Annotated in this window: 58 protein-coding genes, 1 tRNA gene and 1 pseudogene (2 of these 60 running past the window's edge); 30 read left to right on the top strand and 30 right to left on the bottom strand. The window is 63.4% G+C overall.

All coding sequences use genetic code 11. The features are described from left to right. Nucleotides 1-653: the 3' portion of a dienelactone hydrolase family protein gene (locus tag DIZ22_RS09080; protein ID WP_122928113.1), read on the top strand. It extends 88 nt beyond the left edge of the window; 653 of the gene's 741 nt are visible here — the last part of the coding sequence; the start codon falls outside the window, past its left edge; its stop codon occupies nt 651-653. A 77-nt stretch (nt 654-730) separates the two neighbouring features. Further along, nucleotides 731-3,451: a phosphoenolpyruvate carboxylase gene (ppc, locus tag DIZ22_RS09075; RefSeq protein ID WP_107917616.1), complete on the top strand. Its 2,721-nt coding sequence runs from the start codon at nt 731-733 to the stop codon at nt 3,449-3,451. Between the two features lie 192 nt (nt 3,452-3,643). Here ppc and DIZ22_RS21760 read toward each other — a convergent pair whose 3' ends face one another. Beyond that, a complete protein-coding gene (locus DIZ22_RS21760; RefSeq protein ID WP_159078618.1) occupies nt 3,644-3,802 on the bottom strand; it encodes a hypothetical protein in 159 nt (52 codons plus the stop codon). 45 nt (nt 3,803-3,847) lie between these two features. Between DIZ22_RS21760 and DIZ22_RS09070 the strand changes: the two genes are divergently transcribed. After that, nucleotides 3,848-4,471, top strand: a complete 624-nt coding sequence (locus DIZ22_RS09070) for a DUF6118 family protein (protein ID WP_048939618.1) — start codon at nt 3,848-3,850, stop codon at nt 4,469-4,471. A gap of 117 nt (nt 4,472-4,588) precedes the next feature. Here DIZ22_RS09070 and DIZ22_RS09065 read toward each other — a convergent pair whose 3' ends face one another. After that, nucleotides 4,589-5,002 carry a BLUF domain-containing protein gene (locus tag DIZ22_RS09065; RefSeq protein WP_072895767.1) on the bottom strand — a complete coding sequence of 138 codons (414 nt, stop codon included), beginning with the start codon at nt 5,000-5,002 and terminating at the stop codon, nt 4,589-4,591. Between the two features lie 212 nt (nt 5,003-5,214). On the opposite strand from DIZ22_RS09065, the gene DIZ22_RS21755 reads away from it, so the two are divergent. From DIZ22_RS21755 to DIZ22_RS21750, 5 genes are all read left to right on the top strand, one after another. Beyond that, a complete protein-coding gene (locus DIZ22_RS21755) occupies nt 5,215-5,727 on the top strand; it encodes a hypothetical protein (RefSeq protein ID WP_048939616.1) in 513 nt (170 codons plus the stop codon). A 142-nt stretch (nt 5,728-5,869) separates the two neighbouring features. Further along, complete coding sequence (locus tag DIZ22_RS09060; RefSeq protein WP_159078617.1) at nt 5,870-6,229, top strand: STAS/SEC14 domain-containing protein; 360 nt, start codon at nt 5,870-5,872, stop codon at nt 6,227-6,229. Between the two features lie 177 nt (nt 6,230-6,406). After that, nucleotides 6,407-6,889: a pyridoxamine 5'-phosphate oxidase family protein gene (locus DIZ22_RS09055; protein WP_048939614.1), complete on the top strand. Its 483-nt coding sequence runs from the start codon at nt 6,407-6,409 to the stop codon at nt 6,887-6,889. A 140-nt stretch (nt 6,890-7,029) separates the two neighbouring features. Next, nucleotides 7,030-7,476 carry a PA2169 family four-helix-bundle protein gene (locus tag DIZ22_RS09050; protein ID WP_048939613.1) on the top strand — a complete coding sequence of 149 codons (447 nt, stop codon included), beginning with the start codon at nt 7,030-7,032 and terminating at the stop codon, nt 7,474-7,476. 544 nt (nt 7,477-8,020) lie between these two features. Continuing rightward, a complete protein-coding gene (locus tag DIZ22_RS21750) occupies nt 8,021-8,191 on the top strand; it encodes a hypothetical protein (RefSeq protein WP_159078616.1) in 171 nt (56 codons plus the stop codon). Here DIZ22_RS21750 and DIZ22_RS09045 read toward each other — a convergent pair. Together DIZ22_RS09045 and DIZ22_RS09040 are read right to left on the bottom strand one after the other, a co-directional pair. Continuing rightward, nucleotides 8,168-8,665 (bottom strand): Ca2+-dependent phosphoinositide-specific phospholipase C, encoded by a 498-nt coding sequence (locus DIZ22_RS09045; RefSeq protein ID WP_276309032.1) that lies wholly within the window; start codon nt 8,663-8,665, stop codon nt 8,168-8,170. The genes DIZ22_RS21750 and DIZ22_RS09045 overlap by 24 nt on opposite strands. 472 nt (nt 8,666-9,137) lie before the next feature. Beyond that, entirely contained in the window at nt 9,138-10,016 is an 879-nt protein-coding gene (locus DIZ22_RS09040) for an oxidoreductase (RefSeq protein ID WP_048939612.1), read from the bottom strand. Between the two features lie 94 nt (nt 10,017-10,110). Between DIZ22_RS09040 and DIZ22_RS09035 the strand changes: the two genes are divergently transcribed. After that, a complete protein-coding gene (locus tag DIZ22_RS09035) occupies nt 10,111-11,013 on the top strand; it encodes a LysR family transcriptional regulator (protein ID WP_048939611.1) in 903 nt (300 codons plus the stop codon). Nucleotides 11,014-11,539: 526 nt separating this feature from the next. On the opposite strand, the gene DIZ22_RS21745 is transcribed toward DIZ22_RS09035, so the two are convergent. The 4 genes from DIZ22_RS21745 to DIZ22_RS09020 all read right to left on the bottom strand — a co-directional run bounded on the left by DIZ22_RS21745 (nt 11,540) and on the right by DIZ22_RS09020 (nt 14,687). Beyond that, nucleotides 11,540-12,112 (bottom strand): hypothetical protein, encoded by a 573-nt coding sequence (locus DIZ22_RS21745; RefSeq protein WP_137405974.1) that lies wholly within the window; start codon nt 12,110-12,112, stop codon nt 11,540-11,542. Then, a complete protein-coding gene (locus tag DIZ22_RS21740; protein ID WP_159078614.1) occupies nt 12,112-12,378 on the bottom strand; it encodes a hypothetical protein in 267 nt (88 codons plus the stop codon). The genes DIZ22_RS21745 and DIZ22_RS21740 overlap by 1 nt, the downstream gene beginning before the upstream one ends. A gap of 67 nt (nt 12,379-12,445) precedes the next feature. After that, nucleotides 12,446-13,596 (bottom strand): IS3 family transposase gene (locus DIZ22_RS09025; RefSeq protein WP_107917615.1). Its coding sequence is split into 2 segments (ribosomal slippage): nt 12,446-13,344 and nt 13,344-13,596, totalling 1,152 coding nucleotides; the frame shifts between segments, so codons are not numbered across the junction. 305 nt (nt 13,597-13,901) lie between these two features. Further along, complete coding sequence (locus DIZ22_RS09020; protein ID WP_240626833.1) at nt 13,902-14,687, bottom strand: IclR family transcriptional regulator C-terminal domain-containing protein; 786 nt, start codon at nt 14,685-14,687, stop codon at nt 13,902-13,904. A gap of 110 nt (nt 14,688-14,797) precedes the next feature. Here DIZ22_RS09020 and DIZ22_RS09015 point away from each other — a divergent pair, with 110 nt between their 5' ends. Beyond that, nucleotides 14,798-14,917, top strand: a complete 120-nt coding sequence (locus tag DIZ22_RS09015; protein ID WP_234415597.1) for a CoA-transferase — start codon at nt 14,798-14,800, stop codon at nt 14,915-14,917. 78 nt (nt 14,918-14,995) lie between these two features. On the opposite strand, the gene DIZ22_RS09010 is transcribed toward DIZ22_RS09015, so the two are convergent. From DIZ22_RS09010 to DIZ22_RS08970, 8 genes and pseudogenes are all read right to left on the bottom strand, one after another. Continuing rightward, nucleotides 14,996-15,550, bottom strand: a complete 555-nt coding sequence (locus tag DIZ22_RS09010) for an Arm DNA-binding domain-containing protein (RefSeq protein WP_053094326.1) — start codon at nt 15,548-15,550, stop codon at nt 14,996-14,998. 156 nt (nt 15,551-15,706) lie between these two features. After that, the gene (locus DIZ22_RS09005; RefSeq protein ID WP_048937044.1) at nt 15,707-16,402 is read right to left on the bottom strand and encodes a tRNA (guanine(46)-N(7))-methyltransferase TrmB; all 696 of its coding nucleotides are present in this window, start codon (nt 16,400-16,402) and stop codon (nt 15,707-15,709) included. Between the two features lie 51 nt (nt 16,403-16,453). Further along, on the bottom strand, nt 16,454-17,491 hold the full coding sequence (locus DIZ22_RS09000; RefSeq protein ID WP_122928780.1) for a hypothetical protein: 1,038 nt from the start codon (nt 17,489-17,491) through the stop codon (nt 16,454-16,456). 509 nt (nt 17,492-18,000) lie between these two features. Next, nucleotides 18,001-20,202 (bottom strand): DUF3141 domain-containing protein, encoded by a 2,202-nt coding sequence (locus DIZ22_RS08990; protein ID WP_048937042.1) that lies wholly within the window; start codon nt 20,200-20,202, stop codon nt 18,001-18,003. A 201-nt stretch (nt 20,203-20,403) separates the two neighbouring features. Then, nucleotides 20,404-21,603, bottom strand: coding sequence for a methionine adenosyltransferase (metK, locus tag DIZ22_RS08985; protein WP_048937041.1), 1,200 nt, complete (start codon nt 21,601-21,603; stop codon nt 20,404-20,406). A 57-nt stretch (nt 21,604-21,660) separates the two neighbouring features. Next, entirely contained in the window at nt 21,661-23,202 is a 1,542-nt protein-coding gene (gene lnt, locus DIZ22_RS08980; protein WP_048937040.1) for an apolipoprotein N-acyltransferase, read from the bottom strand. A gap of 10 nt (nt 23,203-23,212) precedes the next feature. Continuing rightward, nucleotides 23,213-23,849: pseudogene (locus tag DIZ22_RS08975) on the bottom strand (DedA family protein). An 11-nt stretch (nt 23,850-23,860) separates the two neighbouring features. Then, a complete protein-coding gene (locus DIZ22_RS08970; protein ID WP_048937038.1) occupies nt 23,861-24,382 on the bottom strand; it encodes a GNAT family N-acetyltransferase in 522 nt (173 codons plus the stop codon). Nucleotides 24,383-24,496: 114 nt separating this feature from the next. On the opposite strand from DIZ22_RS08970, the gene DIZ22_RS08965 reads away from it, so the two are divergent. The 9 genes from DIZ22_RS08965 to DIZ22_RS08925 all read left to right on the top strand — a co-directional run bounded on the left by DIZ22_RS08965 (nt 24,497) and on the right by DIZ22_RS08925 (nt 32,632). Further along, entirely contained in the window at nt 24,497-24,739 is a 243-nt protein-coding gene (locus DIZ22_RS08965) for a hypothetical protein (RefSeq protein WP_004212020.1), read from the top strand. 38 nt (nt 24,740-24,777) lie between these two features. Next, entirely contained in the window at nt 24,778-26,181 is a 1,404-nt protein-coding gene (locus DIZ22_RS08960; protein ID WP_122928112.1) for a DUF3857 domain-containing transglutaminase family protein, read from the top strand. Continuing rightward, nucleotides 26,178-26,813: a hypothetical protein gene (locus DIZ22_RS08955; protein ID WP_164488870.1), complete on the top strand. Its 636-nt coding sequence runs from the start codon at nt 26,178-26,180 to the stop codon at nt 26,811-26,813. The genes DIZ22_RS08960 and DIZ22_RS08955 overlap by 4 nt, the downstream gene beginning before the upstream one ends. Before the next feature lie 122 nt (nt 26,814-26,935). Further along, entirely contained in the window at nt 26,936-27,712 is a 777-nt protein-coding gene (locus DIZ22_RS08950) for a hypothetical protein (RefSeq protein WP_080993533.1), read from the top strand. Between the two features lie 253 nt (nt 27,713-27,965). Further along, complete coding sequence (hemB, locus tag DIZ22_RS08945; protein WP_048937037.1) at nt 27,966-28,961, top strand: porphobilinogen synthase; 996 nt, start codon at nt 27,966-27,968, stop codon at nt 28,959-28,961. A gap of 7 nt (nt 28,962-28,968) precedes the next feature. Beyond that, nucleotides 28,969-29,544 (top strand): gamma carbonic anhydrase family protein, encoded by a 576-nt coding sequence (locus DIZ22_RS08940; protein ID WP_048937036.1) that lies wholly within the window; start codon nt 28,969-28,971, stop codon nt 29,542-29,544. A gap of 141 nt (nt 29,545-29,685) precedes the next feature. Beyond that, on the top strand, nt 29,686-31,704 hold the full coding sequence (locus tag DIZ22_RS08935) for a pilus assembly protein TadG-related protein (protein ID WP_048937035.1): 2,019 nt from the start codon (nt 29,686-29,688) through the stop codon (nt 31,702-31,704). Then, complete coding sequence (locus tag DIZ22_RS08930) at nt 31,701-32,216, top strand: TadE/TadG family type IV pilus assembly protein (RefSeq protein WP_037518960.1); 516 nt, start codon at nt 31,701-31,703, stop codon at nt 32,214-32,216. Before DIZ22_RS08935 ends, DIZ22_RS08930 begins: the two co-directional genes overlap by 4 nt. Further along, nucleotides 32,213-32,632: a TadE/TadG family type IV pilus assembly protein gene (locus DIZ22_RS08925; protein ID WP_122928110.1), complete on the top strand. Its 420-nt coding sequence runs from the start codon at nt 32,213-32,215 to the stop codon at nt 32,630-32,632. Before DIZ22_RS08930 ends, DIZ22_RS08925 begins: the two co-directional genes overlap by 4 nt. Nucleotides 32,633-32,659: 27 nt before the next feature. Here DIZ22_RS08925 and DIZ22_RS08920 read toward each other — a convergent pair whose 3' ends face one another. The 6 genes from DIZ22_RS08920 to DIZ22_RS08895 all read right to left on the bottom strand — a co-directional run bounded on the left by DIZ22_RS08920 (nt 32,660) and on the right by DIZ22_RS08895 (nt 38,742). Continuing rightward, nucleotides 32,660-33,181 carry a hypothetical protein gene (locus tag DIZ22_RS08920; protein WP_080572830.1) on the bottom strand — a complete coding sequence of 174 codons (522 nt, stop codon included), beginning with the start codon at nt 33,179-33,181 and terminating at the stop codon, nt 32,660-32,662. Nucleotides 33,182-33,236: 55 nt separating this feature from the next. Further along, the gene (gene eda / locus DIZ22_RS08915; protein WP_017502334.1) at nt 33,237-33,854 is read right to left on the bottom strand and encodes a bifunctional 4-hydroxy-2-oxoglutarate aldolase/2-dehydro-3-deoxy-phosphogluconate aldolase; all 618 of its coding nucleotides are present in this window, start codon (nt 33,852-33,854) and stop codon (nt 33,237-33,239) included. Then, entirely contained in the window at nt 33,851-34,831 is a 981-nt protein-coding gene (gene glk, locus DIZ22_RS08910) for a glucokinase (RefSeq protein ID WP_048937033.1), read from the bottom strand. The genes eda and glk overlap by 4 nt, the downstream gene beginning before the upstream one ends. 64 nt (nt 34,832-34,895) lie before the next feature. Beyond that, nucleotides 34,896-36,728 carry a phosphogluconate dehydratase gene (gene edd / locus DIZ22_RS08905; protein WP_017502335.1) on the bottom strand — a complete coding sequence of 611 codons (1,833 nt, stop codon included), beginning with the start codon at nt 36,726-36,728 and terminating at the stop codon, nt 34,896-34,898. Continuing rightward, nucleotides 36,721-38,184 (bottom strand): glucose-6-phosphate dehydrogenase, encoded by a 1,464-nt coding sequence (gene zwf, locus DIZ22_RS08900; RefSeq protein WP_122928109.1) that lies wholly within the window; start codon nt 38,182-38,184, stop codon nt 36,721-36,723. Before zwf ends, edd begins: the two co-directional genes overlap by 8 nt. A gap of 147 nt (nt 38,185-38,331) precedes the next feature. Continuing rightward, a complete protein-coding gene (locus DIZ22_RS08895) occupies nt 38,332-38,742 on the bottom strand; it encodes a MerC domain-containing protein (RefSeq protein WP_048937031.1) in 411 nt (136 codons plus the stop codon). Nucleotides 38,743-38,937: 195 nt separating this feature from the next. Here DIZ22_RS08895 and DIZ22_RS08890 point away from each other — a divergent pair, with 195 nt between their 5' ends. Continuing rightward, nucleotides 38,938-40,386: a S41 family peptidase gene (locus DIZ22_RS08890; RefSeq protein ID WP_048937030.1), complete on the top strand. Its 1,449-nt coding sequence runs from the start codon at nt 38,938-38,940 to the stop codon at nt 40,384-40,386. Between the two features lie 35 nt (nt 40,387-40,421). Here the strand turns inward: DIZ22_RS08890 and DIZ22_RS08885 are convergent, their stop codons facing one another. After that, complete coding sequence (locus DIZ22_RS08885; protein ID WP_017503721.1) at nt 40,422-40,760, bottom strand: hypothetical protein; 339 nt, start codon at nt 40,758-40,760, stop codon at nt 40,422-40,424. 116 nt (nt 40,761-40,876) lie between these two features. Here DIZ22_RS08885 and DIZ22_RS08880 point away from each other — a divergent pair, with 116 nt between their 5' ends. The 3 genes from DIZ22_RS08880 (at nt 40,877) to DIZ22_RS08870 (ending at nt 41,731) form a co-directional block, all read left to right on the top strand. Continuing rightward, nucleotides 40,877-41,185 carry an autorepressor SdpR family transcription factor gene (locus DIZ22_RS08880; RefSeq protein ID WP_048937029.1) on the top strand — a complete coding sequence of 103 codons (309 nt, stop codon included), beginning with the start codon at nt 40,877-40,879 and terminating at the stop codon, nt 41,183-41,185. Further along, nucleotides 41,170-41,547, top strand: a complete 378-nt coding sequence (locus DIZ22_RS08875; protein WP_234415594.1) for an ammonium transporter — start codon at nt 41,170-41,172, stop codon at nt 41,545-41,547. The genes DIZ22_RS08880 and DIZ22_RS08875 overlap by 16 nt, the downstream gene beginning before the upstream one ends. 99 nt (nt 41,548-41,646) lie before the next feature. Beyond that, nucleotides 41,647-41,731, top strand: a tRNA-Leu gene (locus DIZ22_RS08870). 93 nt (nt 41,732-41,824) lie between these two features. Here DIZ22_RS08870 and DIZ22_RS08865 read toward each other — a convergent pair. Further along, on the bottom strand, nt 41,825-42,961 hold the full coding sequence (locus DIZ22_RS08865; protein WP_048937027.1) for an aminotransferase class I/II-fold pyridoxal phosphate-dependent enzyme: 1,137 nt from the start codon (nt 42,959-42,961) through the stop codon (nt 41,825-41,827). A gap of 57 nt (nt 42,962-43,018) precedes the next feature. Between DIZ22_RS08865 and DIZ22_RS08860 the strand changes: the two genes are divergently transcribed. Continuing rightward, entirely contained in the window at nt 43,019-43,285 is a 267-nt protein-coding gene (locus DIZ22_RS08860; RefSeq protein WP_048937058.1) for a hypothetical protein, read from the top strand. A 127-nt stretch (nt 43,286-43,412) separates the two neighbouring features. On the opposite strand, the gene pgl is transcribed toward DIZ22_RS08860, so the two are convergent. From pgl to DIZ22_RS08835, 5 genes are all read right to left on the bottom strand, one after another. Then, nucleotides 43,413-44,105, bottom strand: coding sequence for a 6-phosphogluconolactonase (gene pgl / locus DIZ22_RS08855; RefSeq protein WP_048937026.1), 693 nt, complete (start codon nt 44,103-44,105; stop codon nt 43,413-43,415). A 5-nt stretch (nt 44,106-44,110) separates the two neighbouring features. Further along, entirely contained in the window at nt 44,111-44,587 is a 477-nt protein-coding gene (locus tag DIZ22_RS08850) for a YbaK/EbsC family protein (RefSeq protein WP_048937025.1), read from the bottom strand. Beyond that, nucleotides 44,584-45,585 carry a UDP-glucose 4-epimerase GalE gene (galE, locus tag DIZ22_RS08845; RefSeq protein WP_048937024.1) on the bottom strand — a complete coding sequence of 334 codons (1,002 nt, stop codon included), beginning with the start codon at nt 45,583-45,585 and terminating at the stop codon, nt 44,584-44,586. Before galE ends, DIZ22_RS08850 begins: the two co-directional genes overlap by 4 nt. Nucleotides 45,586-45,652: 67 nt before the next feature. Beyond that, entirely contained in the window at nt 45,653-47,830 is a 2,178-nt protein-coding gene (locus DIZ22_RS08840; RefSeq protein WP_048937023.1) for a 3-hydroxyacyl-CoA dehydrogenase NAD-binding domain-containing protein, read from the bottom strand. Nucleotides 47,831-47,854: 24 nt separating this feature from the next. Then, nucleotides 47,855-49,063, bottom strand: coding sequence for an acetyl-CoA C-acetyltransferase (locus tag DIZ22_RS08835; RefSeq protein WP_048937022.1), 1,209 nt, complete (start codon nt 49,061-49,063; stop codon nt 47,855-47,857). A 151-nt stretch (nt 49,064-49,214) separates the two neighbouring features. Between DIZ22_RS08835 and DIZ22_RS08830 the strand changes: the two genes are divergently transcribed. Together DIZ22_RS08830 and DIZ22_RS08825 are read left to right on the top strand one after the other, a co-directional pair. Continuing rightward, nucleotides 49,215-49,970 (top strand): metallophosphoesterase family protein, encoded by a 756-nt coding sequence (locus tag DIZ22_RS08830; RefSeq protein ID WP_080993532.1) that lies wholly within the window; start codon nt 49,215-49,217, stop codon nt 49,968-49,970. A 47-nt stretch (nt 49,971-50,017) separates the two neighbouring features. After that, a complete protein-coding gene (locus DIZ22_RS08825; protein WP_048937021.1) occupies nt 50,018-51,688 on the top strand; it encodes an MFS transporter in 1,671 nt (556 codons plus the stop codon). Nucleotides 51,689-51,730: 42 nt separating this feature from the next. On the opposite strand, the gene DIZ22_RS08820 is transcribed toward DIZ22_RS08825, so the two are convergent. Then, the gene (locus DIZ22_RS08820; RefSeq protein ID WP_037518930.1) at nt 51,731-52,327 is read right to left on the bottom strand and encodes a nucleotidyltransferase family protein; all 597 of its coding nucleotides are present in this window, start codon (nt 52,325-52,327) and stop codon (nt 51,731-51,733) included. A gap of 157 nt (nt 52,328-52,484) precedes the next feature. Here DIZ22_RS08820 and folE point away from each other — a divergent pair, with 157 nt between their 5' ends. From folE to DIZ22_RS08800, 4 genes are all read left to right on the top strand, one after another. After that, complete coding sequence (gene folE, locus DIZ22_RS08815; RefSeq protein ID WP_037507879.1) at nt 52,485-53,093, top strand: GTP cyclohydrolase I FolE; 609 nt, start codon at nt 52,485-52,487, stop codon at nt 53,091-53,093. Beyond that, nucleotides 53,090-53,950, top strand: coding sequence for an SDR family oxidoreductase (locus DIZ22_RS08810; RefSeq protein WP_010335387.1), 861 nt, complete (start codon nt 53,090-53,092; stop codon nt 53,948-53,950). The genes folE and DIZ22_RS08810 overlap by 4 nt, the downstream gene beginning before the upstream one ends. A gap of 84 nt (nt 53,951-54,034) precedes the next feature. Further along, the gene (locus tag DIZ22_RS08805) at nt 54,035-54,811 is read left to right on the top strand and encodes an enoyl-CoA hydratase-related protein (RefSeq protein ID WP_048937020.1); all 777 of its coding nucleotides are present in this window, start codon (nt 54,035-54,037) and stop codon (nt 54,809-54,811) included. A 346-nt stretch (nt 54,812-55,157) separates the two neighbouring features. Next, nucleotides 55,158-55,294 carry the start of a TonB-dependent receptor gene (locus tag DIZ22_RS08800; protein ID WP_048937019.1) on the top strand. 2,242 nt of this gene lie beyond the right edge of the window, so 137 of the gene's 2,379 nt are visible here — the first part of the coding sequence; it begins with the start codon at nt 55,158-55,160; its stop codon lies beyond the right edge, outside the window.

Here is a 55,294-nt window from a genome sequence, read left to right as displayed (position 1 = left end):
GGCGGTTTCCTGCTCTACTATTCTTTTCGGAAATATATCAGGTCACGGCACCAATCAGAAGGATCGCTGCATTTTTAGCCGGACACGGGTTCCTGGTGGCCGTTCCGGAAGTCTATCATGAATATGAAAAGGCGGGCACGGTCCTGCCATATAATTCTGAAGGGACCGACAGAGGCAATGCGCTCAAGTTTCTCAAGCCAGTCGGTGCCTTCGATGCAGATGCCCGTGCGGGTCTTGATTTCCTGACTGCTCATCCGTCGTCGACCGGACACGTCGGCACGATCGGTAAATGCCTTGGGGGCCATCTGGCCTTGCGTGCCGCATTGGATTCTCGAGTGAAGGCTGCAGCCTGTTTCTATCCAACGGACGTCCATAGCGGAACATTGGGGGAAGGACGAAGCGACGATACATTTGCCAGGTTGATCGAGCTACGCGCTGAGACGCTGTTCATATGGGGACGGCAGGATCCTCATATTCCATTTGAAGGGCGCGAAAGGATCCGCTCGCGGCTTGAGGCCGTCGGGGCGAACTATGAATGGCTGGAGTTCAATGCCGCCCATGCTTTCATGCGCGATGAAGGTCCTCGCTATGATCCTGCTCTGACTGTGCGCGCGCTCTTGGCATCGATCGCGCTATTCCAGCGAGCCTTGTGAATACGAATACGCGTTGAATGCCATGGGCCGGCTCTCATGTTAGCCATCAAATAGATTTCAGGAGCTGAGAAAAAGCTGTGGGTCGTCGCCGAACTGAAGATAATTCCGCGGGCCTTTCCAAGGCGCCTGCGATCACGCAGAATCCCGACATCCGTTATCTGGGACGCCTGCTGGGCGATGTCATTCGGGCCTATGGCGGGGAGAAACTCTACAAGCAGACCGAATATATCCGCTCCGCCTCGGTCGACCGCGCGCGCGGGCTGCAGGGCGCCGACCTGACCGACACGGGCCTGGATGCCCTCAATCTCGACGACACGCTCAACTTCACCCGCGGCTTCATGCTGTTCTCGATGCTCGCCAATCTGGCCGAGGATCGGCAGGGCGTGGCGGCGGAACCGGGTGCCGATGTCGCGTCGGCGGTGGCCAAGCTCGAATCGCATGGCATCGGCAAGGATGCGGTGCTGGAATTGCTGTCGCACAGCCTGATCGTGCCGGTGCTGACCGCCCACCCGACCGAGGTGCGGCGCAAGAGCATGATCGATCACAAGAATCGCATCGCAGACCTGATGCAGCTCAAGGATGCCGGACGGACCGAGACGGATGATGGCGAGAATCTGGACGAGGCGATCTTCCGCCAGATCGCGCTGCTGTGGCAGACGCGCCCGCTGCGCCGCGAAAAGCTGTTCGTGCAGGACGAGATCGACAATGTCCTGACCTATTTCCGCGACATCTTCCTGCCGACGCTGCCGGCGCTCTATGGCCGGTGGGAACGGGTGCTGGGCGCACGGCCGCACAGCTTCCTGCGGGTCGGCAACTGGATCGGCGGCGACCGCGACGGCAACCCGTTCGTCCAGGCGCCGCAGCTGCGATCGGCGCTGGGCCGCGGCTGCGAGGCGGCGCTGGCCTATTATATGGAATCGATCCATGCGCTGGGCGCGGAACTGTCGGTCTCGACCGAACTCGCCCATGTGCCCGAAGCGGTGCTGGCGCTGGCCGAGGCGAGCGGCGACGCATCGCCCAGCCGCCAGGACGAGCCCTATCGCCGGGCTATTTCGGGCATTTATGCGCGGCTGGCGACCACCTATGTCCATCTGGTCGGCAAGGCGCCGCCGCGTCCGTCGACGCTGAAGGGCGAGCCTTACGCTGCGCCGGGTGATTTCCGCCGCGACCTTGTAACCGTGGCGCAGGGGCTGGCGAGCGAGGGTGATGGCGCGCTGTCGACCGGCGGTGCGCTCGGCCGGCTGATCCGCGCGGTCGAAACCTTCGGCTTCCATCTCGCGACGCTCGACATGCGGCAGAATAGCGATGTGCATCAGCGCGTCGTTGCCGAACTGCTGAAGGTCGCCGGGGTCGAGGCGGATTATGCCGGGCTGGACGAGTTTGCCCGCATCGCCCTGCTGCGCAAGGAACTGGCGACCAACCGGCCGCTCGGCACGCGCTTTGCCGAATATTCCGAGGAAACCGCGTCGGAGCTGGCGATCGTCCATGCCGCCGCCGAGGCGCACCGCACCTATGGGCCGCAGTGCATCACCCATTATATCATTTCCAAGGCTGAAAGCGTGTCCGACATGCTGGAGGTCAATATCCTGCTGAAGGAAGCGGGGCTGTGGCGCGCGCCGGAAAATGGCGACCCGGCCAAGGCGGCGATCATGTCGATCCCGCTGTTCGAGACGATCGGGGACCTTGAGGCCGCGCCCAAGATCATGACCGCCTATTTCGGCCTGCCCGAAATTGCCGGGGTGGTGCAGGCGCGCGGCCATCAGGAAGTGATGATCGGCTATTCCGACAGCAACAAGGATGGCGGCTACATCACCTCGACCTGGAGCCTGTACAAGGCTAGCCAGGCGCTGGAACCGGTCTTCGCCGAAGCCGGGGCGGCGATGCAGCTGTTCCATGGTCGCGGCGGCGCGGTCGGGCGCGGTGGTGGCTCCGCCTTCAAGGCGATCCAGGCGCAGCCGCGCGGCAGCGTGCAGGGGCGCATCCGCATCACCGAACAGGGCGAGGTGATCGCCGCCAAGTTCGGCACGCGCGACGTGGCGATGACCAATCTGGAGGCGATGACCAGCGCGACCCTGCTCGCCAGCCTGGAGCCCGAGGGCGTGTCGGCGAAGGATGCCGCCCGCTTTGCCGCGGCGATGGACGAGCTGTCGAAGAACGCCTTCACCGCCTATCGCGACCTGGTTTACGGCACCGAGGGGTTCAAGGAATTCTTCCGCCAGCTCACCCCGATCCAGGAAATCTCCGGCCTCAAGATCGGGTCGCGTCCGGCGAGCCGGACCAAGAGCACCGCGATCGAGGATCTGCGCGCCATTCCCTGGGTGTTCAGCTGGGCGCAGGCGCGGGTGATGCTGCCGGGCTGGTATGGTTTCGGCCATGCGATCGCCGCGTTCGAGGACAAGGCGCTGCTGGCCGACATGGCGCAGCACTGGTCCTTCCTGCAGTCGGCGCTGGCCAATCTGGAGATGGTGCTGGCCAAGTCGGACCTCGGCATTGCGGCGCGATATTTGCCGCTGGTCGAGGACCAGGCCAAGGCGGAAACGCTGTTCGGGCGTATCCGCGAAGGCTGGTCGCTGACCCATGACGGGCTGCTGGCGGCCACCGGCCAGTCGCGCCTGCTGGAAAGGAGCCCGACGACCGAGACGTCGATCCGGCTGCGGCTTCCCTATATCGAGCCACTCAATCTGCTGCAGGTTGAACTGCTCAAGCGCTATCGCGCTGGCGAGGATGATGCCCGGATCAAGGAAGGCATCGAACTGTCGATCAATGCGATCGCGACCGCGCTGCGCAACAGCGGCTGAGGTGATCAGATCTGTATCAAAACGCGAAAGTGGTCGGCGTCATGGTGGGTAACGGCGTGCAATCCCATCGAACCGAGTATATTCAGTTTGTGGTAGCTTGTGCGGATGACGAGGGTTTGCGAAGGACCCATAATCTTATGCCGCACAGCGCGGCGCGTTGACGGATGTCATCAGCACAAAGCCAACCATGCCTCAAAATATATCGCCCTGCAGCGGGAGCGTGAAGAAATGGCGAACTGGCACCATGAACGTGATCCACAGTTTAAGCTGCTGCTGCTGCGCAATCGCACGTAGGAGGTCGGTCTTTCCGTCCAAAGCGGCCGATCGCTGTCGCAGGATTTCCAGCATCATCTCGGCCGCTCGCTAGGCCGGGGCCTTTGGCTCTAGGCTCCAACCATGATCCAACAAGACCCCCAACAGGATGATCCCGTAGAAGCTTTTGATGCTGTGCGTCGGGAACTGAGCCTCCTGCGTCACGCGCTTGAAGGCCTTACAGCTGCGAGGGAGAAGATCCCCGATTACAGCGCGACATTGGCGCAAATCAACAAATCGCTCGACGTGCATGCGCATAAGCTCGACATGATCCAGAGCCGTCCGGCGATGGAGATGACGCCTGAAGCGCTGGTGGAGCGGATCATCGCATCTGCGCAAATAGCGAGGGCGGAAGACAGAACGATGCTGCATGAAGCGCAAGACGGGTTTTCTCGGAAGGCCTCGCAAATAGACCGGATGATAGCGCGCGGACGCGGAGCGGCCGAGCAGGAGATTCAAGTAATATTATTCTGCCTGGGCGGGTTCCTGTCCGGCATTCTGCTTTGGACGACCCTGCCCGGCGCCGTAGCTCGATCCTTGCCAGAAAGCTGGCATGTGCCTGAAAGGATGGCTGCCCGCATGATGGGCATGAAGCAGATCGATGCCGGACGTCGAATGATTGTTACGGCACCGGAGCGAATCGATGAGAATGTTGTAAATGCTATTGGAGATAATGCTTCAGGAATCGCTCATCCTGCCACGGACTGATTGGCGAGACACAATATCAGACATTATGAACAGCCACCCCCCTTGCTCGGGTGAGAAGCGCTGCTGTCGTCTACAGGCACAATGTCCCGGTCTTGCATGCTGGATGCTGACATCCGGTCAGTTCGCAGCATGCGTCTTCGCAAAACCCGTAAAATATGCGCGCAACGTAGGGTCTGAGATAGGGGCAACCAGGGCGTTGACCTGCTCTTCCAACGAACCGCTAACCGAACCGGCGGCATCTACAACCTGCTCGAAACCCATTGCCCACGACCCAAACGCCCTTGACCCGACCTCCTTGTCGTGGAGTTTAACAAGAGCAAAATGACGGGGATCATGCCTTATTCGCTCATATGTCGCGGCAATAGCTTCGTCGGCACCTTCAAGCACTTGAAGGAAGCGGCGTCCGCCTACAATCAGCAGGCCGGTGATCCCGACACGGGAATTTGCCTCGCGCGCTTTGAGCAGAAGGTCGTCAAGCTCGGACGCATGCAAGATGGAACGGGCCGTGCTGATGTAGAGTAGGCGCTTCATATCATCTCCAATTTCGAGACGCCTCCTACACCCAGGAAAGCGAAGAGAGGATTAACGAAGCGTTTAATCTATGTTGGTTTCTGAAGGTTTTTCGTAACTTAACTGTCCGTTTAACGGGCTGCATAGCTTGGTGCTTTACCTGATTGCGAAGTCGCGTCATCGCGCGCCACTTTATCCTGTGAACGCCGGTGGATAGTTCACGGGAGAGAAGAATGGAGGGCAAGAAAATGGACAAAGACCGTTTCGGCTACCTCGCCATATGGTCCAGCGTGCTTACCCTGCTTGCTGGTTGTGGCGGTTCCGTAACAAATCAGAGCGAACAGGTCTCGGGCAGGGCGAGCGTCAGCAACACCGTTTCTAATGTTGCGGGGGCCAAGAAGGAGAGTGCACCGTATGCCCGGCCGGAAGAAGCGGCCAACGCAGGAGTAGCCGATGTTCCCCGCTCCGAAATGCGATATTGTCGGTTCGAGGTTGAAGGCAAGGTTCACGTCAACGAAAAATGCGAAGTCTATCCAATGGGAGACGGCGGTTACACTCTGAACGCGTGGAGCTCGGGCAAGCCCAAGAACTCACATTTTGCCGTTGTCATAGTCGACGGTGAAGGGAAGGGAGACGCCAGCTGGAATGCGGATCCCGACGACGACAAGGCTATGGATTCTCTTGGAACCGTAACGTTCGAAGAAGGTTGCTGGGTCAATAAACGCACAAGAATTTGTGCGAGGTGATTGCAAGCCCGCGATATTCGCAAGTGGTATGGAAAATTCTGCGACGTTGAGATCGCCGACGGTTCAAGGCTTTCACTAAAATATTACGGAACATCTTTGAAAGCTGCATAATGCCGATCGCGACGTGTTTAGGAGAATGGGAGTGGATGCGGTCTTCGCAATTCATGCAGATATTCAGCACAATTTGATGCGCGTGGAGATGTCGGGGTTTTTCGATGAGGCAGACGTTCATCGCTTTTCGGCTAGGTATCGCGAAATGCTGCTGAAGCTCAGAGCACCTGGGCATCTGACTTTGGTAGATATCAGAAACATGAAAATTCAGCCTCAGGCGGTCGTGGAAGCGTTTTCCTCTCTACTTGCGTCGGCAGATGTGCGCTCGCGACGCCTTGCTTTCGTTTGTAATTCTACCCTGGCTCGCCTTCAGGCGCAGCGATTGACCGATCGCGAGGGCGTCAAATTCTTTGATAATGAGGCCGACGCGGAAACTTGGATCCTAAAGTAAAAAGCTTGGCCTGAAATCCCGCGTTTACGCTCGTTTCGTCCAGGCGGTTGCGCGAGCGTAGGAAGTTGGGGTCATCGGGAACGGTTTACGATCTCGGTTTAGGCCCAGATCTACATCCTGCGCGGCGCAACTTAGCCACTTTCCTAGCGTTGAAGGGAGCGAAAGAAGGAGAGTAGCATGCCAGTCGATACGCACAAACTGAAACAGCATATGTGGGACAAGCTCGAGAAAGGGCCATTTCTCATGGTCGGTCTGGCGGATGGTCGAAGCCATTCGGAGCCTCTGACCGCGCAATTGGACAAAGATCAGGTCGACACAATCTGGTTCTTCATCGGCAAGGACAATCGTTTGGCAACTGGCGGGCCAGCGATGGCGCAATTTGTCTCCAAGGGACAAGATTTCTTTGCGTGCCTGTCTGGCAATGTCACCGTCGATAATGATCCGGCCATGATCGACAAGCTCTGGTCTAAAACCGTCGAGGCATGGTTTCCGGGAGGCAAAAATGATCCCAACCTCGCGCTCCTTCGCTTCGACATCGATGACGCGGAATTGTGGGAAACGGACATGTCGCTCAGCGGGAAACTGAAAATGCTTTTTGGCGGCACGATCGAGGGTAGCGAGGAGGGGAGCCACGCAGTGGTCCCAAATACCGTCGTCTAACGCCGTTGACGTGTCAGCACAGTGGCGAACCAAAATTTCCATTCGCCACGATCCAGCTGCAACTGATCGAATTGGCGCAACGACTAGCAGGATCGGGTCGTCGATCTGACAGTTGTGAGGCTTCTAACAAGGAGAGCATCATGAGCACTGAAAAAACCGTTTCGACGCTGAACAGCCTTATTCAGGTTACCCTGGACAGCATGAAGGGCTATCAGGATGCGGCGAAGGATGCGGAGAGCACGCAGTTTGCTACCATGTTCGCCGAGTTCGCGCGCGACCGCAGTGCCGCCGCCACTGAACTGCAGGCCGAGGTGCGTCGCCTCGGCGGCGATCCGGAGAGCGATAGTAGCTTCCTGGCGGCGGCTCACCGCACATTCATGGATTTGAAGCAGGCTATCACAGGTAAGGATGACAAGGCGATCATCCAGGAAGTCGAGCGAGGCGAAGACCACATCAAAGCCAAGTATGAAGATGCCTTGGGGCACGCCGATCTTGATCCGGCGTCGCGTCAGGTCGTCGAGCGCGCTTTTCATTCCGTGCGTGAAGGGCACGATAAGATGAGCCAGCTCAAGCACAGCTTGGCCTGAAATATCGATAAGGGGCCGTCCGTCACGTTCGGCCCCTTATCCAAACACGCATTGATTTCACGCCGCAATGTTCAAATCATAAGAAAATCCGATTTCAGTAATAGCCGTTCTCATAGTATATTTTTGCATGGCTGATACATTGCTAAAAAATTGTATTCTATTTTGTATTGGGGGTATCCGTGGGGGTATCCTTCATGGATATTCTTATAAAATCGTTGTTTTTCAAAGTGTTAAACGTCGTTCTAAGTAGATGCCGGGCCCACCATTGTCTCCAAGCTGTTGAAAGGCTTGGAATGCGTTGAAAGATAAGGACTTTTTGCGGACGTCTGTTACATCTGTAACAGTTGTCGAAGCATCCAGTCCTATTTCGCTAATGGCGGCGAAGTTTCTTATTCTCGGCGGATTGTGCCCGATAAAATGCGCGCTACCCTCGGTAAGCATGAAATCATGCTGTTCCTGTGGGCTAAGGATAAAGAGGAAGCCAAACGGCTCATCTCGAAGAAATCCTCAAATCCGACGCGCTGTTTGCCAGTGAAAGTCGAGCATGAACGAGGCGCTCTACGAGCAACGCAGCCTCATCGAGCGCATGCGCGGCCACCGCAAGATCAACTGCGCCACCGCCAGATACTGGCTCCAATTTGTCCAGGACGCCGGGCATCATGAGTCTATGCGCGACACCGAAGGTGATAAATCAGTCAGCGCAAACGCAAGGTAGGGCCGCGCACCCCGCCACAACGCGCACCGGATTGCACCGCGCCATTGCGCCGTCCGGCAGCGTCACCGAAAAGCCTCTGCGCAACGGATCGGGCGCGCCGGGATAATAGTCCGTGCTGAGCGCCTGGGCGCCGCTGTCCATGGCCGCCCGTGCCTTGCGATAATCGCCGGCGCGTGCCTCCACCGTATTGGCATCGGTCCGCGTGCGCACGATGACGCCCTGCTTCATCCATGTGCTGATCTTGGCACCATCGACCAGCGGATCCTGCACAATCTGGATTGCGGATTCGGGCTGATCGTCGGGATACCAGCCGAATATCGCCCGCCCCGCCAGCGAAGCATGGCCATCGCGATAGACGTTGGAGACTGCATCGCGCACGTCGAGCATGATGTAAATGCGGCCTCGCGCGGCATCCAGGCTGTTCCATCCATGGGTACGCACGGCATCGCGCAGCGTCCTGGCTTTGCCGCGCAGCTCATCGGCCTGATGAGCCGCTTGGATCCCTTAACCACACCCCTCTAGCATGCGCGCCTTTAGTCGAAGTTAATGACCCAAAAAATTATGTATTTTGCAGATCCTGTCGCGTCACAAGTTCTTGATCGCATGCGGATATCTGGAAAAGACAGCGATGTTATTTTCCGCTGCGGGAAGGCGAGGGGGAATTCCGGTCATCTTTTAACGCCCCTTTACGGCCATTCAGTCACCGATTTTCCGGTCCAGGTCGCGGCCAACTCGCTATGCTGCTCTGGATGCCCGGCACTGGCCGTAAGGAGAATGGCTGCGTTCCGCCGATTGAGTGTCAGCCCCATGTCGTTTGAGAATAGCGGCAGAGGAACCGTCCGCGCCCCTACCAGGCGCATCGAGCCGCGAGCTGTCCGATTTCGAAAGGCAGGGGGGGAGAGGGGGGGGGGCATTCCGCAGTCGGGAATGCGCCCATCATCGAGTTTCAGTGGGCCCGATCGAACGCAATGGCTTCGAGTTCGGCCTTGACCTCCTGCGACAGATCCAGCTCCACTGCTGCCAAATTCTCGGTCAGATGCGCGACATTGGACGTGCCGGGGATCAGCAGCATGTTCGGTGCGCGCGCCAACAGCCATGCAAGCGCCAGTTGCATCGACGTAGCGCCCAGGCGATCCGCCAAATGGGCCAATGCCTGCGATTGGATGGGCGAAAAGCCTCCGAGCGGAAAAAATGGGACATAGGCGACGCCCTGGCGCGTCAAGTTGTCGATCAGCGCGTCATCCGCGCGGTGCGCCAGGTTATACTGGTTCTGGACGCACGCGATCGGGACGATGCGCTGGGCCTCCGCGACCTGGCTCTCTGTCACGTTGCTGAGGCCGATATGTCGAACCAGTCCTTTCTCGCGCAGCTGTGCAAGGGCGACGATCTGCGCCTCGATCGACCCTTCCGACGGCGCGTGGATGTCGCCCATAATGCGCATGTTGACCAGGTCGAGAGTGTCGCGGCCAAGGTTTCGCAGATTGTCTTCGATGCCCTGCTGCAATTCGGCGGCACTTTGTGCCGGCAGCCATGAGGCGTCCTTGCCGCGGATCGCGCCCACCTTGGTCACGATCAGGAGATCGTCGCTATAGGGATGAAGCGCATCGCGGATGATCTGGTTGGTCACATGAGGGCCATAGAAATCGCTTGTGTCGATATGGTTCACGCCCGCCGCAACTGCCGCGCGCAGGACCGCGACGGCGGCATCGCGATCCTTGGGCGGGCCAAAGACGCCAGGCCCAGCCAGTTGCATCGCGCCATAGCCCATGCGGTTCACAAGATGATCGCCCAGCTTGAAGGTGCCGGCTTTGCGAAGATCCATCATGTCCTGTCTCCTCATTTGGAGACCGCGATATGGGCTTGTGGCCAGCGAACGATAAGTCGTAGTAATCAGAACAAGCTGTACGGATAATCGAACAATGGCGACGGAACTCGATGATCTTGCCACCTTCGTGGAAGTAGTGCGGGCAGGAGGCTTCCGAGATGCAGCCCGTATTTCGGGCACCTCGGCATCTGGGATGAGCGACGCGCTCAGGCGGCTGGAGGCCCGGCTAGGCGTTCGTCTCCTCCACCGCACGACGCGCAGCATGGCCCTGACCGAAGCGGGCGCGCGGCTATTCGAGCGGCTGTCGCCGGCGCTTTCGGAAATCCGCGACGCGCTCGATGTCGTCAACATCTTCCGTGACAGACCCGCTGGAACATTGCGTCTGAATGTTCCAGCTAATGTCGCCCGCACCGTGCTCCCATCGATCCTCCCATCATTCCTTCGGGTCTATCCCGATATTCGAGTGGAGGTGACGGTAGAGGATGGGTTTGTCGACATATTGAAATCCGGTGCGGATGCCGGGATCCGTTATGAGGAGCGGCTTGAACAGGACATGATCGCGATCCCCATCGGCCCAGCGACGCAGCGGTCGGTTACAGCTGGATCTTCAGCCTATTTCGATCATCATGGGCGCCCCTCGCACCCACAGCAACTGTTGGGCCATAATTGCCTGCGCGGCCGTTTTTCCGGCGGAGCCATGCCGGGATGGGAATTCGAGAGAGAGGGAGAAATTCTCGTTGTCGATCCGACCGGGCCGCTGGTGGTGCAGCCTGGTCTGGCGTGCGAATTGCTGATCGATGCTGCCGTGGCTGGCCTTGGAATTGTGCATCTGTTCGAGGATTGGCTTAAACCGCATATCGAGAGTGGGGCGCTCGAATCCGTTCTCGACGACTGGTGCCAGACCTTCTCTGGTCCCCGGCTCTATTATTCCGGGCGCCGTTATTTGCCGGCGCCCTTGCGGGCTTTCGTGGACTTTGTTCGCTTGCAGCGATGGTAAATGGGGCCGCGTCAGAGCGGTTCCCGTGTTCGTACGCCGGCTGCGATTATCGACCAAAACCCTGCAGGCCCTCGTCCCTTGGAAAGCGGCAACCTGCCCAGAGAGGCGTGGACCTCGCGTTCGCTTGCTGACTTTCCGGTGGCGATGGCAAGATTTCAGGCACCACGAAAATAATCATCGTTGCGGAAAATTTCGGCCATCGCTTCGCACGGTGGTAGATTTAACTATCTTGAATATCTCTAATTTTCTCGGGTTTTTGCCTAGTGGATTAATTTTGACATGTGCATCCCCCGTCGGCGGGGATGGGTCTGCAAATGTCAAAATCTTTTCGGACCACTAGATGCGCCGGTACCGGAAATACCAGAAATTAAGTACAAGAATAAGATATCAATATGAAAAAGCACGATATTACTGCTTATTTCACGATGTAAAATCAGATGCAGCAATCACATAGCAATCACGCGAAGCATCAATTGATGCCGCCCGCGAGAGCGGCATCCGCGGCATACCGGACGACCGGCATTGGTTAGCTCGGGAAAGGTCTCGCTAAGGCCATTTTCTGAAGCTCAGAATATTGTTCAGCTGCGACATGTTTGGCTGCTTTCCGGTCCAAGCCTGCGGCGCGCATCTTTTTGGCGAGGTAGCGTTGGCAAATTTTTTCCCAGCGAGGCCGAAATCCTGTGTCGGGAATTTCGATGACAACCCTCGGCTGCTCGATGGTGTTTCTAACACGGTCTCCCTCGACTCCCGCTTGCAGGTAAAGGCCGCCTGAACACAGGGCTCCCTCTACAAGGATCGAATGGGCTTTCTGAAGTTCGAAGATTATCGCGAAGCTCAGTTCCACCGGGCGAATGAAATTCAACATCAAGCTAACGGTATCAGGCCTAGAAAGTGCTTGGCCCCAGGTAATGGTCACGTCGCCATGACCGGAAAATTGATGAATTCTTATATACTCATTTATTTCTGTTCGGACACTTGTATCAAGTATTACCAGAGGAATTACTCTGCCCTCGTTGACGCCATGCATTGCAATGGCGCCATCACCAGCGATGCATACCGGATTTGCATTGACTGCCTTCCGCCGGAACAATCGGTTCATCAGCTCTCTTCCTGGCGTTGGACGATACGCGGAGCAAGGGCTGAGACCAGATCGTGGGTATCATGGAACTCTAACGCGTAACTTTCGAGTGCCTTGTTGCCGACTACTGCCGCTGTTAATTCGAACACGCACCATCCTGTAACAATATTGTGAGCCCCCACTTTTACAGGCGTTAACAGAGCCTCTCCAAGTGAGGTTGGGAATGCCGATAGAGAAACCTGAGCGATCTTGGCAATCAAAGTGGTTTTATCGCTCATGGTGAACACGGTGCGGAGTTCTATCAGCGCGATCGCATTGTCAGCGTCACTGACATGCTCCCCTGATTGTCACCAGTCAGAGGTAGAGTCCGGCTCCTTCATGATGGTTGGTTGAGGTGATGGCAACCTGTCCGGGGGCATGCCCCCGGACAGGTTGGCCGGCTTTCTCGGCGGGGGTTCTCCCGCCCAGTTTCGAGTGTGGCCTGACGTAGTTGTAATCGTGCCGCCAGGCATCGAGCACGAAGCGAGCATGCGGCAGCGACGTGAACAGGGTCTCGTTGAGGCATTCGTCGCGCAGACGCCCGTTGAAGCTCTCGACGAAGCCGTTTTGCATCGGCTTGCCGGGTGCGATGTAATGCCACTCGACCCGCCGTTCCTGCGACCAGCGCAGGATGGCCGACGAGGTCAGCTCGGTGCCGTTGTCGCTGACCACCGTATGCGGCTTGCCGCGCATCCCAATCAGCCGCGTCAGCTCCCGCGCGACCCGCACACCCGACAGCGACGTGTCGGCCACCAGCGCCAGGCATTCCCGCGTGTAGTCGTCGACCACGCACAGGATGCGGAACCGCCGGCTGCACGTCAGGGTGTCGGAGACGAAGTCGAGCGACCAACGCTGGTTCGGCCCGTCCGGCAGCACCATCGGCGCCCGCGTGCCCAGGGCGCGCTTGCGGCCACCACGGCGACGGACCCGCAGGTTCTCCTCGCGATAGACCCGCAGCAGCTTCTTGTGGTTGGGCGTCATGCCCTCGCGAGCCAGAAGATACCCGAGACGCCGATAGCCGAAGCGGCGACGCTCGGCCGCCAACTCGCGCAGACGCTGTCGCAGCGGACCATCGTCCGGACGCGACGATCGATACCGGATCACCCGCCGGCTCACGCCGACCAGGTTGCACGCCCGACGCTCGCTCAGCCCGTGATGCTCACGGGCATGGGCGACGGCATCCCGCTTAGCGCCGGGCGTCACCATTTTTTTGATGCCAGATCCTTCAGCACCACGTTGTCGAGCATTGCCTCGGCCAGCAGCTTCTTCAGCCGGCTGTTCTCTTCCTCCAGCGTGCGCAGACGCCGGGCCTCGGACACCTCCAGACCGCCATACTTCGACTTCCATTTGTAGAACGTCGCCGAGCTGATTCCGTGGCGGCGGCAAACATCCGCCGTCGCCATCCCAGCCTCCTGCTCCTTCAAGATCGCGATGATCTGCTCTTCGCTGAACCTGCTGCGCTTCATCTTCGTCCGACTCCTTTACGTCGGACTCTACTCAAAATCGGTCACATTTCAGGGGAACACGTCAACGTCTGCTCCCTGAACCTCACGCCGACGCTCATTTAGCCAGGGGCGGTCGAGCCAATACTCACGACTATGATCACTCTCTTTTATGGAAAGCTCGAACAAGGTACGGTCCAGCGACATATCTACCCTCCAAAGAATCTATGCCTACCTGATATCGGCTTCTGATACTTTCAATACGGCCGTCATGAGTTGACAGAAAAGGAAGAAATGGACGGGAATGTCGAGAATGCCAAGATACTGGCTCAATCTACGCCTGTAGCTTCCAAGTTTCTAGCAACGCGGCGGAGGCCGGGAAGAAAGCGTGATCTTAGTTCGGGCAACGATGTTCGCGCGGCCTGCGTGCCGATGTTCACTGCTGCGACCACGCCGGATCTCCCCTTGACCGCAACAGCCACGGAACGAAGGCCTAATTCGAGTTCCTCGTCGACAATAGCGTGACCTTCCTCAGCGACATGTTCGAGTATCTCGAGAATTCTCGATGGTTGTGTCACCGTCTTTGGAGTGCATGCCATTATTTCAGTCCTGCGAAGATAGGCCTCCTGCTCCGATCGTGGCCAGGCCGCCAAAAGGATGCGACCCATCGAGGTGCAGTAAAGCGGTAGCCGGCTTCCTACCCTTAGAGCGATCGACATGATGCGCGAAACCTCTGCACGGGCGACGTAATAGACCTCGTCTTCTTCGATCACCCCGAGCGAGCAGCTCTCGTGGAGCTCGTCTCGCAGATTATCCAGCAAGGGCTGCGCTCGTGCCGCCAGCGAGCTCGATGACATGTAGGCGTAGCCGAGTGCCAAGACTTTTGGGCGGAGGGCATATTGGACGCCGTCCTGCGCGGCGTAACCAAGCCGAACCAAGGTATGTAGGCATCGCTTCACAGCAGGCCTGCTCAATCCGGTCAGCCGGCTTGCCTGCGCTATCGTCATGGGCCGCTGCTCGTTCGCGAAACACCTGAGGACTGCCAAGCCGCGCGCCAGCGACTGCATAAATTCCGGGTCGCCATTTGCCTCAAGGTCGCTGACGTCCATCATCATCAATTCTCCATCAACCGATAATCGGACAATATCATGATTATCGATTGACGCAATTTCTTTGGAGGATCAGATCACGCTGGATTGGAAATCACGGATCTTAGGAGACTCGGATGATCGACAAGGCGGTGGCCAGCGCCGAAGCGGCGGTGGCAGAAATTCAGGATGGCGCGTCGGTCATGATCGGCGGCTTCGGCACGGCGGGGATGCCCGTGCCGATCGCGTGCGTTTGAAGGTCGACCAGTTGGACTATCTGCTGTCATTCGACGTGCCAGCAATCGTCGTTCGTTACGATAGCTCTGATTGCTCCTTTAATTGGGAGTGACGGCCCATTTGAACATGCGGCGAAGTACGGCAAAGACATTTCGCCGATTCGCTGCCTGCGCATCTGGCATCCGATCAAACACTGAGACGACATCCGCGCGAGTGATATTGGGCAGTGGCTTGCTGCCCAATATCGGGGTGATGTGTAGCTTGGCCGACCGCTCGATCAGGTTCGCCCAGCCGGAGCCTCTGTAAGAATTCGCGAACGTGCCCACATAGGTTGAGAAGGCCAAGTCGACTGCTTCGCGGCGCCTTTGGCGGTCAACTTCTTGGGGGTCGATGCCCTGAGCGACAAATATTGAAAGCCTCTCGGCCTCTGTGCGAGCCGTGACGGGTGTCCAGGGAGATCCGTGATTGCCGATGGTGAAGCGGCGGGTTTTCGCCTCGCGGCCGCCTAAGCGGTATTGCAGCACATAGATGGCGTTACCTGCGGTCGTGACCTTTAGCCCGAAGCCCTTGAGATCAACGTCCCAGAGGAAACCGGCCGTGCCCTCGTCGCGAAACGCGTCGACGGTCCTCTTGCTGATCTTCCCAGTCGCCATACGAAACCTCCATCGCACGTCCAGCAATTACCCATATCTGACCTGCTGCTGGCAATCACCTGGCAATCACGGTCGGGCAAAAGGTAGCGTACAATGAGAAAGCGTGGCGTAGCAAATTCCGCAGAAAACTGCCATTTTTGGCCCTAAGTCGTTGGCCTATTTACGCCTGTAACGAAAGTACCAGACCTCATGGCCCAGGCGCCGGGCCTTGGCCTCGTAGCGGGTTTCGGGCCAGCCGCCTGGACGGGTCAGGAAATCCTTGGGATCGCTTGCCAACCAGTCGAATTCGGGATGGCCGTTCATCACCATCAGCGCCCAGCGCAGATAGACCGGATGATCGGTGCCGAAGCGGAACTCGCCGCCGGGCTTGAGCTTCTTCGCGATCATGTCGACCGGGCCGGGGTTCATCATCCGCCGCTTGGCATGGCGCGCCTTGGGCCAGGGATCGGGATGGAGCAGATAAACGAAGCTGAGCGATCCGTCGGGGATGCGGCTGAGAACGTCGAGCGCATCGCCCATGTGCAGGCGGACATTGCCGAGCGCACCGTCGCGAATATGGCCGAGCGCCTGGACCACGCCGTTCAGGAACGGCTCGCAGCCGATGAAGCCATGGTCGGGCAGCATGTCGGCGCGATAGGCCATATGCTCGCCGCCGCCGAAGCCGATCTCGAAATGGAGCGGGCGGTCATAGCCGAACAGGTCGGCGGCCGTGACGTCGCCTTCGGCCGGCACCGATACGGCGGGGAGCAGCGTGTCGACCAGTTCCTGCTGGCCCTTGCGAAGCTTGGGCCCGGACTGGCGGCCATAAAGGCGGTTGAGGGTGGTCGGGTCGCCCGATTTATGCGCGGTCATGGGCGGCTGACTAGCGGGGGCAGGCCGATGGAGCAAGCGGCCTGCGCCCTATCAGTTGGCAACGGCGTCCGGCGACAGGCTGATCTGGCTTTGCTTGCCATAGATGCTGGTGGTCGACAGCGGCTTTTCCGACTGGACGATCTCGATCGCCTGGACCGGCGGTGGCGCGCTGGCATAGCTGGGATATTGCAGCCATTGGTCAAGCGTGCGGACGGTGACCGTCCAGGGCGCGCTACTTTCATCCTTGCCGCCCAGCAAGGCGGTCAGCGTGTCTCGGGCGATGACCAGCATGGTGCCCGAATCGCCGAGCGGGATGGCATAGCTGCCCTCATTCGTCTCGCCCTGATAGATGGGGAGGCGGCCCTGTATTCGATCGGGGTGGACGCAATAGGCCGGGGCGCCCGGGGCTTCTCTATTCTTCGCCGCCTTTTCCCTGACGCTGCGGTCGATATTGCCCATTATCGCGCCGGCAATGACGGACGCGCGGTCCTTTGTCACCTTGTCCGCAGGCGCGCCGAAGACAAGCGGTTGGGGGCAGGGTTTGAGCGGCGGTAGCGCGCGGGGCCAGCCAATCTGGGCTATCATCCGATCCAACAGGGCATCAAGCTGGGACGCATCATGGACGGGCGAGGTGACGCGCAACTTTACCACCCATTCCCCGAGCGCGATGACGGCAACGCCGCTGCTACGGCCGATCTGGGTGATAGTGAAGCTCTGGCGCAGTCCGGCTGGCACTGAACTGCCCGGAAGGGCAAAGGCCACAGGATCGCCCAGGGCTGCGGGGCGCCCGAATTTGTCGTTGGTCGCGATCATGGTGGCCGCGACATCGAACCAGATGGCGGTGGCCGGCATGGCGGCATGATAGACATAGACATTTACATGGGTGCGACTGATCGGATCGTCATAGGCGATCGATGTATCGAGGAGCGCGCCGTTGCTCAGATCCTCGACCGCACTGCGAGCAAAACCGTCAATCTTCGACGGGAAGGCAATACCGGACGGCTTGTGTGTCCAGCTTTTGACGGTCTTTACGGCGATGGGGCTTGGCTGGGCCTGCGCGGATGGGGCAAGGGGCAGGGCTGTTGCCATCGCAAAGCCGCCAACTATCCGCAACCACATGAATATCTGCCCCCTCCCGCTATGCATGCAGGCAAGGTAGCGGGAAGGGGGCAGAGCACAAGGGCCATGGGATGCCGAACAGGGGAGAGCGGCAGGATGGCCCTTGAAGCTGGCTAGCCGTGGTGCGACCCGAAGGCTGGCCGGGAGGCAAGGCCCGACCGGTCTGTCCAGTTCGTCAGGTCACTTGCACTTGGCAAAGCGACCCTTGGCGTCCTTGCAGGGGCCCTTTTTGGGGGCCGCCTTTGGCGGACATTTGACGAACTTGCCCTTCGCATCCTTGCAGGGAGCTGCCAGTGCAGGAGCGGCACTGCCAACCAGAAATGCAAGGCTGATGAAGGCGGTAGCAAGAGGACGGGTCATGGCGTTGCCCTGGGTGGAGGGTGCCGGGCTCGACAGGGGTGCGAGCCCGACGCCCTCTCTATGCGCGGTTCCGCGGGCGCAGGCCAATGAACTTTTCGTCATGTTCCGGACAGGATGGCTCAGCCACGGTCGACATCGGCCGCAGCATTGAACAGGTCGAGCATGGCGCCCAGCCGGGCGGCCTCCTCCTGCGTCAGCCCTTCGTCCCGGTCGAACAATGCGGCAAGCTTTTGCCCGCCGGCGCGGACTGCATCGGGATCGACGCGGGCGAGCAGTTCGGGAATGCCGGCAATCGCGCCATCGGGATCATGGCGCAGCAGCTTGGCCTGCTCGCGCACCAGCGTGCGGAACAGCGGCAGGGTCATGCCCGCGGGCAGCATGTCGATATGCAGCCGGCGCGCCTCCTCGAACCGGCGGGCGTCGGTCTGTTCGCGGGTGCGCAGCACATGGAAGATCGCCCGCAACTGCGCCTCCAGCAGGCCGCCTTCCTGCAGTTCGGCGCTGAGATGGGCCATTTCCTCGGCAACGAAGGCGCGATGTTCCGGCGTGTCGCCGGGGTGATGACGGGGCGGGCGGCCGTCCTGCGGGGCGACGCCCATGGCGGCCTGAACCAGCGGCGCGCCATAGATCGTATCGAAGCTCAATGCCTGGAGCCTGTCGCGGGTATCCCGATAGGCGTCGAGCGCGCCCGCCATCATGGTCGACACCATGGTCTGGCCGGCCAGGAAGCCATTGTCGGGCGCGACCGGGCGCCGATTGTCGCGCACGACCCCGGCCCAGCCCTCGATCAGTTGCGCCATGGGATGGTCGCTCGACCAGCTGTAGGACAGGCGCATCGGGTGCCATTGCGCCAGCCAGTCGGCCAGTTGCGGGCTGGCCATCGCCTGCACCAGCGGCTGGGCGAAGCGGCGATACAGTTCCAGATTGGCTTCCGACGCACGGCGGGCGGCAACGAAGCGCCGTTCGCTGTCGAAATCCTGCTGCACGATTGCCTGGACATCGGCGATGCCGCGCCGCTGGATCGCCAGATACTGGCCGTCATCATCGACCGCGCCGGGCAGGGCGCCGTCTGGATCCTGTTGCACCGTCGCCTGATAGAGGCCGGCGGGCAGCACATCGATCAGGTCGATGGCGCTGACAAATTCGCGATGCTCCTTGCGCCCGACGCTGGCCGATACGAAAATGCCGAGATGGCCGATACTGTCATGGGTGGCATAGATGATCGTCTGGTCATGGCTGACGATCTCCGCATCGTTGCGGTAGAGGTCGGTGATCCAGCCCAGGGCCTGCGGTGGCGGCGTGATATTGTCGCCATGCGAGCAGAAGGCCAGGATCGGCGAGCGGATGTTGCGCAGGTCGATGCGGATGCCGTCCGAGGTCAGCAACTGGGCGGTGGCGAGCCGGTTACCGATGAAGAGATTGTCGACGATATACTGCATTTCGACATCGTTGAGATAGACATAGCCGCCCCAATATTTCTCGAAGCCGAGATAGCGAGGGGCTTCGGTATCGACCTTGGAATAAAGGGTGTAATCCTTTTTCCAGAGCGTGTTGGCAGGATCGAGATTTTCGAAATTCTGCACCAGCCAGGCGCCGTCGAAGCGGCCCGCGCCCATGTCGCCGGTCATCGCCGTTGCCCAACTGCCGCCCATCAGGCCGCCGCCATAGCGCATGACATTGTCGCCCGCCCAATAGGAGAGCGGGGCGCCGGCGACGATGATCGGGCCGAACAGCTCGGGCCAGACCGCGGCGGTCATCAATATCTGCCAGCCGGCCTGGCAATTGCCGATCACCACCGGCTTGCCATCGGCGGAGGGGTGGAGTTCGCCGACATGGGCGACGAAGGCGGCCTCCGCGCGCATCACATCCTCCACCGTCTGGCCCGGAACCGGATTGGGAGTGAAGCCGATGAAATAACAGGGGTGGCCTTCGCGCAGGGCGGCGCCGATCTCGCTGTCGGGCTTGAAGCCGCCAATGCCGGGGCCATGACCGGCGCGCGGATCGACGACGATGACCGGGCGCTTGGCCGGATCGACCGGCAAGCCCTCTGGCGGGGTGATGCGGACCAGGCCATAATTGACCTGGCGGGGCAGGTCGGCGCCGGACAGGATGATCTCGCCATCGAAATTCAGCACATGGGGCACGCGTTCGGCCAGATGCGCCTTATACTGGTCGCCGCGCTGGCGCTTGACGTCGGCGAACAGGACGGCGCGTTGCAGCGCGTCGACGCCATAGTCGAAGGCCTGGCCGAACCAGTCGAGCGGCGGCCAGAGCGGGATGGAAGCGGTGGATGTTGTGGGTTCGCTGGTCGTCTTGGGCATGGCTGGCCTTCCGAAACGCGTTCAGACGTCGCGGCGGACCCCCATTCCTGACCGCACTGCATCATAACCCCGAGTCATGACAATGCGATGGAAAATCGTCTTATTTCGACAGGCCGATAACAACTTGTGACGGACATGCGAAAAGGGCGCGGAAAGCATAGCTCTCCGCGCCCCTTGCTATTGGTCGTCAGACCGCAGGCCTCAGGCCAGCTTCGCCTTGAGCGCATCAACCAGGTCGGTCTTTTCCCAGGGGAAATAGTCGCCTTCGGGCGTGCGGCCGAAATGGCCGTAGGCGGCGGTTTTCTGGTAGATCGGCTTGTTGAGGCCGAGATGGGTGCGGATGCCCTTGGGGGTCAGGCGCACCAGCGTCGGCAGGACGGCTTCGATCGCCGAAGCCTCGACCGTGCCGGTGCCGTGCAGGTCGACATAGAGCGAGAGCGGCTCGGCCACGCCGATGGCGTAGCTGAGCTGGATCGTGCAGCGGCGGGCGAGGCCGGCGGCAACGATGTTCTTCGCGAGATAGCGGGTGATGTAGGCCGCCGAGCGGTCGACCTTGGTCGGATCCTTGCCGCTGAACGCGCCGCCGCCATGGGGCGAGGCGCCGCCATAGGTGTCGACGATGATCTTGCGGCCGGTGAGGCCGGCGTCGCCGTCGGGGCCGCCGATTTCGAACAGGCCGGTCGGGTTGACGTAGATGCTCTCGTCGCCCGGCAGCCAGCCTTCGGGCAGGACATCGGCCATCACGCTCTTGACGTAGGCACGCAGTTCGGCGCGGCTGTCGTCATTGTCCATGCCGGCGGCATGCTGGGTCGACACGACCAGCGCGGTCGCGCGGACCGGCTTTTCGTCGATATATTCCAGCGTCACCTGGCTCTTGGCGTCGGGTTCCAGGAAGGGAACGACCTTGCCATGGCGGTCGGCTGCCATGCGTTCCAGGATCTTGTGCGAATAATAGAGGGTGGCGGGCATGAGGTCGGGGGTTTCGTCCGACGCATAGCCGAACATGATGCCCTGGTCGCCGGCGCCTTCGTCCTTGTTGCCGCTTTCATCGACGCCCTGCGCGATGTGCGCCGACTGGCCGTGCAGATTGTTCTCGAAGCGGAAGGTCTCCCAGTGGAAGCCGTCCTGCTCATAACCGATGCGCTTCACGGTCGCGCGGACGGTCGCCTCGATCTCTTCCTTGGCGCCCGGCGCCCATTCGCCATTTTCATAGACGCCCTTGCAGCGGATTTCGCCGGCCAGGACGACGAGCTGGGTCGTGGTCAGGGTTTCGCACGCGATGCGGGCTTCGGGATCCTTGGACAGGAACAGGTCGACGATCGAGTCGGAAATCTGGTCCGCGACCTTGTCGGGGTGGCCTTCGGAAACGGATTCCGAGGTGAAGAGGAATTGGTTACGCATGAGACTCCCGTAAGGTGCTTGCGGACGAATGAACATAAAGAAAACTTTATGTGGCTATTAGCTTTTGCCTCTGCGCAAGGCAAGGGCCGTCCCGAGCAGGATCAGAAGGAAGGCAAAGGGCGCCCAGTTGCCCAGCCGCGCGAACAGGGTGGCAGGCAGCGGCGGCGGCAGGCGGCTGTCGAGATAGCCGGCGCGATGGCTGGACAGTGAATGCAGCACATGGCCGCGCGCATCGACGATGACGGACACGCCTGTGGGCGTGGCGCGGATGATCGGCAGCCCTTCCTCCAGCGCGCGCAGCCGCGCCTGGGCCAGATGCTGGACCGGCCCCCAACTGCCGAACCAGGCGTCGTTGGACGGGTTGAACAGGAAGTCCGGGCGATGGGCGCGATCGACCACCTGGCCCGAGAAGATGATCTCATAGCAGATCTGCACGCCCATCTTGAGCGCGGGGCGGCCAAGGGTGGCGGGCAGGGTCAGGCTCTGCGGGCCGGGGCCGGGCCAGAAATCGACGTCGCCCGGCACCAGCCGCGACAGGCCGATCGGCTGGAGGATGCTGCGCATCGGCAGATATTCGCCATAGGGGACGAGATGCGCCTTGTCGTAGCGGGCGGCAAGCTGGGCATCGGGGGTGACGACGAACAGGCTGTTGTTGGCGCCGGCCAGTTCGGTCGTGCCATAAGGCCCCTTGTCCTTGAAATAGACCTTGGTCGCGCCGGTCATCAGCAGATCGCCCGGCCCCATCAGGTCCGCCAGGCGCCAGCGCCATTCGGGTTCCATGTCGAGATAGGCGGGGATCGCTGCTTCGGGCCAGAAGATCAGGCGCGGAGCAGGGCGAGGCTTGCCCGACAGGGTGGCGAGGGTGCGGAAATGCGCCTGTTCCAGTTCGGCCGAATATTTCTCGTCCTGGCCGATATTGGGCTGAACCACGCGGATCAGCGGCGCGCCGGCGGGCGTCGTCGGGGCGGGCGAGAATTGGCCCCAGAGCGCGAGGGCGACGAGCGGCACGGCAATGGCGGCGGCAGGGCGATACTGGCGGCGCACGGCGAGCAGACACGCGCCGGCGGCGAGCAGCACCAGCGCGCCAAGGCCATAGGTGCCGATCAGCGTCGCGGCGATCGCGGCGCCGGTCGGCAGCAGGGTGACGCCCAGCGGGTTCCAAGCAAAGCCGGTGAAGACGGTGGCGCGCGCATATTCGCTGGCGATCCAGCAGCCGGCGAACAGCAGCAGGAAGGCTGGGCCAATGAAGGCGAAGCGGCGCCCGGCCCACCATGCGCCCAAAGTCGCGAGACCGGGATAGACGGCGAGATAGAGCGAGAGCAGGACCACCGCGCCATAGCCGAACCAGTGCGGCATCGCGTCCTGATAGGTGAAGGCGTGGGCGATCCAGTTGAGGCCCAGGGTGAAATGGCCGACCCCGAACAGCCAGCCGCGCAGGAAAGCGGCGCGGCGGTCAGGCGTGCGCTCGATCAGCAGGATGAGCAGCGCAAAGCAGGCGATGGTGACCGGCCAGAGTTTCAGCGGCTCGAAACCGGTCGCCGAGAGGAAGCCGGCGAGCAGGGCTGCAAGCCGGGGATGGCGCGCGAGCAGGGCGTTCATTTGCGGCGGATCAGGAGATGGTGGCCATGGTGGCGTTGGAGCAGCGATCGCTCTTCTGCCCGCCGCCCGACAGCATCGATGCCGCGACGAAACCGCCGACCACCAGCACCAGGAACAGCGCCGACAGCGGTGCCAGATATTTCTCGATGAACGCCTTGATCGGGCGGCCGAATTTCCAGAACAGGAAGCCGACGATCATGAACTGGAAGGCGCGGGACAGGATGCTGGCCCACAGGAAGGTGAAGAGCGACAGGCCGATGAAGCCGGCGGTGATGGTGATCAGCTTGAACGGGATCGGGGGTCGCGCCCTTGATCAGGATGATCTCCGCGCCATAGTCGCGCAGATAGCAGGCCGCGACCGGGAATTTCGCCGACAGGCCAAGCAGATGCAGGATCTGTGCGCCGACCGCCTGATAGAGGAAGTGACCGATGCCATAGCCGAGCAGGCCACCCAGCACCGAGGCGATGGTGCAGATGAGGCCATAGCGGATCGCCTTTTCCGGCCGCGCCAGGCACATCAGGCCCAGCAGCGGATGCGGCGGGATCGGAAAGAAGCTGGATTCCATGAAACTGAAGGCAAAAAGCCAACGTTCGGCGTGCGGGTGAGCGGCCTTGGCCAGCATCCACTGATAGAGCTTGGTGAGCATCGCGAGCGGGCCTAGCTCAGTTGCACGGGAGCCGCCAGCGCTTTTGCCAGGACGACCATTTCGAGCGGCGGATCGAGCGGCACGGGGAAGGGGCGCTTCTCGTCGGTCAGCACATAGCCGCGCCGCTGATAATAGGCAATCAGCTCGGGCCGCCGGTCGATCACCGTCATCTCGATCATGGTCGCGCCGAAATCGCGGGCGGCCTGGTCCTCTGCCGCAGCGATCATGCGGCGGCCAAGCCCGGCGGCCTGAAGCTGCGGATCGATGCAGAGCAGGCCGAGATAGGCGACATCTTCGTCACGCTTGCTGATATGGACGCAGCCGATCGGCATGCCCTTATCGTCGATCGCGACCAGCAATCGGTCGGTCGGGCTGGCGAGAATGGCCTGCAATTCTTCGATATCGGTGCGGGCATCGGTCAGCAGGTCGGATTCGAAGGTCCAGCCGGCCCGCGCCTCGTCGCCGCGATAGGCGTGCTCGATCACGCGGTGGAGCAGGGGCAGGTCGGCGGGGGCGGCAAGGCAGATATCCATGGCCCCGCCTTTAGCGGGGCGGCGATGGCTGCAAAAGTCCCGATCATAGGGATGCGGCGATGCTTGATCGGGACGCTGCGGCCGCGATAGGATCGGAACAAACAGGAGAGCGCGATGCAGGATATGGGCGAGGGCAGTTGCCCCTTCAGCTTCAACATGGACCCGGCCAGTTTCAAGGTCGGCGATTCGGTCAGCTATCGCGTGACCGGCAGTCTGGAAGGCTTTCCCTTCGCCGGGGTGCTGCTAGAAGTGCATGACGATCATGTGGTGCTGACGTCCGATGTCGACGACAAGGCCAGCCGGATGCGCGCCACGCGCGAGAGCCGGCCGGTGGTGCGCGAAGAGGATGTCTGCTGACGATTTTTCAGGGGGCGTTGCTGGTGATTGCAAGGGGGATGTTGGCGTTGGCGCTGGTGAGCGCTGCGCCGGCGATGGCGGCTGAAAAGAATGTCCGATATGCCAAGCCGGGAAATTGGGTGTTGCCACCGCCCGCGCCCACGTCGGGGGCAACGCCGTCCGGGGCGGCGGTGCGTGTCGTTTATTCCGACATCCAGACCCGCGCCAGCGAGCAGGGAGACGAGGTCTATACGAGTTGGCGGATGAAGCTGTTGACCGCCGACGCCCTGGCGGTTGGCAATATCTCCGCGACATGGAATCCGGCGGCGGGTGGCGCAACGGTGCATCATCTGAACATCATCCGCGACGGCAAGGTCATCAATGTCCTGTCGGGCACGCGCTTTGCCGTGGTGCAGCGCGAAGCCAATCTGGAATCCGCTGCGCTCGACGGGCAATTGACCGCGACCCTGCAGGTGCCGGGATTGCAGGTCGGCGACGAGCTGGAATTTGCAGCGACGGTGCGCAGCAAGGATCCGACGCTGGGTGACCATCATTTCGGCTTTTCCATGCTGTCGCCGCTGGGCAATCCGGGCGCCTATCGCATGCGGCTGTCCTGGCCGAGCACGGTGCCGATCCATTGGCAGGCCAGTCCCGACATGGGGCCGATCGTGCCGCAGGCAGAGGGCGACCTGACCAGTATCAGCTATGAACTGCGCGATCCCGATGCATCGCTGATGACCGAAGGCGCGCCCGCGCGCTACAATATCCGGCGCCTGATCGAATATAGCAATTTTTCCAGCTGGAAGGACATGTCGGCCCAGCTCTGGCCCCTGTTCGATCAGGCTGCCTTGATCGGCGCGGCATCCCCGCTGCGGCAGGAGATCGCCCGCATCGCTGCGCAGAGCAATGATCCAATGGGGCGGGCGCAGGCAGCGTTGCAACTGGTGCAGGACAAGCTGCGCTATGTCTATGTCGGGCTGGGCGGCGGCAATTATCGTCCGGCGACGGTGGATGAAAGCTGGAGCCGGCGGTTTGCCGATTGCAAGGCGAAGACGGTGCTGCTGATGGCGCTGCTGCGCGAACTGGGCGTGCCGGCCGAGGCCGTGCTGGTCAACAGCAATGGCGGTGACGGTTTGGATGCGCGCTTGGCCAGCCCGATGATGTTCGACCATGTGCTGGTCCGGGCACGGATCGGTGATCAATCCTATTGGCTGGACGGCACGCGTCAGGGCGATCGCGATATCGCGCGCCAGCGGCCGGTTCCCTATCGCTGGGTGCTGCCGCTTCGGCAGGAGGGGGCTGGGCTGGAGGCCGTCGCGGCAGGCGTCCGCGCCAGCCCGATCTGGTCGAATATATCGACATCGATCAGCGCGCGGGGATCGACAAGCCGGCCAAGATCGTCGCCCGCAACATATTGCGCGGCGATGAAACCTATCAACTGCGGGTGCAACTGGCGGGGATGACCGCGCAGGACGCCGACCGGGCGGTGCAGACCTATTGGCGCCAGCAGGCCGGCTGGGTCGATGTCGACAAGGTTGGCTGGCGTTATGACGAGGCCCATGCCGCGCTGGTGCTGACGCTGGAGGGAACGGGTCGGACCGAATGGAAGGGCAGTGACGAGGACGGCTGGTCCCATTATCTGTTCGGCGCGGGCTTTTATGCGCCCGACAATCGCAAGCGGCCCAGGGACCAGGACCAGGCCGCGCCCTATGCGATCAATTTTCCGCGCTTCCGCTGCTATGCCACCGTGCTGCGCCTGCCCCGGCCAACGGGGGACTGGCACTGGAATGTCGCGGGCAAGCGGCTCAATCGCACGCTTGGCGGTGTCGCCTACTGGCGCGGCATATCGCTGATCGACAATGTCGTGCGGTCGGTCCAGTCGAGCCATAGCCTGGTGCCCGAAATCAGCGCGGCCGAGGCCAATATCCTCAATGCCGCGATCCCCGGCTTCAACACCAGCATGACCCGCGTCGATCAGGATTCCAGCTTGCAGGCGGATGTCGGACGCCCGGAACCGATGCTGGCCAAGGGGGACGAGATCGACTGGCTGGACGATGCAACGCCGTGCGACGGGCCGCCGCCCGTCACGCCATAGGGGCGGTCCGTCGGCGGATGGGGGCGATATGGGCGACATTACCGATTTGTCAGCCGCCACGGCGTTGACTGTGCGGTGCCGTCTGGGCATGACGCGCAACGCATAGAGACCGGTCGGCACGCTTGATAATTTCGCATATTCCCTGGGACAAGTTGCGGCAGCGGGCCGGCGGCCTGGCATTCGCGCTGGTGCTGAACGCGATCCTGCTGCTGGCGCTGCTGACGATGGCGCCGCATATCGACCCCAAGAAGGTCGAGGATCGCAATCCGGTGAGCTTCGATATCGAGCCGGCCAAGCAGGCGAACAAGGAAAAATCCAAGGCGCAGAAGGCGGAAAAGCGCGAGCGGGATACCGCCGCGCCCAAGCAGAAGAGCGAGCCGGTGGTGACGCCGCCAAAGCCGGTCGAGACGCCGAGCGTGCAGCCGCCATCGCCTTTCCCCTTCATCACGCTCGACAGCCGCCAGATGGCGGCGGCCGACATCGGCAAGATGGAAAAGAAGACGGCGGGCGTCGGCGACAGCGGCACCGGCAATGCCAAGGCGATTGTCGGGCCGGGCGAGGGGCCGGGCGGCGTGCAACTGTTCGAGGCTGAATGGTATCGCCGGCCGACCCATGCCGAATTGTCGACCTATCTGCCCGCCAATGCGCCGGCGCAGGGCTATGGCCTGGTCGCGTGCAAGACGATCGACCATTATCATGTCGAAAATTGCCAGATGATCAGCGAATATCCGACCGGATCGGGCTTTGGTCGCGCGGTGCGCCTGGCCGCCTGGCAATTCCTGGTGCGGCCGCCCCGCGTCGATGGCAAGCCCCAGGTCGGCGCCTGGGTCCGCATCCGCATCGATTATACCCGAACGGTTATCGGTGGCAGCGCTGGCGCGGATGATGACGGGCGCTGAGGCGCGGTAGGTCGGGTATCTAGCAGAAGCGGACATTCCTCCCCGGCACGGGGAGGTGGCAGCGCGAAGCGCTGACGGAGGGGCAGGTGCCTCTTGGCGCTGCGCTATCCGGCCTGTGCCCCTCCACCACTCGCTACGCGAGCGGTCCCCCTCCCCGTGACGGGGAGGAATGTCTTGTTTCCACCCATTCCCGCCAGGGGCAGGACAATCGGTCCGGCTTGATCCCCTTTGGGCAGCGGCCTACATCCAACGCATGACTATTGCCTCCTATCCGGCGCTGCGCATGCGCCGTACCCGTGCCACCGCCTGGAGCCGGGCGATGCATGCCGAAAACCGCCTGTCGCCCAGCGATTTCATCTGGCCCCTGTTCGTGACCGAAGGGGTCGGCGTCGAGGAGCCGATCGCCGCGCTGCCCGGCGTGTCGCGCTGGTCGGTCGATCTGATGGTGGCCCGCGCGAAGGAAGCGTGCGACGCCGGCATTCCCTGTCTGGCGCTGTTCCCCAATACCCAGGCCGAACGCCGCAGCGACGATGGCGCCGAGGCGCTGAACCCCGATAACCTGATGTGCCGGGCGATCCGCGCGATCAAGGATGCGGTGCCCGATATTGGCGTGCTGACTGACGTGGCGCTAGACCCCTATACCGCCCATGGCCAGGACGGGCTGCTCGACGAGACCGGCTATGTGATCAATGACGCGACGATCGACATGCTGATCGGCCAGTCGCTCAACCAGGCGGCGGCGGGCGCCGACATCATCGCGCCCAGCGACATGATGGACGGCCGCATCGGCGCGATCCGCGAGGCGCTGGAGGAAACCGGCCACGCCAATGTCCAGATCATGGCCTATGCCGCCAAATATGCCAGCGCCTTCTATGGTCCGTTCCGTGACGCGGTGGGATCGCGCGGGTTGCTGAAGGGTGACAAGAAAAATTATCAGATGGACCCGGCCAATGGCGAGGAAGCGCTGCGCGAGGTCGCTCTGGACCTGGCCGAGGGCGCGGATAGCGTGATGGTGAAGCCGGGCCTGCCCTATCTGGATATCGTCGCGCGGGTGCGCGATCGTTTCTCCGTCCCGGTCTTCGCCTATCAGGTGTCGGGCGAATATGCGATGATCGAACATGGCGCCGCCGCCGGCTCGGGCGATCGCGACGCGCTGATCCTGGAAACGCTGATGGCGTTCAAGCGGGCGGGCTGTTCGGGCGTGCTGACCTATCATGCGCTGCACGCGGCGCGGCTGCTGAACGGTTGAGGCGCAGATGACCGATCATCCCGACGTCTCCATCATCCCGCTGAACGGCAAGACACCGCTGATCCACCCCAGCGCCTTCATCGCGCCGGGATGCCGGATCATCGGGGATGTGGAGATCGGCGCGGATGCCAGCATCTGGTATAATTGCGTGATCCGGGGCGATGTGAACCATATCCGCATCGGCGCGCGCACCAACATCCAGGACGGCACGGTTGTCCATTGCGATAGCCCCGGCGACGGCCGGCCGGGCTATCCGGCAGAGGGCTATCCCACCATCATCGGCGAGGATGTGCTGATCGGCCACATGGCGATGGTCCATGGCTGCGTGCTGGAGGACCGGGCGTTCGTCGGGCTGGGCGCGATCGTGATGAGCGGCTGCACCGTGGAGAGCGACGCGATGCTAGCGGCCGGCGCGCTGCTCTCGCCCGGCAAGAAGGTACTGCACCGGCAGCTATGGGCCGGGCGCCCGGCTAAATATATGCGCGACCTGACCGACGAGGCGATCATCACCATGCGCGAGGGCGTCGACCATTATGTCCATAATGGCAAGGCGCATAAGGGCGCGGTGCGCCAGATGGGGTAAAAAATCGACGCATTTCCGGTTTCTGACGGTCCATTGCCGCCAGCCAATTGTCCGACATTATTTTGCAAAAATTGCGTAATTTAGCAATTAATCAAGTTTTTGCGCGGAATGGCAGTCCCGACATTTCATTCGGGATTATCCATGAAATTCCGCAATTTATTTCTGAGGCATGACGGTAGTGTCAGTGTCGTTGCTGCCCTGTCGCTGATCGGCGTCATCGGCATGGCGGGTCTGGCTGTCGATCTCAATCGCGGCTATGAGCGGCGGATCGCGACCCAGCGCGTGGCCGACATGGCGGCGCTGGCCGCAGCCGTCGCCTACAAGGCGGACGGATCGCAGGCGATATTGCGCCCCACCGCGGTCGACCTGGTCACCGCTCATGGTATCACCGATGCGACCATCGACGTCGCACTGCTGGCCGACACGCCCGAAGCCGGGGCCAAGGCGGTGCGCGTCGAATTGACGACGCCGCTACCGCTCAGCCTCAGCCGCATTTTGGGCGCTGCGGCGACCATGCCGGTGAAGGTCAGCGCGATGGCGCGCCTGGCCGGCAGCGCGTCGGCCACACCCTGCATCCTGGGCCTCGCCTCGTCGGGCAATGCGGTCGAGACGCAGGGCGGCGCGACGATCAACGCGACCGACTGTTCGGTGGTCGGCGCCGGATCGGTCAACAATGGCGGGTCGGGCATCACGGCCAAGGAAATCGTCTCGGGCGCGGCCGACATCATCAACAATTATGGCACCTTGTCGGCCGATCTGCTGCGCTATGCCGGCAGCTTTTCCAATCCCAGCTGGAACGGCAATGTCCCGGCGGCTGACAAGCGGATCAACCAGTCGACCGCGATCAGCGACCCGCTCGCCAATTCGATGGATCTCGCCACCGCGCGGCAATTGCTCGGCACCTTCCGCACGCCACGGACCATCGCCAATCCGGTGACACCGGCCTGCGCCGACATATGGACGTTCGGCAATTCGCCCTCGGCCGGTGCAGCCCCCTTCCGTCAGGGCAATAGCGCCAAATTCACCGTGCCCGCCGGTAATTACTGCCTGTCGCGGATCACGATCGACGGCGGCATCACTGTCACCTTCCAGGCTGGCTCCACCGTCACCGTCGCCAATGGCGTGTCGGTTGGTGGCGGTTCGACTGTCAATTTCGGTGACAATGTCTGGCGGATCAATGGCGGCTTCAACAGTGGATCGAGCGGCGTCACCTTCGGCAATGGCGAAGTGTCGATCGGCGCCGGCACGGTCAGCTTTGCGGGCACCAACCGGATCGGCGCCGGCCCTGTCTCGATCGCCGCCAACATCACGCTGTCGGGCGGCACGTCGCTGGCGGTGGGCGCGGGCAGTCACGGCTTCAAGGGGATCAGCGTCGGCGGCGGTAGCTGGATGACGCTGGGCGATGGCGATCTGGACGTCGCCGGCCAGATCAGGATCGATGGCGATTCCACCCTGATCGCGGGCACCGGCAACTACACCCTGGCCAATGCCGGCAGCGACGCCATCACGCTGAGCGGTAGCGGCCGCTTCTTCATGGGCGACGGGCTGTTCAGCGCCAATGGCAATATCGTGACGGCCGGTGGCAGCCGCCTGGTCTTCGGCAAGACCGCCAATCACCTGATCAACGGCAATCTGTCGATCGCGGGATCGGTGCTGTTCGGCGCCGGGCGCTACACGGTGAGCGGCGGCCTGACCAACGGCACCGGTGGCACCACCTGGCCCTATACGTCGCCGATCACCAACCAGAGCTGGGGCCAGGCGCTGGAGGGCGTGTCGGTATCCGGCTATGACATGGCCGGCGTCAATGTCAGCTTCATCCTGGGCGGGACCATCAACCTGGCCGGTGGCGCCAAGACCAAGCTGATCGCCCCCACCAGCACCGTCGAAGGGGCGGCCATCGCCGACATATTGGTCGACAGCCTGACATCGCAGGCGACCAACTGGGGCGCAGGGTCGCAGAATGTCTTTTCCGGCGTCGTCCATCTACCCAATTCGGCCGTGACCATGTCGGGCGGCAACAACAGCCTGTCGGCGGGCCAGTGCTTCACCCTGATCGCCTATCGCGTCACCGCAAGCGGCGGCGCCAATGCCGGCACCGCCTGCAAGTCGATCAGCGATCTGGTCGGCGGCAGCGGCGGCGATGTGGAGCTGGTGGCATGATCGGTGGCTTGCGAAAGCTGCGTCGCTCGGAACGGGGCGTGGCCACCGTCGAGTTCGCGCTGTGGCTGACCCTGTTCTTCACGATCAGCCTGGTCGCGATCGACATTGCCCAGTTCACCATCCAGCGCGGGCGGCTGGCCGAAGCGGTCAGCGGTGCATCGCTGTCGGCCTTCAAGACACGCGACGCGGTGCAGTTCCAGTCTATCCCCGCCTATGTCCAGGCGATGGCGGCGGCGCCGGGGCAAAGCCCGATCAACGTCACCGTCGGCTGCAATGGCGGGACGGGCAATTGCACGAACAGTTCCCGCGTCTGCGCCTGCCTCAGCCAGACGGGCAGCTTCATTCCGACCAACAGTTGCGGCCAGAGCTGTGGCAGCGGCGCGAGCGCGAACAGCCGGTCGGGCTATTATCTCGACATCGTCGCGAGCTACAAGTTCAACCCGCAATTCGTCCCGGCATCGCTCGCGGAAAAGGCGGTCATCACTCAGAAGACGACGGTGCGCCTGCAATGACCCGATGGCTGAACCCTATCCGATCGAACCAGACGGGCGCGGTCGCGATCGAATTTGCGCTGTTGGCGCCTTTCTTCTTCGCCTGCCTGTTCGGCGTGATCGAACTGGGACGGCTGGCCTGGACCAAGCAGGCGCTGCGCGAGGCCGCCTACAGCGCGGCGCGCTGCCATATGGTCAATGACAGCGCATGCGGCACCACGCAGCAGCAGATCAGCTATGCCGTGGCGCGGGCCAAGGCGAACGGCATCGTCATTGCCGCGGCGAATGTCAGCATTCAGGCCAATGTGGCGTGTCGCGGTGTCGGCCAGGCCAGCATGGTCGAGATCAACAAGCCGTTCAGCTCGCCGATCAGCCAGCTCGTGCCACTGCCGACGACGGTGTCGGCGAAATCCTGCCTGCCGGGGCTGGCGGGCTGACAGATGGGCTAATGCCTGCCGCTCCGGTCAGGGCTGGGGCAGGCGGTTCTTCAGCGCGTCGATACGGTCATTCTGGCTGTCGACCATCGACAGGACACTGGCGCGCGCCGCGTCGATATCCGCGACGCCGCCCTTTTCCGATCCATCGGCAACCGCGTTGGAGCGTTCGATGAACAGGGTGTCGAGGCTGGCGAGGGCGGAGACGCTGTCGTTGCGCGCGGATTCGGCGGCGCTGATCGCGACCTGTGCGGCGACCCAGGCGTCGCTCGATACCGATGCGCGGCCGGCGCTGTTCACGGCGCGGTCGGCGCTGGCATAGGCCTTGTCGAAATTCGCGCCGCCGCTTTGCGCCTGGCTGGTGAGCTGGCTGATCTGGGCCTTCAGCTTGTCGTCGGCCGGCACGGGCAGCGGGGCGGCGGGTGCTTCGGCCATCGGTGCGCTTTCGACCGGGCGCTTGGCAAGCGAAGGATAGCTTTCATGCGCGCCGGCGCAGCCCGACAGGATCAGGGCGATGGTGGGAAGGAAGCGGCGCGTGATCATGATCTGCATCTAGGGCGGGACCGAACGGGGTGCAATGGCCCTCTGTCCGGTCCCGCGCGATAGATTAGCGGGGCAGGGCGGCAGCTTCGCGCGCCAGTGCCTCGATCTTGTCGGGATCGACCGGCCCCTTGGGCACGACCCAACTGCCGCCGACGCATTTGATGAAGGGCTGGGCCAGCCATTCGGGCGCGCTCTGGGCGGTGATGCCGCCGGTCGGGCAGAAGCGGGCGGTGTGCAGCGGCGCGGCCAGCGCCTTGAGCGCCGGAAGACCACCCGAGGTTTCGGCCGGGAAGAATTTGAAGTGGGACAGGCCCATGTCCATGCCGCGCATGATGTCGCCGGCCGTGGCGGTGCCTGGCAGGAAGGGGATGTTGGCGGCGATCGCGGCCTTGCCCAGTGGTTCGGTGAGGCCGGGGCTGACGATGAAGCGGGCGCCCGCTTCCATCGCGGCGTCGAGCTGGGCCGGGTTCAGCACCGTGCCGGCGCCGACGACCGCGCCCTCGACCTTTGCCATCTCGCGGATGACGTCAAGCGCGGCGGGGGTGCGCAGCGTGACTTCAAGCGCGGGCAGGCCGCCCTTCACCAGCGCCTGGGCAATGGGGAGCGCATCCTCGACCCGATCGACCACCAGCACCGGGATCACCGGGGCCAGTTCCATCACCTGTTCGACGGTCAAGCTCATGCATTCTTCTCCCTAAAGGCCGCGGCAGCGCCGAACAGGCCGATTTCTTCATGGATCGCGCAGCGGATCGGCACGGTCGCCATCAGGCTCTCGAACCGGCCCTTGGCCTTGAAGCGGGCGTGGAAGCCGCTCTGTTCGAGAAAATCCTTCATCCGCTGGGTGAGGCCGCCGGCCAGTACCACCGCATGGGGGCCATGCGCCAGTGCCAGATCGCCCGCGACCGAGCCATAGCAGAGGCAGAAGCGGTCGAGCGCGCGACGGGCGAACTCGTCGCTGCCGTCGAGCGCGGCCTGCCACAATTCGGGGTCTTCCATCAGCATGACCCGGTCGTGACCGATGGTGGCGAGCGCCTTGTAGATATAGTTGAGGCCCGGACCCGACACGATCCGCTCGGTCGAGACGCGCAGGAACTTGTCGCGCAGATAGTCGAGGATCTTCACCTCGATCTGATCGAGCGGGGCGAAGTCGAGATGGCCGCCCTCGGTTGCGATGACATGGGGATGGCCATCATCATAGGCGATCATCGCGACGCCAAGGCCGGTGCCGGGACCGACCACGGTGACGCCGCCGTCGCGCGGAAAGGGGCGATCCTCGCCGAACAGCAAAGGCAGGTTTTCGTCGGGCAGGCGCGAGACGGCGTGGGCCACCGCCTCGAAATCATTGACCAGGCGCACGGTGCGCAGGCCCAGATCCTCCGCCAGCGTGTCGGCGCGGATCACCCAGTTGCTGTTGGTCAGCTTGATGACTTCGCGGCCGATGGCGGTGGCGAAGGCAATCGACGCGGCGTCGGGCAGCGGGCTGTCGCTATCCTTGCTTTCGTCTTCGACGAACGCGCCCCAGCAGGCCTGGAGGCTGGGATAATCGGCGACCTTGTATTTGCGGACGGTGCCTAGTGTCGGCACGCCCTTGTCGTCCAGCGAGGCGCGGGTGAAGCGCGCATTGGTGCCGCCAATGTCAGCGGCGATGATGTCGGTCATTTGTCTCTCTCTCTCCGGACATTCGTGCCAGCGCATCCTAGCGCGCCGGCGCGAATGGCTGTGCTTATATCGCGAGTTCGGCGTCCATCGCGGCGAGGATCGGCGACGCACCCTGCTCGGCGAGGTCGCTATTGTGGCGGAACAGCGCAAACAGTTCGCGGCCGGTGTCATAGGGCGGGGGCGGGGCGGCGGGAATGTCGCGCGCGTCCCAGGTGGCGGCATCGACCAGCGCCTCGACCTGGCCGCTTTCCGCGCAGACGCGGACGAGGTCGCCATCGCGCAGCTTGCCGATCGGGCCGCCGCCCAGCGCTTCGGGCGACAGGTGGATGGCGGCAGGCACCTTGCCCGATGCGCCCGACATGCGGCCATCGGTCAACAAGGCGACCTTGAAGCCGCGATCCTGCAGCACGCCGAGCGCCGGGGTCAGCTTGTGCAGTTCGGGCATGCCGTTGGCGCGCGGCCCCTGGAAGCGGACGACGACGACGACGTCGCGTTCCAGTTCGCCCGCCTTGAAGGCGCGCAGCACATCGTCCTGATCGTGGAAGATCGCGGCCGGCGCCTCGATCGTCCAGCGTTCCTTGTCGACCGCGCTGACCTTCATCACGCAGCGGCCAAGATTGCCCTGGAGCAGCTTCATGCCGCCATCGGCCTGGAACGGGTTGGAGGCCGGGCGCAGCATCGCCTCGTCGCGGCTGGCGGGGACGTCCTGCCAGACCAGCGCGTCATCCTGCAGCACCGGTTCCTTGCCATAATCGGTCAAATCCTGGCGCGCGACGGTCATGATGTCGCGGTGGAGCAGGCCGGCGTCGAGCAGTTCGCGGATGATGACGGCCATGCCGCCCGCCGCGTGGAAATGGTTCACGTCGCCCGATCCATTGGGATAGACGCGCGCCAGCAGCGGCACCACGTCCGACAGTTCGGCAAAGTCGGTCCAGTCGATATGGATGCCGGCCGCGCGCGCGATTGCGGGCAGGTGGATCGCATGGTTGGTCGAACCGCCGGTGGCCATCAGGCCGATGATCGCGTTGACGATCGCCTTTTCATCGATGCAGTGGCCGAGCGGGCGATAGTCGTTGCCGTCCCAGCCGATGTCGGCGATGCGATGGGTGGCGGCGCGGGTCAGTTCGCTGCGCAGCTTGGTGCCCGGATTGACGAAGGCGGCGCCGGGCATGTGCAGGCCCATGACTTCCATCATCATCTGGTTGCTATTGGCGGTGCCATAGAAGGTGCAGGTGCCCGCGCCATGATAGGAGGCGCTTTCGCTTTCCAGCAGTTCCTCGCGACCCACCTTGCCCTCGGCATAGAGCTGGCGGATGCGGACCTTTTCCTTGTTGGCAAGGCCCGAGGGCATCGGCCCGGCCGGGATCAGGATGGTTGGCAGATGGCCAAAGCGCAGCGCGCCGATCAGCAGGCCCGGCACGATCTTGTCGCAGATGCCGAGCATCAGATTGCCTTCGAACATCGCGTGGCTGAGCGACACGGCGGTCGACAGGGCGATGGTGTCGCGGCTGAACAGGGAGAGGTCCATGCCGGCCTGACCCTGGGTCACGCCGTCGCACATGGCCGGCACGCCGCCCGCCACCTGCGCCGTGGCGCCGATCTCGCGCGCGGCGATCTTGATCTGCTCGGGGTAGCGGCCATAGGGCTGATGGGCCGAGAGCATGTCATTATAGGCGGTGATGATACCGATGTTCATCGCCCGGCCGGTGCGGATGACAGCCTTGTCCTCGCCACTCGCGGCAAAGCCATGGGCGAGGTTGCCGCAGGACAGCTGGGCACGATTGGTGCCCGCATCGCGGCCCCGCTCGATCAGGTCGAGATATTTCAGGCGCGTCGCCGCACTGCGCTCGGTGATGCGTTCTGTGACCTTGGCGATCACGGGGTGAAGATCAGTCATGCCAGCTGGCTCCGTCGCGTTCGATTAGGGCAATGGCCGAGGACGGCCCCCAGTTCCCGGAGGAATAGGTCGACACCTTCATGTGCGCCTCCTTCCATCCGTCGATGATGGAATCGATCCAGGCCCATTGGGCTTCCACCTCGTCGCGGCGGACGAACAGGGTCTGGTCGCCGGCGAGCAGGTCGAGGATCAGTCGTTCATAGGCGATGCGGCGACGCTGGCCGGCAAAGGCGGCGGTCAGCGACACGTCGAGCGTCACTTCCTCCAGATGGGTTTCGCGCTCCAGCCCAGGCCGCTTCGACATGATCAGCAGGCGGATATATTCCTCCGGCTGCAGGCGAATGATCAGCGTGTTCGGCTCCAGCCCCGATCCGTGCCCGTCACGGCCGAAGATCGAATGGCGCACCGGCTTGAACTGGATCATGATTTCGGACTGGCGCGCGGGCAGCCGCTTGCCGGTGCGCAGGTAGAAGGGGACGCCCTGCCAGCGCCAATTGTCGATATGCGCCTTCAGCGCGACGAAGGTTTCGGTGTCGGACGGCTGGCCCAGTTCGTCGGCATAGCCGGTGACGATCTGGCCGCCGACGGCGCCGGGCGTATATTGGCCGCGCACGCTGTGGGTCTTGACCGTTTCCGCGGTCATCGGACGTAGCGAGCGCAGCGCCTTCACCTTCTCGTCGCGTACGGCCGTGGGGTCCATGCGGGCGGGCGGCTCCATCGTCAGGATGGAAAGGATCTGGAGGATATGGTTCTGCACCATGTCGCGCAGCGCGCCGACGCCGTCATAATAGGAAACGCGGCCTTCGAGGCCCACGGTTTCGGCGACGGTGATCTGGACATGGTCGATCGCGGTGGCGTTCCACAGCGGTTCGAACATGACATTGCCGAAGCGGAGCGCCAGCAGGTTCTGAACGGTTTCCTTGCCCAGATAATGGTCGACGCGGAAAATCTGCTCTTCAGCGAACAGGTGGCCGATGCTGTCGTTCACGACCTTGGAGGAAGCGAGATCCTTGCCGATCGGCTTTTCCATCGCGATCCGCGTCTTGGGCGTCAGCAGGCCGGCGTCGGCCAGTCCTTGAGCGGTCGGGCCGAACAGTGAGGGCGGGGTGGAGAGATAGACGGAAATGCCGCGTTCCAGGCGTCCATCGACGCGCTCGGCCAGCTCAGCGAAATGGGCGCCGTTGCTGGAATCGACCGGCTGATAGAGGATCATCGTGCGGAAACGCGCGGCGATGTCGGCATCATATCGGTCGGCCGGCAGGAACTGCTTGAGCGCCGCGCAGACTTCCTCGCGAAAGGCTTCGTCATCCATTTCGGTGCGGGCCGAAGCGATGATCAGGAAGTCGTCGGGCAGCAGGCCGTCCGACAGAAGATTGTAGAGCGATGGGAAAATCATGCGCCGGGCAAGATCGCCGGTGGCACCGAACAACAGGAACGTGGCAGACGGTTCGGTCAAAGGACAGTCCTTCTCCGTTAGTTATCTATATCTGCACGATGCGGCTCTTATACCGGCCATGCTTCGTTACGCAAGCAGGCTATAGGCAGGAAAATGATGCTGCAACTGCGAACGACTCGCGGGAAGGCGGGCGGTCTATGGCGTCGGTCAGCAGGCGGTGCGCAGGCCCCGGCGCCAGTTGAGGATATGCGCCCCGGCCAGCAGGGCGCTGCCGCCGACGGTCCAGATCGCTTCGCTCAATGGGGTGCGGGCCAGCAGCGCGCCCACGGCCATCAGGGACAGGCCGGCCAGGCCGATGCCCAGCGGCAGCGCGGCGCGGTGGCGGCGCCAGCCCTGCAACAGCGCGAACAGGCTGGTCGGCACGGCGATGGCGAACATCAGCAGGTGGAAGGATTCGCCCGGATCGATCCGGGTGGCGATGGTCGGCAGCAAGGCGAAGAGCAGCGGCAGGCCCAGGCAATGGACGGTGCAGAGCGCGGAGGCGCAGATGGCGAAGCCGTCCAGCCAGGAGCGGGGGCGGCCGGCCGGATTAGGTTCCGGCGCTTCGCAATGGGGCATGATAGTTCCTAAATGATATAATGTTACATTTTCATCGGCCATATCGATATGGGGGCATGGGAAGTCAAGGGCAGGGGGCGGAAGGCGTTGCCGGGGCGGTTGGTTGACGGCGCGGAAAGCGCTTTTGTTTCAACGCTATCTTGCCGTGCTGCGGAGCGCGGCCTATCCCGTCTGCCGTCTTTGGGGGGAATAGTGATGAAGCATGGGGTTGCGCGCCTGGCGTTGCTGGCGGGTGGGCTGGCGATGTTGGCGGCTTGTGGTGGTGGCGGGTCCGACAGCGCAGGCACTGCGCCGCCGACGGCGACGCCAACGCCCACGCCGACCGCCACCTGTTCGCTGCGCGAACGGCAGGATTGGGCGGCGGCGACGCTCAAGGAGTGGTATCTTTTCCCCGAAACCTTGCCGTCCGCGCTCAGCCCGGCCGGCTATGCCAGCGTCGACAGCTATATTGACGCGCTGACACAGGGTGCGCGATCGCAGCGGCGCGATCGCTATTTCACCTATCTCACCTCCATCAAGGCGGAGAATGCCTATTATCAGTCGGGGTCGAGCGCCGGCTTCGGCCTGCGCTTCGCGACCGACAGCGGGGGTACCCGCCTGTTCGTCATCGAATCGTTCGAGAACGGCCCGGCGCTGGCCGCCGGCATCGATCGCGGCGCGGAGATATTGGAGATCGGCACCAGCATCACCAACATGCGCAGCGTGTCGTCGCTATTCGCGTCGGGCGGCGCCGATGCCGTGGCCGATGCGATGGGGCCTGATAGCGCCGGCACGACGCGGCTGCTGCGCATCGCCGACGCGAACAGCACCCGCACGGTATCGGTGACCAAGCGCGACTTCGACCTGATGCCGGTATCGAACCGCTATGGCGCGCGGGTGATCGACGATGGCGGCCGCCGTGTCGGCTATGTCAATCTGCGCACCTTCATCCTATCGGCGGAACAGCCGCTGCGCGACGCGTTCGCCGGTTTCAAGGCGCAGGGCGTGACCGACATCATCCTCGACCTGCGCTATAATGGCGGCGGCCTCGTCTCGACCGCCAAGGTGCTGGGCGATCTGATGGGCGCGAACCGGGCGTCGACCGACGTCTTCACCCGAATGACCTTCCGCCCGGAAAAGAGCGCGGAGAACGAGACCTATAATTTCGAGCCGCTGGCGCAATCGTTGGCGCCCACGCGCATCGCCTTCATCGGCAGCGGCGGGACGGCATCGGCGAGCGAACTGGTGATCAACGCCTTCATCCCCTATCTGGGCGCGCAGGCCGGGCTGATCGGCGCCAACACCTATGGCAAGCCGGTCGGGCAGATCGCGATCGATCGCGAAGCCTGTGACGACCGGTTGCGCGTGGTGGCCTTCGCCACCCAGAACAGCGCGGGCAATGCCGATTATTATGACGGGCTGGCGACCAGCGTGAAGGCCAGTTGCCAGGCCTGGGACGATATCAGCTATCCGCTGGGCGATCCGCGCGAGGCGGCGACCCGGCAGGCGCTGGACTTCATCGCCGGGCGCAGCTGCACGCCGATCGGCGGCGCGGTCGCGACGCTCAGCCGCAAGGCCGTGACATCGCCGGTGTCCGCCCCGCGCGAATTGCTGGCGCCGCAGCGGCCCAATCCGGCCCAGCGCGAGGTGCCGGGCCTGTTCTGACCGACCAACCGATCAGGCGGCAGCGCTGACTGTGATCAGCGCTGCTTCTTGGTGATGGTGGCGGTAAAATCGGGATCCTTGTTCGCCACCCAGTCGACGAACTTGCGGATCGGCGGATGGAGCAGCAGGCCCTCCACGTCCATGCCGTGGCGCTGCAATTCGGAATTGGTGAAATTGGCGATCAGCGTCTGCTGGCAGATGCCGTGCATCGGCACGACGTCGCGGCCGCCCCGGCTCTTGGGAACGGGATGGTGCCACACGATGGTCGTGCCCGTTGGACGCCCGCACAGCCAGCAGGGCGGCGGGGGAGGCGCTTCCGCTTCCTCGCGATGCACATCTTCATAGGGGCCATGTTTGGAATATTTGCGGGCCATGTCTCTGCCTGGATTGAAGGAAACTTTGGCCGCTCCCTATCGCAGCCGGCGCGGCAGCGCCACGGGGATCGTCATGGCCGCTTGACTTATTTTGATATTTAGCTAATTATCTCATCATGAGCCAGGTCTTCCGCGCCTTGTCCGATCCGACCCGTCGCCGGGTGCTGCAATTGCTGCGCCAGGGGCCGATGAGCGCGGGCGAACTGAGCGACCAGTTCGATGTCTCCAAACCGACCATGTCGGCGCATTTCGCGGTGCTGAAGGAGGCTGACCTGGTCCATGCGGAAAAGGCCGGCAAGTCGGTCATCTATCATCTCAAGTTGTCGGTGCTGGAAGAGGCGCTGCTGGGCTTTGCCCAGTCGTTCGGCATCGGCGTGGAGGCGCCGGATCAGCATCGGGAGAAGGCAGGATGGACAGGGAGTTGAAGGCGGGCCTGCTCTGGGGCGGCGGTATCCTGCTGCTGGCGCTGGCGGCCAGCCAGGGGCGCAAGCTCGACTGGCTGGACAGTGACATGGTCACGCGGCTGGTGATCGGCGCCAACGGGTTGATGATCGCCTGGTATGGCAATCGCATGCCCAAGGCCTTCCTGCCTGACGCCTGCGCGCGGCAGGTGGCGCGGGTTGGCGGCTGGTCGATGGCGCTCAGCGGCATTATCTATGCCGGCTTCTGGGCGTTCGCGCCGATACCGGTGGCGGTCGTCGGCGGCTGCGTCGCGGTGGGGGTGGGGATGGCCGTGACGATCGGCTACGGCCTCACTCTGCGCGCCCGGCTGCGCGCCCGCCGCTAGGCCCTTGTTTCGCCTGCCTGGCGGCTTTGTTGCGGGAGTGATTTTGGGGGCTTTGCAGCCGGTTCACGACCTGCTAGGTGCCCCCTTCCACGATCAGATGCGGGCGTGGTGAAACTGGTAGACGCGCCGGACTCAAAATCCGGTTCCGCAAGGAGTGTCGGTTCGATTCCGACCGCCCGCACCATCTTTGATCGGCCTCAGGCGCCGCCATTTGCGGCCTCGCCTATTCCTCGTAAATTGCAGATGGCGTTACGGACCTTTTTAGGCCCGCTGCCTTTCAGCGGCCCGGCTGGGCCTGGAACCAGGGGATCATCCGCGCGATCGCATCCTCGACCCGGTCGGTCGAGACGGCGAAGCTGAAGCGGATGAAGCGATGGCCATCGACCGGATCGAAATCGATGCCGGGCGCGGTGGCGACGCCGGTCTCGCGCAGCAGCTTCTGGCAGAAGGCCAGGCTGTCATTGGTGAGATGGCTAATATCGGCATAGATATAGAAGGCGCCGTCGGGCGGCGCGATGCTGGCGAGGCCGAGCGCGGGCAGGGCGTCGAGCAGCAATTGCCGGTTGCGGCGATAGGTGTCGACATGGCCCTCAAGCTCATCGGTGCAGTCGAAGGCGGCAAGCCCCGCCTGCTGCGCCAGCACCGGTGGCGTCAGGAACAAATTGCCCATCCGCGCCCGCGCCGCGCCGATCAGGTCGGCGGGCACGACGATCCAGCCCAGCCGCCAGCCGGCCATGCTGAAATATTTGGAGAAGCTGTTCACGATCACTGAATCAGGGGCAAATTCCAGCATCGAATGCGCCGGTTCGCCGAAGCTGAGGCCATGATAGATTTCGTCGGAGATGATGCGGATGCCGCGGTCGGCACAGACCCTGGCGATCGCCGCCAGTTCGTCGGCCGGGATGATCGTGCCGGTCGGGTTGGCCGGGCTGGCGAGGATCAGGCCGTCCGGCGCCGGCTCGATCGCGGCCAGCGCGTCGGCGCTGATCTGATAGCGTTCGGCCGGGCCGCAGGCGATCTCGACCGGTTCCAGATAAAGGGCCTTCAACGTGTTGCGATAGGCGACATAGCCCGGCCGCGCGGTGGCGACGCGGGCGCCGGGCGCGAACAGGCTGGTCAATGCCAGCACCAGACCGGGCGAGGCGCCGCAGGTCAGCAGCACCTGTTCGGGATCGACGGCGACATTGTGCCGGTCGGCATAGAGGCGGGCGATCCGTTCCTTGAGCGCGGGGCTTTCCCAATAGCCCATCGGATCGGTGTCGAGCACCTCATGCGCCAGCGCGATGGCGGCGGCAGGCGCACCGGTCGAGGGCTGGCCGAATTCCATGTGCAGGATGGAGCGGCCCGCGGCCTTCAGGGCATGGGCCTCGCGGCTGATGGCGATGGCGTGGAAGGGATCGATCTGGGCAATCATGCCGGGTGCCTATTCTGTGCGGGCAACCATGTCCATGGCCGCTACGTTCTGTCTGGCATGAACCAGGCGCTGCTCACCGCCCTGCAATATTATGGTGCCGGCGCCGCCACGCTCGCGGCGCTGGTGGTGTCGCTGAACCTGGGGCGGCGGATTACCGGCTGGGCCTTCGTGTTGTTCGTCACCAGTTCGGTCGCGCTGATCGCCTGGGGCTTTCTCGACACGGACAGCGAGGGCATCGGCTGGCAGAATGTCGCGCTATTGGCGATCAATGGGGTCGGCGTGTGGCGCTATCTGATCTCGAAACATGCGGTGCGCGACCGATAATCCTCCCCTGCAAGGGGAGGTGGCGCGCGAAGCGCGTGACGGAGGGGGGTCGCCCTATCGCAAGCGGGATACCCCTCCACCATTTGCTGCGCACATGGTCCCCCTCCCCTTGCAGGGGAGGATGTTTTTAGGATTCGGCGATCCACACCTCGACCGGCACCTTGTCCTGCAGCAGGGCAAGGCGGATCGGCAGTTCTTCGATCGGACCGCCGGCCAGCGCCTGGTCATAGACCGCCTTCTTGCCCGCGCCGCCGATCTGCAGGAAGATGTGGCGGCTTTGCAGGATCGCGTGGGCAGTCAGCGACAGGCGCTGGTGCGGCGCGACCGGCGGGGTGGCGGCGATGGTGTAAGCCTGGCTGGAAAGGCCTTCGGCCAGTTCCTTGCCCTCCGGGAAGAGCGAGGCGGTATGGCCGTCATCGCCCATGCCGAGCAGGATGATGTCGAACGGCCAGGGCAGGGCGGCAAAGTCCGCCTCTACCGCGCTTTGGCCGGCATAGGCGTCGGCGGCACCATTTTTCATCGGTACGAAGCGGGCGGCGGCGGCTGGCCCCTGGAGCAGGGTTTCGCGCACCAGCCGTTCGTTGCTGTCGGCGCTGACCGGATCGACCCAGCGTTCGTCGACCAAAGTGACGATCAGCTTCGTCCAGTCGAGCGGCACCTTCGACAGCGCTTCCAGCACCGGGCGGGGCGAGCGGCCGCCCGACACGGCCAGCGTCGCGACACCGCGTTCGGTGATCGCCTCCGACAACAGGGTAGCGATGCGGGCTGCGATATCGGTGGCAGCCTGTGCGCCGGTGGCAAAGATATGTTCGGTCGGCATGGCTCTCACTCGACGATTTCGGGAAGGGTGCAGATGTCGATCCATTGCGCCCCGGTCAAGGCGGCAAGCCGATCGGGCGTCAGTTCGACCGAGGCGGTGCGCGATCCCGCCGCCGGAAACACGGTGTCGAACGCCTGCAACGAGACATCGCAATAGACGGGCAGGGCACTGGCGAGACCGAAGGGGCAGACGCCGCCGACCGGATGGCCGGTAATCTCCTCCACCTCATGCGCGCCTAGCATGCGCGGCTTGGCGCCCAGCGCCGCCTTCGCCTTGCCATTGGACAGGCGGGCGTCGCCGCGGGCGCAGACCAGCACGACCGTTTCGCCGACGCGCAGCGACAGCGTCTTGGCGATGCGCGCGGGTTCGACGCCCAGCGCGGCGGCCGCCTCGATCACCGTCGCGGTGCTGACGCCCTGGTCGATGATCGCCACATCGGGCGCCTGCGCGGCGAAGAAGGCGCGAACGCTGGCTTCGCTCATGCCTTCTGGATATCGCTGAGCTTGCGTTCCCAGGCGAGCGCATGGTCGACGATCTGGCCGAGGTCGGCATAGCGCGGCTGCCAGGGAAATTCCGCCATCAGCGCGCTATTGTCGGAAATCAGCGCATCGGGATCGCCCGCACGGCGCCCTTCCAGCCGGCGCTCGATCGTCATGTTCGTGACCCGGTCGACCGCGTCCAGCACTTCGAGCACGGAGAAGCCCCGGCCATAGCCGCAATTGAGCATGTAATTGCGATCGGGGTGGGCGATCAGCGCTTCGAGCGCCAGCACATGGGCGGCGGCGAGATCGCTGACATGGATATAGTCGCGCACGCCGGTGCCGTCGGGCGTGGCGAAATCCGTGCCGAAGACGCTGACATGGCTGCGCTTGCCCAGCGCCGCCTCGACCGCGACCTTGATCAGGTGGGTGGCGCCCGCCGTCGACTGGCCGGTGCGGCCCTGCGGATCGGCGCCGGCGACATTGAAATAGCGCAGCGCGCAGAAGTTCATGGCGTGGGCCGCGGCGACGTCGCGCAGCATATATTCGGTCATCAGCTTCGACATGCCATAGGGGTTGATCGGCCGCTGCGGCGTCGTTTCCCTGACCGGGCTTTCCTCCGGTATGCCATAGGTGGCGGCGGTCGAGGAGAAGATGAAATGGGGCACGCCCACGGCGACCACGCTTTCCAGCAGGTCGCGGGTCTTGGCGCTGTTGTTGTTATAATATTTGAGCGGGTTCTCGACCGATTCCGGCACGACCACCGATCCGGCGAAATGCATGATCGCCTGGACGCCATGTTCGCGCAGCGTCGCCTGTACCAGCGCCTGGTCTGCGATGTCGCCCTGCACGAAGGGGATGTCCTGCGGCACGGCCCAGCGGAAGCCGGTGACCAGATTGTCGATCACCACCACGCCATAGCCGGCATCCTTCAGCGCCAGCACCGCATGGCTGCCGATATAGCCGGCGCCGCCCGTGACCAGAACCGTTGGCTTGCTCATAAAGAAAAGGTCTCCCCGAATATGTCCGGGGAGACCTAATACAGAAGCGTTACGATTTACAAATCGCTCATGCTGCAGCGCGAGACGGAACGGGTCGATAGAAGGTCGCGCCGTTGGCGGCCATGTCCCGCAGCTGCGCCGTGGGGGCGAAGCGCGGGCCATGGGCGGCGGCCAGCCGGTCCAGCACGGCCACGACATGGGCGATGCCGACCGTATCCATATGACTGAACGGACCGCCGGTATAGGGCGCGAAGCCCCAGCCGAAGATCGCGCCGATATCGCCATCTTCCGGCGTTTCCAGCACGCCTTCCTCGAAGCAGCGGGCGCATTCGATCAGCTGGCGATAGAGGAGGCGTTCCTTGACTTCCTCGACATCCGGCTGGGCGTCGGCGCGCGGGAACAGGTCGCCCAGCACCGGCGAGAGATGCTTCTTGCCGCCTTCGGGATAGTCGTACCAGCCCTTGCCATTCTTGCGGCCCAGGCGATCGGCCTCGACCATCTTGAGCATGATGTCGTCCGACCCCTGGGGAACATAGGCGTCGCCCAGTTCCTTCTTGGCGGCGGTCATGATCTTGACGCCCAGTTCGATCGACACTTCGTCGCTGACCGCCAGCGGGCCGGTCGGCATGCCAAGCTGCTTGCCGGCATTTTCGATGAGCGCCGGGTTGACGCCTTCGCCGACCAGTTCCGCGCCTTCCTGCACATAGGTGCCAAAGCTGCGCGAGGTATAGAAGCCGCGACTGTCATGGACGACGATCGGGGTCTTCTTGATCTGGGCAACGAAATCGAGCGCCTTGGCGATCGCGGCGGGGCCGGTCCTCTCACCCAGGATGATCTCGACCAGCGGCATCTTCTCGACCGGCGAGAAGAAGTGGACGCCGATGAAATTCTCGGGCTTGGACCAGGCATTGGCCAGCTTGGTGATTGGTAGCGTCGAGGTGTTGGAGCCGAAGATGGTGTCGGCGCCCAGCACGGCTTCGACCTGCTTGGTGACTTCCGCCTTGATCGCGACATCCTCGAATACGGCTTCGATCACGAAGTCGGCGCCGGCGAGCGCGGCATAGTCGGTGGTCGGGGTGACGCGGGCCAGGGTGGCGGCCATCTTCTCGGGCGTCATTCCCTTGCCCAGGCGCTTGGAGAGGACCGCCTCGACATGGGCCTTGCCCTTCTCGGCATAAGCCTGGTCACGGTCGAACAGCACGACGTCCATTCCGGCCTGCGCCGCGACGGTGGCGATGCCAGCGCCCATCATGCCGGCACCCAGCATGGCGAGCTTGGTCGTCGGCGCCTTGGCCTCGCCTTTGGGACGACGCGCGCCGCGCTCGGCCGCCTGCTTGTTGACGAACAGGGTGCGGATCATGTTCGACGCCTGCGGATCGGCGGCGACCTTGGCGAAATATTTGCTCTCGATCCGGATCGCCCGGTCCATCGGCAAGGTGATGCCCTCATAGACCGCCGACAGCAAAGCGATCGGCGCGTTCATGTTGCGCTGCGTCTGCTTGAGCGTCATCGGCAGGGCACCGGCCATGGTCTGGACGAAGGCGGGGTTGAAACCGCCGGCGCCGCCGGGCACCTTGAAGCCCTTGACGTCCCAGGGCTGGGTGCTGGCGGTCGGGTTGGCCTTGACCCAGTCCTTGGCGGCGGCGAGCGACGTGCCCTGCGGCACCACGCCGTCGACGACCTTCAGCATCGCGGCTTCGGCCGGGCGGAACAGCTTGCCCTGCAGCATGTACATCAGCGACGCCTGGACGCCCATGATGCGCGGCAGGCGCTGCGATCCGCCGCCGCCGGGGAACAGGCCGATCAGGATTTCGGGCAGGCCGAGCTGGGTCTTGGGGCTGTCGCCGACGAAGCGGCGATGGCAGGCCAGCGCCAGTTCGAAGCCGCCGCCGACGCAGGTGCCCTCGATCGCGCAGGCGACCGGCTTGCCGGCGGTTTCCAGGCGCCGGAACAGCTGGTTCAGCACGAACACATTGTCGAAGATCGCGGTGGGGGCGGGGCGCTGTCCATCCGTGCTGGCCAGCATCGACCCGAAATATTTGAGGTCCATGCCGGCCATGAAGCCGCTGTCCTTGCCCGATGCGATGACCGCGCCCTTGATGCCCTCTTCCGACGCGATGCGGGTGATGGCGGCATCCAGATCGGCCAGGAAGTCGGGGCCGATGACGTTCATCGACTGGCCGGGCACGTCGATCGTCAGGGTGGCGATGCCGTCGGCATCGATGTCGAAGCGGATGGTTTCCATGTGTGTCTCTCCTAAGTCCGCCGCTTACACGCGCTCGATGATGATGCCGGTGCCCATGCCCGCGCCGACGCACAGGTTGATGAGCGCGGTGCCCTTGCCCGAGCGTTCCAGTTCGTCGAGCGCGGTGCCCAGCACCATGGCGCCGGTGGCGCCCAGCGGATGGCCCATGGCGATCGCGCCGCCATTGACGTTGATCTTGCTGTGGTCGAGCTTCATCGCCTGCATGTAGCGCAGCACGACCGAGGCGAAGGCTTCGTTCAGTTCCCACAGGTCGATGTCGGCGGTGGTCATGCCGGCACGGGCCAGCAGCTTGCCGGCGACAAATTCCGGGCCGGTCAGCATGATCAGAGGTTCCGATCCGATCGAGGCCATCGCCTTGATCTTGGCGCGCGGCTTCAGGCCGTATTTCTCGCCAATTTCCTTGTTGCCGACCAGCACGGCGGCGGCGCCGTCGACGATGCCGCTGCTGTTGCCGGCGTGATGGACATGGTTGACTTTTTCCAGCTCGGGATAGCGCAGCAGGGCGACGGTATCGAAGCCGGGCATGTCCTCACCTAGCGCCTGGAAGCTGGGCTTCAGGCTGCCGAGCGACTGCATCGTCGCGTCGGGGCGCATATGTTCGTCATGATCGAGTGCGATGCCGCCGATCACGTCGCGGACCGGCACGATCGACTTCTTGAAACGGCCTTCGTCCCAGGCGGCCTTGGCGCGGCGCTGGCTCTCGACGGCATAGGCGTCGACATCGTCGCGGCTGATGCCGAACTTGGTGGCGATCACGTCGGCGCCGATGCCCTGGGGCGCGAAATAGGTCTTGTAGGCGACCGCCGGGTCCATCGCCCAAGCGCCACCGTCCGATGCCATCGGCACGCGGCTCATCGATTCGACGCCGCCGCCGATCGCGAACATCGCTTCGCCCGAATAGACCTTGGCCGCGGCCATGTTGACCGCTTCCAGGCCCGATGCGCAGAAACGGTTGATCTGCACGCCCGGCACGGTCTGGGCATAGTCGGCGTTGAGCACGGCGACGCGCGCGATGTCCGCGCCTTGTTCGCCCACCGGGCTGACGCAGCCCAGGATCACGTCGTCGACGTCTGCGGTGTCGATCTGGGTGCGGTCACGCACCGCTTCGAGCATCTGCGTCGCAAGCTGGATGGGGGTGATGTCGTGGAGCGAACCGTCGCTCTTGCCCCGGCCACGGGGCGTGCGGACGGCGTCGTAGATATAGGCTTCCATGGTTCCTTTTCCCTCTCCGTTGGCGGCTTTTGGCGCACCGGAAGTGGCCCTGAATGTATTTACGTTTACGTAAAGTGCAAGCCTGAAATGGTCGGTTTCCGCCGACATGGCCTTGCCGTAAGGTCAGGTGCGGGCCTGATGTGGGGCGCGATTGCAGCGGGACAAGCGCCAGGTGAAGATTGCGGTTCTTTCCGATATTCATGGCAATATCGATGCGCTCGACGCCGTGCTGGCGGATGTGGCCGCACGCAATGTCGATCTATGTGTCAATCTCGGTGACATCCTGTCGGGGCCGCTCTTCCCCTGCGAGACTGCCGATCGGGTTATGGCGTTGGATATGCCGACGATCCGGGGCAATCATGAGCGGCAATTGCTGACGCTGGCGCCCGATCGGATGGGCGCGTCGGACCGGGCAACCCATGATCTGCTGGCGCCGCGCCATCGCGACTGGATCGCCGCCTTGCCCGAGACGCTGTGGCTGACGGATGAGATGCTCATGGTCCATGGCACGCCGGGCAGCGACATCGATTATTGGCTGGAAACGGTCGAACCCACCGGCTTGCGCGCCGCGACAGAGGCGGAGGTCGAGGCGCGGGCAGGGGGCGTTGTCGCGCCGCTGATCCTGTGCGGCCATACCCATGTGCCGCGCATCCATGGTCGCGCCGATGGCGGGCTGGTCGTCAATCCGGGCAGCGTGGGCCTGCCGGCCTATAACGATGACCGGCCCTGGCCGCACAAGGTGGAGACCGGATCGCCCGAGGCGCGCTATGGGCTGGTCGAGCGGATGGCCGACGGCTGGCACGCGGAGATCGTCCTGGTCGCCTATGATGTCGAACGCGCGGCCGCCACCGCCGATGCGCGGGGGCGTCCCGACTGGGGCCGGGCGCTGCGTACCGGACGGATGTGAACCAAAGGCCGAGTCGCGGGTTTGACCGACGTTCCTAAATCCGCTTGATGGTTTTCGTGCCTGACACCGAGTCCCCCCAGCCGTCCTCGCCCTTTGCCATTCCCATCTTCCGCGCGATCTGGATCGCGAGCCTGGCGTCCAATTTCGGCGGGTTGATCCAGTCGGTCGGTGCGGCCTGGATGATGACCTCGCTGTCCGCTTCGCCGGTGCTGGTGGCACTGGTGCCGGCGTCCACGACGCTGCCGATCATGCTGTTCTCGCTCTGGGCCGGCGCGGTCGCCGACAATCTGGATCGGCGCAAGGTGATGATGGCCTGTCAGCTGTTCATGCTGCTGGTGTCGACTGCCCTTGCGCTGGTCGCCTGGCTCGGCGCGCTGACGCCCTGGACGCTGTTGGGCTTCACCTTCCTGATCGGCTGCGCGACGGCGGTGAACGGCCCGGCCTGGCAAGCATCGGTCGGCGACATGGTGCCGCGCAGCGTGCTGCCCAGTGCCGTCGCTATGAACAGCATGGGGTTCAATCTTGCCCGTAGTACCGGCCCGGCGCTGGGCGGCGTGATCGTCGCGGCGGCGGGCGCGGCGGCGGCGTTCCTGGCCAATGCAGTCAGCTATATCGGCCTGGTCGCGGTGCTGGCGCGCTGGCGGCCGGAATTGCCGCCCAAACTGCTGCCGCGCGAGCGGCTGGGCGTCGCGATGTGGGCCGGTGTCAGCTATGTCTCGATGTCGCCCAAGATCCAGCTCGTGCTACTGCGCGGCGGCGCCTTCGGCATCGGTGCCAGTGCGGTGTCGGCGCTGATGCCGCTGGTGGCGCGCGATGTGCTGGGCGGCGGCGCGCTGACCTTCGGCCTTACCAGCGGTGCCTTCGGCGTCGGCGCGGTGGCCGGGGCGCTGTCCACCCGGCGGCTGCGCGCGCGCTTCTCGATCGAGGCGATCGTGCGGTCCGCTGCCCTGTCGCTGGCGGCGGGAACGGCGATCACCGCCATGTCGGGCTATCTGGCGCTGGCGCTGCTGGGTTATCTGCTCGCCGGGGCGGGCTGGGTCATGGCGCTGTCGACCTTCAACGTGTCGGTCCAGATGTCGGCGCCGCGCTGGGTCGTCGCCCGCGCCGTCGCCATCTATCAGATGACCGCGTTCGGCGGCATGGCGATCGGCGCCTGGCTGTTCGGCAATCTGGCCGAGGATCATGGCGTGGTCGAGGCGCTCTATGCCTCCGCCGCGGTGCAACTGGTCGCTGCGCTGATCGGCTTCGTTCGTCCGCTGCCGCAGATCGGCGATGACAATCTCGATCTCCAGAACCGCTGGCGTGAGCCGGAGACGGCGGTGCCGGTCGAACCGCGCAGCGGCCCGGTCGTCATCACTATCGAATATCGCATCCCGGTGGGGTCGGTAGTCCCCTTCCTCAGCGCGATGAGCGAGCGCCGCCGCATTCGCAAGCGCGATGGCGCGCATGGCTGGTCGCTGATGCGCGACCTGGGCGATCCGGAGCTCTGGGTCGAACGCTATCATGTGTCGACCTGGCTCGACTATGTCCGCCATAACCAGCGGCGCACCATCGCCGACATCACCAACAGCGACACGATCCACGCGCTGCACAGTGGCGGTAAGCCGCCGGTGGTGCATCGCATGCTGGAACGCCAGACCGGCTCGCTGCCGCTCAGTCGTGCCCCTGATCCGCGGGAAATGGGCGACGGTCTGACCGATCCGACGCGATCGACCTGAAGCGGGCCAAGGCAAAGCGGCTTCGCCTGCCCCTTTTGGGCCTCAGGTCGGTGTCACCGGGGGGCGGCCAAGATCCTCCGGCGTATCGATGTCGTGAAGCACATTGCCGATCGTCTCGATCTGGATGCCGTGGCTCAGCAGCGCGCGGGCGCCCTGGTCCCCTTTAAGTGCCAGCAGTTCGGGGAAATGCTTGCGGCCGATGAAGGCGGGCGGGGAGGAAGAGAAGCCGTCGGTGCTGGCGACGACCGATCTTATGTCCTCGGCCGCCATGCAGAGATGGTTATAATGGGTCTGCGGCACGTCGGGCATGTCGGCCAGGCAGATCAGGATGCCGCGCACCTTGCGCTTGTCCATCACATGCTCGACCGCCAGCCGGATGCTGCTCGACAGGCCTTCCTCGGGCCGTTCGTTGACGATGATATCAAAGCCGCGCCGGTCAAGCTTGCGATGCAATATCGGCGCAAATTCGACCGGCCGCACGACGGCGACCAGTTCGGCAAAGGCCATGGAGGCGATGGTTTCCAGCGTGTGCGCGGCAACCGGCTTGCCGCGCAGGTCGGCCATCAGCTTGTCTTCCTCGCCGAAGCGGGTCGACATGCCGGCTGCCAGAAGGACGGCGGCGATGCGTTCAGTGCGCATGATCTTGCGATTGTAATGACATTTTTATGTGGTGCGTTCCCGTTAGACTGTGATTTGCCACCACAGCGATGTTGTGTCCAGCCGGGGCAAAAGGGCTGGTCAGACGGGCACGCAGTCGCCATATGCCGGGGCCAACAATTATGGAGTGGCCCAGTTCATGGCATATGATCCCGATGCGGAAACCGTAGGCGAAGGCTCGAAGGAGCCGGTCCCGGCCGAAGTGTCGGAGGCGATCCGCACCCTCATCCGTTGGTCGGGCGATGCGCCTGAGCGCGAGGGGCTGGTGGAAACGCCCGAGCGGGTGGCCCGCGCCTGGCGCGAATATTGCCGCGGCTATAATGATGATCCGGCCTATCATCTCTCGCGCATCTTCCATGAGGTGGGCGGCTATGACGATGTCGTGCTGCTGAAGGACATCCCGTTCCAGTCGCATTGCGAACATCATATGGCGCCGATCGTCGGGCGCGCGCACATCGCCTATCTGCCCGGCGATTATGTGGTCGGCATTTCCAAGCTGGCTCGCGTGCTGCACGCCTATGCCAACCGGCTGCAGGTGCAGGAACGGCTGACCTCCGAAGTCGCCAACTGCATCTGGGAAAATCTCAAGCCCCAGGGCGTCGCCGTGGTGATCGAGGCGACCCATGGCTGCATGACCGGCCGCGGCGTGCGCACCCCCAATGTCATCATGAAGACCAGCCGCATGCTCGGCGTCTTCCGCGACGATGAAAAGTCGCGCGAGGAAGTGCTGAAGCTCATCGCCTCGTGAATGATGTGACCGGAGAGGGGGAGGGCGCCGAGCCCGCCTATCGCCCGATCGGCGGCGCGAAGAAGGATGCCGGGCCGACCGGCCCCTTGCCGCTGGCCTCGCGCCGGCTGGCGCTCGTGACCGGCGGCCATCGCCGGCTGGGCGGCATCATTTCGGCGGCGCTGGCGCAGGCCGGCTATTCGCTCGCCATCCATGGCAGCCATGACACGCGGCTGGACTCTCATCTGGCGATCGCGCTGGAGGAGAACGGCGCCGAGTGGGAAGGTTTCGTCGTCGACTTCGCCGATCCCGAAGCTGCCGAGGAACTGGTCGCGCAGGTTGCCGAACGCTTCGGCCGGCCGCCCGACCTGCTGGTCAACAGTGCGGCGATCTTCGGCCAGGACCGGATCGACAGCGTCACCGCCGACGATCTGATGCGCCATTATGCGGTCAATTGCGCGGCGCCCGCGATGCTGACTAAGGCGTTCGCGACGGTGCCGGCCGGGACCGGCGATCGCTGCATCGTCAATATCCTCGACCAGCGGATCGACCATCCCCATGGCGATCAGCTGGCCTATACGCTGTCCAAGCTGGCGCTGGCCGGCCTGACGAAGACGGCGGCCAGCAGCCTGGCGCCGCAGGTGCGGGTCAATGCGGTGGCGCCCGGCCTTACCATCGCCACGCCCGACTATGATGCGGAGCAGATGGCGCGGCTGGAGCAACTGATGCCGCTCGGTCGCCTGCCGCAGGCGGAGCAGATCGCGCAGGCCGTTCTCTATCTCGCCGGCGCGACGGCGGTGACGGGCCAGACCCTCTATGTCGATGGCGGCGCCCATATGCGCAGCTATGATCAGGATTTCATGCATCTTTGCCGATAGGATCGGTAAAATCGCCGCCCCGCAAAGGCTGGCGATCCGTTTTTGGCCGACATAGATCGGCGCTGACAGCTTAGGGAGACGGCAATGGCATATGAAACGATCCTGGTGGAACAGCAGGGCGCGGTGACGCTCATCACGCTCAACCGGCCGCAGGCGCTCAATGCGCTCAACAGCCAGGTGCTCGCGGATCTGGGCGCGGCCTTTGCCGCCTATGATGCCGACCCGACCCAGCATTGTGCGGTGCTGACCGGCAGCGAAAAGGCCTTTGCCGCCGGCGCCGACATCAAGGAGATGGTCGACAAGGAAGCGGCCGATTTCTTCCTGCAGGATTTCTTCTCCGACTGGCAGACCAAGGTGGTCGCCACTCGCAAGCCGTGGATCGCGGCGGTTGCCGGCTTTGCGCTGGGCGGTGGCTGCGAACTGGCGATGATGGCGGACTTCATCCTGGCAGCCGACACCGCCAAGTTCGGTCAGCCCGAGGTGAAGCTGGGCGTGGCGCCGGGCATGGGCGGGTCGCAGCGGCTGACCCGCGCCGTGGGCAAGGCCAAGGCGATGGAAATGTGCCTGACCGGCCGGATGATGGGCGCCGAGGAGGCCGAGCGCGCTGGCCTGGTCGCGCGGATCGTGCCGGCCGCTGAACTGCTGGACGATGCGCTCAAGACCGCCGCCGCGATCGCCGCGATGCCGCCGATGGCGGCGATGGTGAACAAGGAAATGGTCAATATCGCGTTCGAGACCAACCTGGCGCAGGGCATTTTGACCGAGCGCCGCCTGTTCCAGATCCTGACTGCAACCGAAGACAAGAAGGAAGGCATGACCGCCTTCGTCGAGAAGCGTCCGGGCGTCTGGAAGGGGCGATAAGGCCTTCAGGAACGATCCTCTCCGACGAAGAGAGGGCAGGCGATTTTGTGATCCTCTCCAGGCTTGACCTGGGGAGGATTTTTTGTGCGCGCGTGCGAGGAAGCGGGCATTGATTGCGAAATCTCAATGCTTTGAGGCACCTCGTTCCGCTTGAGAAATCATCATAAGCGTGTGGTGGATTTTCCCGTAGGGCTCGTTTCAGATGACAAATGGATGACATGGCTGCGCTCGCCTCAAGCGGCGATCGACAGGCCAGGGTCCGGGGAGGAACGGCGCGATAGCCCGAAGGGGCGGGCGCTCCTGATTGGCGCGAACTGCCCTTTTGCAGGGCCTACAGGGAGCCTCTATGCCTTCGATTTCGTCTGTTCGTCGCGTGTCTCGCGCTGCGCTGCTGCTTGCCTGCTGCGCGGGTGCCTTATCCTCTGCTGCCTGGGCGCAGGAGGCTGCTCCAACGGACGAAAATGACAGCATCACGGTGACCGG

Source organism: Sphingobium sp. LF-16 (genome assembly GCF_003711185.1).
GTDB lineage: Bacteria > Pseudomonadota > Alphaproteobacteria > Sphingomonadales > Sphingomonadaceae > Sphingobium > Sphingobium yanoikuyae_A.
The sequence above is the reverse complement of the archived record's forward strand: the minus strand, read 5'-3'. Positions and strand labels throughout refer to the sequence as shown.

Excerpts from the sequence above, each read along its gene's own strand:
- DIZ22_RS21760 (WP_159078618.1), bottom strand. The coding sequence starts at position 3,802 with ATGATGCTGGAAATCCTGCGACAGCGATCGGCCGCTTTGGACGGAAAG.
- DIZ22_RS09070 (WP_048939618.1), top strand. The coding sequence starts at position 3,848 with ATGATCCAACAAGACCCCCAACAGGATGATCCCGTAGAAGCTTTTGAT.
- DIZ22_RS09065 (WP_072895767.1), bottom strand. The coding sequence starts at position 5,002 with ATGAAGCGCCTACTCTACATCAGCACGGCCCGTTCCATCTTGCATGCG.
- DIZ22_RS21755 (WP_048939616.1), top strand. The coding sequence starts at position 5,215 with ATGGAGGGCAAGAAAATGGACAAAGACCGTTTCGGCTACCTCGCCATA.
- DIZ22_RS09055 (WP_048939614.1), top strand. The coding sequence starts at position 6,407 with ATGCCAGTCGATACGCACAAACTGAAACAGCATATGTGGGACAAGCTC.
- DIZ22_RS09050 (WP_048939613.1), top strand. The coding sequence starts at position 7,030 with ATGAGCACTGAAAAAACCGTTTCGACGCTGAACAGCCTTATTCAGGTT.
- DIZ22_RS21750 (WP_159078616.1), top strand. The coding sequence starts at position 8,021 with ATGAACGAGGCGCTCTACGAGCAACGCAGCCTCATCGAGCGCATGCGC.
- DIZ22_RS09040 (WP_048939612.1), bottom strand. The coding sequence starts at position 10,016 with ATGATGGATCTTCGCAAAGCCGGCACCTTCAAGCTGGGCGATCATCTT.
- DIZ22_RS09035 (WP_048939611.1), top strand. The coding sequence starts at position 10,111 with ATGGCGACGGAACTCGATGATCTTGCCACCTTCGTGGAAGTAGTGCGG.
- DIZ22_RS21745 (WP_137405974.1), bottom strand. The coding sequence starts at position 12,112 with ATGAACCGATTGTTCCGGCGGAAGGCAGTCAATGCAAATCCGGTATGC.
- DIZ22_RS09020 (WP_240626833.1), bottom strand. The coding sequence starts at position 14,687 with ATGATGATGGACGTCAGCGACCTTGAGGCAAATGGCGACCCGGAATTT.
- DIZ22_RS09015 (WP_234415597.1), top strand. The coding sequence starts at position 14,798 with ATGATCGACAAGGCGGTGGCCAGCGCCGAAGCGGCGGTGGCAGAAATT.
- DIZ22_RS09010 (WP_053094326.1), bottom strand. The coding sequence starts at position 15,550 with ATGGCGACTGGGAAGATCAGCAAGAGGACCGTCGACGCGTTTCGCGAC.
- DIZ22_RS09005 (WP_048937044.1), bottom strand. The coding sequence starts at position 16,402 with ATGACCGCGCATAAATCGGGCGACCCGACCACCCTCAACCGCCTTTAT.
- DIZ22_RS09000 (WP_122928780.1), bottom strand. The coding sequence starts at position 17,491 with ATGGCAACAGCCCTGCCCCTTGCCCCATCCGCGCAGGCCCAGCCAAGC.
- DIZ22_RS08990 (WP_048937042.1), bottom strand. The coding sequence starts at position 20,202 with ATGCCCAAGACGACCAGCGAACCCACAACATCCACCGCTTCCATCCCG.
- metK (WP_048937041.1), bottom strand. The coding sequence starts at position 21,603 with ATGCGTAACCAATTCCTCTTCACCTCGGAATCCGTTTCCGAAGGCCAC.
- lnt (WP_048937040.1), bottom strand. The coding sequence starts at position 23,202 with ATGAACGCCCTGCTCGCGCGCCATCCCCGGCTTGCAGCCCTGCTCGCC.
- DIZ22_RS08970 (WP_048937038.1), bottom strand. The coding sequence starts at position 24,382 with ATGGATATCTGCCTTGCCGCCCCCGCCGACCTGCCCCTGCTCCACCGC.
- DIZ22_RS08965 (WP_004212020.1), top strand. The coding sequence starts at position 24,497 with ATGCAGGATATGGGCGAGGGCAGTTGCCCCTTCAGCTTCAACATGGAC.
- DIZ22_RS08960 (WP_122928112.1), top strand. The coding sequence starts at position 24,778 with ATGTTGGCGTTGGCGCTGGTGAGCGCTGCGCCGGCGATGGCGGCTGAA.
- DIZ22_RS08955 (WP_164488870.1), top strand. The coding sequence starts at position 26,178 with ATGACCGCGCAGGACGCCGACCGGGCGGTGCAGACCTATTGGCGCCAG.
- hemB (WP_048937037.1), top strand. The coding sequence starts at position 27,966 with ATGACTATTGCCTCCTATCCGGCGCTGCGCATGCGCCGTACCCGTGCC.
- DIZ22_RS08940 (WP_048937036.1), top strand. The coding sequence starts at position 28,969 with ATGACCGATCATCCCGACGTCTCCATCATCCCGCTGAACGGCAAGACA.
- DIZ22_RS08935 (WP_048937035.1), top strand. The coding sequence starts at position 29,686 with ATGAAATTCCGCAATTTATTTCTGAGGCATGACGGTAGTGTCAGTGTC.
- DIZ22_RS08930 (WP_037518960.1), top strand. The coding sequence starts at position 31,701 with ATGATCGGTGGCTTGCGAAAGCTGCGTCGCTCGGAACGGGGCGTGGCC.
- DIZ22_RS08925 (WP_122928110.1), top strand. The coding sequence starts at position 32,213 with ATGACCCGATGGCTGAACCCTATCCGATCGAACCAGACGGGCGCGGTC.
- DIZ22_RS08920 (WP_080572830.1), bottom strand. The coding sequence starts at position 33,181 with ATGCAGATCATGATCACGCGCCGCTTCCTTCCCACCATCGCCCTGATC.
- eda (WP_017502334.1), bottom strand. The coding sequence starts at position 33,854 with ATGAGCTTGACCGTCGAACAGGTGATGGAACTGGCCCCGGTGATCCCG.
- glk (WP_048937033.1), bottom strand. The coding sequence starts at position 34,831 with ATGACCGACATCATCGCCGCTGACATTGGCGGCACCAATGCGCGCTTC.
- edd (WP_017502335.1), bottom strand. The coding sequence starts at position 36,728 with ATGACTGATCTTCACCCCGTGATCGCCAAGGTCACAGAACGCATCACC.
- DIZ22_RS08895 (WP_048937031.1), bottom strand. The coding sequence starts at position 38,742 with ATGCCCCATTGCGAAGCGCCGGAACCTAATCCGGCCGGCCGCCCCCGC.
- DIZ22_RS08890 (WP_048937030.1), top strand. The coding sequence starts at position 38,938 with ATGAAGCATGGGGTTGCGCGCCTGGCGTTGCTGGCGGGTGGGCTGGCG.
- DIZ22_RS08885 (WP_017503721.1), bottom strand. The coding sequence starts at position 40,760 with ATGGCCCGCAAATATTCCAAACATGGCCCCTATGAAGATGTGCATCGC.
- DIZ22_RS08880 (WP_048937029.1), top strand. The coding sequence starts at position 40,877 with ATGAGCCAGGTCTTCCGCGCCTTGTCCGATCCGACCCGTCGCCGGGTG.
- DIZ22_RS08875 (WP_234415594.1), top strand. The coding sequence starts at position 41,170 with ATGGACAGGGAGTTGAAGGCGGGCCTGCTCTGGGGCGGCGGTATCCTG.
- DIZ22_RS08865 (WP_048937027.1), bottom strand. The coding sequence starts at position 42,961 with ATGATTGCCCAGATCGATCCCTTCCACGCCATCGCCATCAGCCGCGAG.
- DIZ22_RS08860 (WP_048937058.1), top strand. The coding sequence starts at position 43,019 with ATGAACCAGGCGCTGCTCACCGCCCTGCAATATTATGGTGCCGGCGCC.
- pgl (WP_048937026.1), bottom strand. The coding sequence starts at position 44,105 with ATGCCGACCGAACATATCTTTGCCACCGGCGCACAGGCTGCCACCGAT.
- DIZ22_RS08850 (WP_048937025.1), bottom strand. The coding sequence starts at position 44,587 with ATGAGCGAAGCCAGCGTTCGCGCCTTCTTCGCCGCGCAGGCGCCCGAT.
- galE (WP_048937024.1), bottom strand. The coding sequence starts at position 45,585 with ATGAGCAAGCCAACGGTTCTGGTCACGGGCGGCGCCGGCTATATCGGC.
- DIZ22_RS08840 (WP_048937023.1), bottom strand. The coding sequence starts at position 47,830 with ATGGAAACCATCCGCTTCGACATCGATGCCGACGGCATCGCCACCCTG.
- DIZ22_RS08835 (WP_048937022.1), bottom strand. The coding sequence starts at position 49,063 with ATGGAAGCCTATATCTACGACGCCGTCCGCACGCCCCGTGGCCGGGGC.
- DIZ22_RS08825 (WP_048937021.1), top strand. The coding sequence starts at position 50,018 with ATGGTTTTCGTGCCTGACACCGAGTCCCCCCAGCCGTCCTCGCCCTTT.
- DIZ22_RS08820 (WP_037518930.1), bottom strand. The coding sequence starts at position 52,327 with ATGCGCACTGAACGCATCGCCGCCGTCCTTCTGGCAGCCGGCATGTCG.
- folE (WP_037507879.1), top strand. The coding sequence starts at position 52,485 with ATGGCATATGATCCCGATGCGGAAACCGTAGGCGAAGGCTCGAAGGAG.
- DIZ22_RS08805 (WP_048937020.1), top strand. The coding sequence starts at position 54,035 with ATGGCATATGAAACGATCCTGGTGGAACAGCAGGGCGCGGTGACGCTC.